Here is a 57671-nt window from a genome sequence, read left to right as displayed (position 1 = left end):
CTGGAGCTGATCAAGCTGCCGCAACTGGGCGATCGTTACCCCTATCAGCTTTCCGGTGGCCAGCAGCAGCGTGTCGCTCTGGCCCGCGCTTTGGCACCGAAGCCAAAGCTGCTTCTGCTCGACGAGCCGTTGTCGGCGCTGGACGCCAAGGTGCGCGTGTCGCTGCGCGACGAAATCCGCGCCATCCAGAAGGAACTCGGCATCACCACCATATTCGTCACGCACGATCAGGAAGAGGCGCTGTCGATCTCCGATCGCATCGCGGTGATGTATGGCGGCAAGGCCGAGCAAGTTGGTACGCCGTTCGAGATCTACAACCGCCCGGCCACCAAATTCGTGGCCAATTTCGTCGGCACGCTCAACGTGTTGGAAGCGGTGGTGAGCGATGCCGGCTCGGGGCGGGTGCGTATCAACGCCGAGGAAATCGGCCTCAAGGGCAAGCTTAACGGCTCGAGGACCGGCGACACGCTCTCGCTGGCGCTGCGACCCGAAGCGATTACGCTCGGGCCTCGCCCCGGTCACGATGCGACACTGTCCGGCGAGATCGCCGACGTGCATTTCCTGGGTTCGGTGATCCGTGTCAGGGTCGGCATCGGCGGTTCGAAGATCTCGCTCGACACCTTCAACAATTCCTCCACACCGCCGCCGAATGTTGGCGACAAGGCCGAAATTTCCTTCTCATCCGGTGACGTGCTGGTTCTGCACTGAGACTGTTTCGGGTTCTTTCAAATCCCTTCTGGTCCAAGATCTGATGCGCCGGCTGTACATTGCAGCTGGCTGCACAAAGGCGTATTCCGAGCGCGAGAGCTGAGCCGGGTAATGAATTTTCGTCCTGGTCCGGCGACACGCCTGGGCGTCCGAATGAAGGCGGACGTGCTGCCTGAAAGGGACCGGATACGAAATGAGCCTTGCCGTCTTCCTCCCCGTGCTGGCCGCTGCAGCCATGCACGCAAGCTGGAATGCGATGGTAAAGGTGCATCTCGACCGTTTCCTCTCAGTGACGGTTCTGACGCTGGGTATGGCGACGATGGCGCTGCTGGCCGTGCCCTTCGTTGAGTTCCCCAAGGCGGAAGTCTGGCCGTGGATTCTGGCCTCGACCATTTTCCACATGGGCTACAAGCTTTGCCTGATCGGCGCCTACAAGGCCGGCGATCTTGCCCAGACCTATCCGCTGGCCCGCGGCACGGCACCTTTGCTTGCCGCCATCGGCGGCATCTTCGTTGTGTCGGAAGTACCCGGGCCGCTGGCGATCGTCGGCATCGTGCTTCTGTGCGCCGGTACGCTGGTGATGTCGTTTCGCGGCGGTGGCCATCTGGAGAAGCTCAATCTCCATGCGGTCGGCTACGCATTGGCGACCTCCGTTTTCATCGCAAGCTATACGCTATCCGATGGCAGCGGCGCGCGCCTGGCCGCCAGCGCCTCGAGCTATGCCGTCTATCTGTTCCTCGCGGATGGCATCTGGTCGTTGATCCTGTGCCTGCTGGTGCGTGGGCCGCAATCGCTGCCAGCCATGGCGCGCGATTGGAAAGTCGGCATCATCACTGGAGGCCTGAGCGGCACGGCCTACTGGATCGTGATGTGGGCGATGACCAAGGCGCCGATCGCTTCGGTGGCTTCCCTGCGCGAAAGCTCGATCCTGTTCGCGATGCTGATCTCCGTCTTCGCCCTTGGCGAAAAAATGACGGTGTGGCGCAGTGCTGCCGCGCTTGGCATTGTCGCCGGCGTCGTGGCTTTGAGGCTGGGCTGAAGCAAGACCTACCGTGTTCAGCTTTCGCTGATCTCGAGATCGAAGACCATCAGTCCATCCGTGCCGCCTTCGAGCGCAGCGACCAGACGCGCCCCGGCTCTTTGGTGCGCCTCGTGCACCAGATAGGCATCGCGGGTGGCGGCATCGCTGAAATCAATGGTGAAGCCATGTGTGAACCCGCGCGCGAAGTGTTCGGGACTGACGTTGCCGTTGAAATGCACGGCACCCATGCCGTCTATCATGCCGCGCAACGCCGAAAGATCGGCGTGGATGGCCGATCGTTCCACGGTCGGGACATCGTCGCGGAATTTCACGAAAACACAGTGCCGGATCATGGTGTCTTCACGCGATCCTTTCCTGGGTCGCCGGATCGAAAAACACCGCCTTGGTCAGATTGAAGGTGAGCGGGGCGGTGGCGCCAGGCTTAATGCGAGCATCGGCACGCAGGCGAGCGACCACGCCCTTGCCGCCCAGATTGGTGACGGCGAATGTGTCGGACCCGGCAGGTTCGACCACCTCTATGTGACAGTCCGTGGTCACCAGATGTTTGGCGTTGCGGTCAGCGCCATCGGGGTCGGTCAAAGCTTCGGGGCGAATGCCGAACACCACCTCTTTGCCGCGATAGGCCGACAGAGCGCTCGATGCGCCGTTCAACGCCAGCGAGACGGGTGCCGCGCCGGCGCGGGCGAGCTCGACGGTGGATTCACTGCCACTCTGGCCGATGGTTGCCGGCACGAGATTCATGGCTGGCGAGCCCATGAAGTCGGCGACGAACATGTTGACCGGATTGTTGTATATCTCGGCCGGCGTGCCGAACTGCTGCAGGATGCCGTCCTTCAAAACTGCTATCTTCGTGGCCAGCGTCATCGCTTCGATCTGGTCGTGCGTGACGTAGACGATGGTCGTCTTCATACGCTGGTGCAGGCGCTTGATTTCGGTGCGCATGTCGATGCGCAGCTTGGCGTCGAGATTGGACAGCGGCTCGTCGAACAGGAAGACTTGCGGCTTGCGAACCAAAGCGCGGCCCATCGCGACGCGCTGGCGCTGGCCGCCCGACAGCTGGCTGGGCTTGCGGTCGAGCAGATGGCCGATCTGCAGGAGCTGCGCCACGTCGGCGATCGCCTTGTCGCGTTCGGCCTTGGGAATGCCGCGGATTTCCATGCCGAAGCCGATGTTCTCGCCAACCGTCATGTTGGGGTAGAGCGCGTAGGACTGGAACACCATGGCGATATCGCGCTTCGAGGGATGCAATTCGTTGACGCGTTTGCCGGCGATGCGGATCTCGCCACTGGTTATCTGTTCCAGGCCCGCGATTGTGTTGAGCAGCGTTGACTTGCCGCAGCCCGAAGGGCCGACCAGCACGAGGAAGCCACCCTCCTCGATACCGAGCGTCACGCCTTTCAGAATCCGGGTGGTGCCGAAGGATTTGTCGAGGTTGTCGATCTCAAGAAAGGACATTCTTGCTTTAGCCTTTCACGGCGCCGGCCATCAGGCCGCGCACGAAATAGCGTCCGGAGACGATGTAGACGATAAGGGTGGGAAGGGCTGCCAGGATCGCACCGGCGAAGTGGACGTTGTATTCCTTCACACCCGTCGAGGAGTTGACCAGATTGTTCAGCGCCACGGTGATGGGGATGGAATCGACGCTGGAGAAGGAAGAGCCGAACAGGAAGTCGTTCCAGATGTTGGTGAACTGCCAGATCACGGTCACCACGATGATCGGCCCCGAGGAGGGCAGAAGGATGCGCCGGAAGATCTGGAAGAACGATGCGCCATCGATCTGCGCGGCGCGCACCAGTTCCGTCGGGAAGGCTTCGTAATAGTTGCGGAAGAACAGCGTGGTGAAGCCGAGGCCGTAGATGGCGTGGATCAGGATCAGGCCGGGCACCGAGCCGGCGAGCCCCAGAAGGCCGAGGATGCGGGCAGAGGGTATCAGCACGATCTGGAAGGGAATGAAGCAGGCGAGCAGCATCATGCCGAAGACGATGTTGTCGCCTTTGAAGCGCCATTTGGTCAGCACATAGCCGTTCAGCGCGCCGAGCACGGTCGAGATCGCCACCGCCGGCACCACCATCAGCACCGAATTCAGGAAATAGGGTTTCAGGCCAGTCGGCGAGACGCCGATCTGCGCTGTCGACCAGGCCGACAGCCAGGGCGCGATGGTCCATTGCTGCGGCAGCGCCAGCATGTTGCCCTGGCGGATCTCGTCGAGGGGTTTGAGCGAATTCACCACCATCACATAGAGCGGCAGCAGGTAGTAGACCGCGAACAGGATGAGCAGCGCATAGATCAGCGCGCGGACGACGACGCCGTTGCGGGTGGCCACATCTTGAGAGGGGGCACTCATTTCTTCTTTCCCCCGAGTTCGGAGTAGAGATAGGGCACGATGATGGCGAAAATCATCATCATCATGATGATCGCCGAGGCCGCGCCCATGCCCATTTCGTTGCGGCCGAAGGTGAATTTCTGCATGAACAGCGCCGGCGTCCAGGTGGCGGTTCCCGGGCCGCCGTCGGTCATGGCCACCACGAGGTCGTAGGACTTGATGGCAAGGTGTGCGAGCACGACGAAGGCCGACAGGAAGACCGGGCGCATCAGCGGGATGATGATGCGGCGATAGATGACAAAAGTGGAAGCGCCATCGATCTGGGCGGCCTTGATGATCTCGTTGTCGACGCCGCGCAGCCCGGCGAGGAACATCGCCATGACAAAGCCGGACGATTGCCAGACCGCGGCGATGACGATGGTGTAGATCGCCATCTTGCCGTCCTTGATCCAGCGGAACGAGAAACTTTCCCAGCCGATCGACTGCATGACGTGCTCAAGGCCGATGCCGGGGTCGAGGAACCATTTCCAGGCAACGCCAGTGACGATGAAGGACAGCGCCATCGGATAAAGGTAGATGGGCCTGAGTAGGCCCTCACCGCGGATCTTCTGGTCAAGGAAGATGGCGAGCGCGAGCCCGATCACCGAACAGATGACGATGTAGAGGATGGAAAAGATCGCGAGGTTCTTCAGCGCCACGATCCAGTTCGGATGGTTGAACAGGCGCACATAGTTACTGAGACCGACCCAGGTCGAGAAATCCGGCAGCAGCTTCGAGCCCGAGAAGGACAGCACGGCCGTGAACGCGATGAAGCCGTAGACGAAGATCAGGATCACGGCGAAACTCGGCGCCAGCACGATCTTCGGCAACAGATCCTGCAAGGTGGCGCGGGGATTCGCTATGGCATTGCGCGCGGTCGCTGTGGCGTCGGCCATGGTTCAGCCTCGGTTCGGAAAGAATGGGTGCCCCGGCCGTAGCCGGGGCACGATGGACAGGCGATCAGCCCTTGGCTGCAGCAACCGCTTCGACCAGCGCGGCAGCAGCGGCCTTGGAGTCCAGCTCACCGTTGAAGTGGCGGGTGATCACGTCATACATGGCGTTCTTCACGGCAGCCGGCACGGCATAGCCGTGAGCCATCGAGCCGAACAGCTTGCCGGACGAGTTGGCTTCGGCCAGGTCCTTGATGCCCTTCTTGCCGCAATCGTCGAAGGCGGTGTCAGGCACATCGGTGCGCGCCGGCACCGAACCCTTCACCACGTTGAACGACGACTGGAAGTCAGGGCTCTCGATGTCGGACGCCATGGTGAGCTGCGCCGCCTTCTTGTCGTCGCCGACCTTGAACATCATGAACATGTCGGAGTTGAAGGTGACGGCCCCCTGGGTGCCCGGGAAGCGGATGCAGACGAAGTCGGAACCGGGCTTCTGGCCGGCCTTGAGGAATTCCCCTTTGGCCCAGTCGCCCATCATCTGCATGCCGGCCTTGCCTTCGATGACCATGGCCGAAGCCAGATTCCAGTCGCGGCCCGAGAAGTCCTTGTCGACATAGCTCTTGAGCTTGGCCATGCGATCGAAGGCTTCGACCATCTTCTCGCCGCCAAGGGCTGCGGGATCGTTGTCGATCATCGAGGCCTTGTAGAAGTCGGTGCCAAGCGAGAGTACCACGGCGTCGAAGATGGTGGCGTCCTGCCAGGCCTGGCCGCCATGGGCGAGCGGCGTGATGCCGTTTGCCTTCATCTTGTCGAGCACGGCGATCAGCTCGTCCCAGTTCTCGGGTGTCTTGCCGCCGGCGGCGTCGAGCGCCTTCTTGGAGATCCAGACCCAGTTCGTCGAGTGTACGTTGACCGGTGCCGCGATCCACTTGCCGTCATGCTTGGCGAAGTTCTGCAGCGCGGTCGGAACGACCTTGTCCCAGCCTTCCTTGTCGGCCACTTCGCCGAGATCGCCGACGACGCCCTGCTTGGCCCAGTCGGTGATGTCGAAGCCGAGAGCCTGCACGGCGGTCGGTGGATCACCGGCGGTGACACGGGCGCGCAGTGCGGTCATGGCTGCTTCGCCACCTCCGCCTGCCACCGGCATGTCCTTCCAGGTGACGCCCTGGCTTTCGAGCTTCTTCTTCAGAACGTCGAGCGCGGCGGCCTCGCCACCAGAGGTCCACCAGTGCAGCACTTCGACCGAGCCGCCGGCGGCATAGGTCGACGCCGCATAGCCGGCGGTGAGCGCCGAGCCGAGCATCGTTCCGATAAGCAGTTTGCGCAACATGAACTTCCTCCCTTGTTGCAGTCACATGACCGGCTGTCGCCGGCTACCTCCCAACTCAGTTCGCGCACCGGAGATGCGCGGACCGTGATGAAACCTGAATGTCTTCCCGGTGTAATTCCTCAGCCCGCGCTTGAGCCGGCTGGCCATCCCGATGCGCCCTCCCTGATCGCGTTAGGATGTCTGGAACGTTGTGAATCCGGTCGATCGCGAGCATCGATCGGAATTATTCATGGAGTATGATCAATTCCGAAATGCCTGGCAAGAGCGGCGTTTGATCATTCTCGCCTGATGCAGCACATCGCCTCCTTTGCTTCGCCAACAAACATTGATTTCACCGGTTCGCGAGGGCAGGCTGCTCCGACAAGGTATTGACTTGGGCAGTCCCTATAATTCTCATCACGCGCGAAGCGTCGCAGGGTCGACGCCGGACAAGAACCGCAGCCCGCCAAGATTGCATCGATGGCAAGCAACGCTCCGATCACCTTCGCCGTCCTGGTGTTTCCGCAGTTTCCGATGATGGCGTTCAGTTCGATCATCGAGCCGCTGCGCGCCGCCAACACGCTGGCCAGGAAGGAATGCTATCGCTGGATCATCGTCGGCGCCGACCGCAGGCCCGTCGAGGCCTCCAATGGCGTCGTCATCCAGCCGGGCTTTGGAGCAAGCGCCAATCCCAAGGCGGACCGGATCGTGGTCTGTTCCGGTGGCAATGCCGACCATCTCGTCGCGGCTGACGCCGTCGGCTGGATCCGCAAGAGCCTGCGTGGCGGCGCGCACCTTGGCGCCGTGGCCGATGCTGCCTTCTTTCTTGCACGTGCCGGCCTGCTCGACGGCCATGCCTGCACCTTGCACTGGACCAGCCAGGCTGCTTTCATGGAAGCCTTTCCCGAGATCGACCTGCGGCGCGATCTCTATGTCATCGACCGCCGGCGTTTCACCTCCGCGGGTGGCGTGGGCAGTCTGGATATGATGCTGGAGATCATTGACGGCGATTATGGCGCGGAGCTCGCCGCCGGCGTTGCCGAATGGTTCGTGCATAGTCCGCTGCGCTCGAGCGTCGACCGCAAGCTGATGCCGCTCAGGCTGCGCACCGGCGTGCGCAACGAACTGGTGCTGTCGGCCATCGCCATCATGGAAGATGCGGTCGAGGAGCGGCTCGCCATGGCCGATCTGGCGGAGCGGCTGAGTGTCTCGCCGGACCGGCTGGAGCGCAGCTTTCGTGCCGAACTGTCCACCTCGCCCAACAGCTATTATCGCCGGCTGCGCCTGAAGCGCGCGGCCGATCTGTTGGCGCATTCGACCCTTGCCGTGCGCGATGTCTCGCTGGCCTGTGGTTTTGCCTCGATGTCGAGCTTTGCCCGCGCCTTCCGCGAACAATATGGCCATACGCCGAAGGCAGCGAGACGGAATTAGCATAGCGGAATGTTGCACGATCCATGCGGGTTCCTGCGCAATTCCTGCAACCGGTTTGGCTCATTGTTCGAAGCCTTGGCATCAGCCCGAAAATCGGAATCGGTTTTCGGAAAGCACGATGCGTAGATGCAAAGGTTTAGAGCGTCCTTTGCGCGTTCCGATGAACGCGCGGCGCTCTCGGAGGCAGACATGAGCATTGTGGTTTTCGACCCCGACAGCACCGACGACGTCGATTTCAAGGATCGCATGCGCCATCCGGCGACCGCAGATCCCTCCGGCGGTATGTGGCTTTCCGACACCGAGCCGTCCTTCATCGACGCGGTGGCGCTGAGAAAAGAACGGCTCGAACGATTGCGCGGCTGGATGCGCGAGGCGGGCTATGGCGCCGTGGTGCTGTTCGATCCCTACAATCAGCGCTATGCCACCGGCTCGCGCAACATGTTCGGCTACTTCCTGCGCAATTCGACACGCTACTTCTTCATCCCGACCGAAGGGCCGATCGTGCTGTTCGAATATCCGCAGAGCTACCATGTCTCCATGGTGCTCGACACGGTCGATGAAGCCAGGCCCTCGAAGCTGGTCTGGTCTTCGGTCTCCGGCCGCGACGACGAGACGGCCGGGCCTTTCGCCGACGAGATCGCGGAACTTCTGAAGACGCATGGTGGCGGCTCGATGAAGCTCGGACTGGACCGTTGCAGCCACCTGCAGGCGCTGGCGCTGCAGAAGCGCGGCTGCGACGTGAAGGATTGCCAGGGTGAGATCCTGGCCGTGCGCGCGATCAAGACGCCGCAGGAGGTGAAATGCCTCGTCGCCTCGATGGCCGGCGCAGAGGCCGCCGTGTCGGCGGTGCGGGAGGCCATCAAACCCGGCGTTGCCGAAAACGAGCTCTTCGCCATCATGTATCATGAGGTGATCCGGCAGGGCGGCGAGTTCATCGAGACGCGGCTTTTGACCTCCGGCCAGCGCACCAATCCCTGGTTCAACGAAGCGAGCGGCCGCAAGGTACGGCCGGGCGAACTGGTGGCTCTCGATACCGATACGATCGGGTGCTATGGCTATTATTCGGATTTCTCCCGCACCTTCCGCTGCGGGCCGGGCAAGCCGAGTGACTATCAGAAGATGCTTTACCGCATGGCCTACGATCAGGTGCAGCACAACATTTCGATCGTGAAGCCGGGCATGCCGTTTCGCGAGATCGCCGAGAAGGCCTGGAAGATTCCCGACCGCTTCGTCGACCAGCGCTACACATCGGTCATGCACGGGGTGGGCATGCATGGCGAAACGCCTTTTATCGCGCATTCCATGGACTACGAAACCTATGGCCGTGACGGCATCATGCAGCCCGGGATGGTGGTTTCCGTCGAAAGCTATATCGGCGAGAAGGGCGGACGCGAGGGCGTCAAGCTGGAGGACGAGGTGCTGATCACCGAAACGGGGACGGAACTTTTGTCGCGCTTTCCTTATGAAGACGAATTCCTCGAGGGCCATGCTTGATGAAGTCGCCTGTTTCGATCCGGCGCGGTACGGCCGCAGCCGTCTTCATCGACCTGCAGGAAGAGCACCGCAAGGACAGCCGCTATCTGGTCGAGGGCTTTTCCGATCTGCTCGCCAATGTGCAGCGGCTGCAGGCCGCGGCACGGGCGAACAGCGTGCCGCTCTATCATTGGGCCTATATCGTCGATCTCGACACGCAGGATCGCCCGTTCCATCCGCTCGACGGAAACGGCAAGTCGGCTTTCTCCGGCAAGGACGATCCTTTGACGGCAATCTGCGTTGAAGTGGCGCCGGGCGATGACGAGACGCTGTTGATCAAGGCGCATGCCAGCGCCTTCCGCTCGACCGAAGCCGTCGAACTTCTCAGGGCGCGCGGTATCGAGTGGCTGATCGTTGCCGGGGTCTGGACCGAGGCCTGCATCGACGCCACGGTGCGGGACGCGGTGACCGCCGGCTTCCGCGTACTTCTGGTCAAGGACGCCTGCGGCAGCGGCAGTGCCGCCATGCACCAGACGGCGATCCTCAACCTTGCCAACCGCCTCTACGGCGGCGCGGTGACCGATACCGACACCGCTTGCCGGTTGATGGCGGGTGAAATGATGCCAGCCTGGCAGGTGGAGGGTTCCGTGCCGTTGCGTTTCACCTATGAGAATGCAGCCGAACTCTACCAATCGCTTTGAAAGATCGACGCGGCAGGAGCCGCCGGAACGCCTGACTGGACCTTGAGGACGATGGATCGCGGGAAATACGCGGCGCTGCTCGATCCGGAGTACTGGGCCTATATCGACACGGTGAATGCACGGCATTTCCCCGCGGTCGCCGACATGCCTGTCGAACAGGAACGTGCACTTTATGATGAGATGGCGGCCGCCTTTCATGTCGGCCGGCCTGCCGGCGTCGGAACCGAGGATGGCGTGATCCCGTTGGCGGATCGCGCCATCCCTTTTCGTTGGTACCGGCTGGATGGCCGCCTGCCGCAGGCGGCCATCCTCTATTTTCATGGCGGTGGCTTCGTGTTCGGCGGGCTGGACAGCCATGACGACATCTGCGCCGAACTGTGCGCGGAAACCGGCTTTGCCCTGGTCTCCATCGATTACCGCCTGGCGCCGGAACATGTTCATCCCGCCGCCTTCGACGACGCAGTGGCAGCTTTCGATTGGCTGGCGGCCACGACCAAGCTCCCGATCGTGTTGTGCGGCGAGAGCGCCGGCGGCAATCTGGCGGCCGCAGTGGCGCATGCGACCCGCAATCGGCCAAGGCCGGCGGTGGGTCAGGTGTTGATCTATCCGAGCCTTGGCGGCGATTCCTCGATGGGATCCTATGTCGAACATGCCGAGGCGCCGTTGCTGTCGACCGCCGATCTCGCTTTCTACGGCCAAGTACGCACCGATCATACGCCACGGCCGGACGACGCCACGCTGGAACCACTATGGGACAGCGACTTTGCAGGACTGCCGCCGACCGCGATCATAACCGCGGAATGCGATCCGCTGTCGTCAGATGGCGAAACCTATCGCGACCGCATTCTTGCCGTCGGTGGCAAGGCGGCATGGCTCAATGAAAAACGCCTCACGCACAGCTTTCTGCGAGCTCGCAAGAGTTCTCCACGTGCGGGCGAGGCGATGGCCGATATCGTCGCGGCGGTTACGGCATTAGGGAAGGGCCGCTGGCCGTATTGATCTCGCTGCAGTCGTTTCACGATCATGCCATCCGCCAGCGGGGGCGTCTCATCCAGCAACTGCGGAACAGCGCACAAGATTCACGGAAACCGGAACATTCCTGTTCCTGTCCCGGTCTTATCCTCTGCTCCTACCAAGAACGCCCGGCAACCATCAAAGCCACCAACAAGCCGGCGTCAGGCAGGGGAAAGCCATGATCAAGCTGATGTTGACCGACCGGCCGCTCCACCCACGCGCCGAACCGACCGCGCGCGACTTCAAGAAAGGCATGATGAACCGGCGCGAATATCTCGCTGCCATGGCTGCGTTTGGCGTGAGCACGGCCGGCGCTTTTGCGCTTGGCGGTATCGTGCCGACACCTGCCCGCGCCGAAGAGCCGAAGAAAGGCGGCGTGCTGAGGGTCGCCATGAACGTCAAGGGCTTCAAGGATCCGCGCACTTTCGACGGCGTCGAGATGTCGAACGTCGCGCGCCATTGCAATGAATATCTGGTGCGCTGGAACCGCGATTTCAGTTTCGAACCCTGGCTGCTGGAAGCCTGGGAGATGAGCGACGATGCCAAGACGCTGACGCTGAAGGTGCGCAAGGGCATCACCTGGTCGAACGGTGATGCCTTCAATGCCGACGACGTCATCCACAATCTGAACCGCTGGTGCGAGGCCGATGTCGCCGGCAATTCGCTGGCCGCGCGCATGGGCGCGCTGGTCGACGCCAATTCCAAGAAGGCGGTAGAAGGCGGCATTGAACGCGTGGATGATCACACAGTCCGCCTCAACCTGCCGAAGCCGGACATTTCGCTGATAGCCGGCATGGCCGATTATCCGGCGCTGATCATGCATCGCTCCTATCAGGGTGATGGTGATCCCAAGAAGGCTTTGGCCATTACCACCGGCCCGTTCGAACTGGTGAACTGGGATGCCGAAACCAGTGCCGAGGTCAAGCGCAAGGAGAAATGGTGGAAGGGCGAGGTCTATCTCGACGGCATCAAGTGGGTCGACTACGGCTCCGATCCGAGCCCGATGCTGTCGGCGTTCGAATCCGGTGAGATCGATACCAATCACGAGACCTCCGCCGATATCCTGTCGCAGACCGAGTCGATCGGGCTTGGCCAGTCCGAGATCGCTACCGGCTCGACCATCGTGGCGCGCTTCAACGTCAACAATGCACCCTATGACGACGTCAAGGTGAGGCGCGCGGCGCAGCTTGCCGTCGACAACAGCGCGGTGCTGAAGATCGCGCTGGACGATCGCGGCAAGCCTGCCGACAACCACCATGTCGGCCCGATGCATCCCGAATATGCCGATATTGGCCCTGCCGTGCGCAAGGTCGATGAATCCAAGACGCTGCTCAAGGAAGCGGGCAAGGGCGATCACGAATTCGACCTGATCTCCGTCGACGTCGAGTGGCAGAAATCGTCCGGCGACGCGATCGCGGCCCAGATGCGGGACGCCGGCCTCAAGGTGAAGCGAACGGTGCTGCCCGCCGCCACCTTCTGGAACGATTGGAGCAAGTATCCTTTCTCCTGCACGGAATGGCTCGGCCGGCCGCTCGGCGTCCAGGTGCTGGCGCTTGCCTACCGGTCGGGCGCAGCCTGGAATGAAAGCGCCTATTCCAACAAGGAATTCGACGAACTGCTCGACAAGGCGCTGGCGATGCCGGAGGCCAAGCAGCGGCAGGAGGTGATGGGCAAGATCGAGCAGAATCTGCGCGATGCCGGTATTATCATCCAGCCCTACTGGCGTTCCGTCTACCGCAGTTTCCGCAATGGCGTGCACGATTGCGAGCAGCACCAGGCACTCGAACAGCACTTCGAAAAGGTGTGGCTGGAGGGGTAGGGCGTTTTGCCCCCGCGCCCGTACGAGAGATGGGAGCGCTTCACTTGAAGCGCTCCTTTCAAGCCATGGCGATGTGCAACATCATCGTTGCCAGAAGGGCAGCTTGGCGATCTCTTCCTCGACCTGCTCTTTCGTCAGACCGATGTCATCGATCAGATAAGGAGTATCTTTCGCCAGTCGCTTGAGTTCCCAGCGGAAGCGCGTGCGCCGTTGCCAGGCTGCGATGCTGCCGGACAGGCCCGCCAAGCTGTAGCGCTGGCGCGACATGGATTTGGCGGACGGTCTTGACCGCTCTGTCGACGCGGGGCTGATGCAAAGGGTGTCATGCATGGCAACCTCCATACGGTTGGAGGGCAGTGCCCTCGTTCAGATGAGGTTGAATTCTGCCGGATGCGGCCAGCGTCGTAATTAAGCTCTCCCAAATAGTTCCCAAAACTTCCAAATGGGCTAAGTTTGCGATCTCGAAGCCTGGGACGGGATCTCACCGTCCGGCAGACCATCGCCCAAGTTTCCTGGAATTCAGCGAAACCATCATCACGACGATCAGGACATGACCGCTTCGCTACCTTTTCTCGGCTTCCCCGATCGCCTCGGCGATGGCCACACACCCTGCGCAGTGATCTTCGGGGCCGGTCACGGCAGCACTTATCCCGTCAAGGACAGCAGCGGCTATGTCTCGGCCGCCGACAAGATCCGCACTGCCAGTCAATATGACGCCGAGCTTGTCGAGCATTGGGATTTCGACCTCGGCGGCCCGCTGTTCGATGGCGGGTCGGTCAACTGCATCGACATCGGCGACATTGCCACCACCATGCACGACAATGCCGGTAACCGGGCACGGATAGAGGCGAAGACGCGCGAGGTCCTGTCGATGCCTGCCGTGCCGGTCCTGCTCGGAGGCGACGATTCCGTGGTCATTCCCTTCCTTGCGGGTTTTGCGGATCACGGGCCGATCTGGGTCCTGCAGATCGATGCCCATATCGATTGGCGCGACGAGATACACGGCGAGCGCCACGGCTATTCGAGCCCGATGCGTCGGGCGAGCGAGATGCCGCATGTCGCCGGCATCGTGCAGGTCGGCCTGCGCAGCGTCGGCAGCGCAAGGCTGACCGAAATCGAAGCAGCGCAGCGCTACGGCAGCCGCTTCGTGACCGCCCGCGAGGTGCATGCTGCGGGTGTCGATGCCGCTCTGCGGCATATCCCCGAGGGTGCGCGGGTCGTCGTCACCCTCGACTGCGATGCCTTCGATCCTGGTATCATGCCGGGCGTGGCGGCGCGCACACCCGGCGGTCTCACCTACACGCAGGGGATCGACCTGATCGCGGGCCTCGGCAGGCGGGCAAGGATTGCAGGATTCGATCTTGTCGAATTCTACCCTCCTGCCGACATTGATGGCCTGTCGGCCCAGACGGCTGCCCGCCTTCTCGTCAATGCGATCGGCACCATCGTCCGGCAGGATTGAGGTGGGTTTCCTTCCGTGGCTGGATGACCCCACAGGTTCCCACTGGGCCTGAAAGGCTCTAAGGATGCGCCATGCAGGGGTCGCGCTTTGCCTTTGGTCCGTTTGTGCTTGATCCGGATGCGGGAACGCTCACTCGGAACGATGCCCCTGTTGCCATAGGCTACCGCGGGCTGAAACTGCTTGCGGCACTTGTCGAACGGTCTGGCGAAATCCTGAGCAAGGCCGAACTGATGGACGCGGCCTGGCCGAGTATAGCCGTTGAGGAGGGCAACCTTACAGTCCAGATTGCACAACTCAGGAAGCTGCTTGGTCCAGCCGCAGAGGATGGTGAATGGATCGCTACGGTTCCACGTGTCGGCTACCGCTTCTCAGGCGCCGTCGAACAGATCAGCGGCGTGTCGCGAAAACCCTTGCCGCTCCCCGGCAAGCCTTCGATAGCGGTGCTGCCCTTTGTCAATGTCAGCAACGATCCCGAGCAGGAATCCTTCGCGGATGGACTGACCGAAGATCTGATCACGGATCTGTCCAGGATCTCGGGACTGTTCGTCATCGCGCGCAATTCGGCCTTTGCCTATAAAGGAAAGGCAACCGATGTGCGCGCGATCGCCCAGGACCTTGGCGTGCGCTATCTGCTGGAAGGCAGCGCACGGCGCGCGGCTGGGCGTGTGCGCATCAACGCCCAACTGGTCGATGCGGTGAGCGGCGAGCATCTTTGGGCGGAGCGCTTCGACCGAGGTCTCGAAGATATCTTTGCCGTTCAGGACGAGGTAACGGCCAAGATCGTCGAAGCATTGCTCGGTCGGCTGCGTGCGCCGCCGCCGCGCAACCAGCCAAAGAACCTCGAAGCTTATGACCTCTGCATGCGAGCACGCAAGCTGATGGACGATTCCCCACAGATGGCGCGGGAAGTGCATCTGATGCTCACACGCGCGGTTTCACTCGATCCGGAATACGCCGAGGCCTATCGCTGGCTTGCCATGAACCACTGGATGGGGTGGGTGCATTGGGGCGGGCCGACGGAAGAGAACCGCAACGTTGCCCTGGAACTGGCGCGCAAGGCGGTGGCCATCGATCCCAAGGATGCTGGTTGCCACTGGGTTCTGGCTTACCTGCTTGCCTATGAGCGCAGTTTCACCGAGGCGGACGCGGAGTTCGCCAGGGCGATCGAACTCGACCCGAATGAGGGGGATATCTTTGCGGCACTATCCGATATCGCGGTGCTGGCCGGGCGGGCCGAGGAAGGCCTCGAGCACATCCGCAAGGCGTTCCGGCTGAACCCGTTCCCGACCAGCTGGTATTACCTGACGCTCGGCCAGGCGCAATATGCGTCCCGAGACTATGAGGCCGCCATCGAGACACTGCGCAGGGACGAAACCTATCGCACAAGTTCACGCCGTTTCCTGGCGGCAAGCCTCGCGCAACTCGGCCAGCTCGACGAGGCGCGCGCGGAGGTCGAGCTCTTCCTCGTCGGCAATCCGCATTTCACAACCAGCCACTGGGCCGCGACGGAGCCATTTCGAGACGCCGCGACGCTCGAGCATTTCGTCGAAGGTTATCGCAAGGCCGGTCTTCCGGAATGAACGTCGATGGCGGACTGTCAAGGATCGGTTAGCGATTGCCCTGGAACTGATCGGCTCCAGGAAGCACGTGCAGCCAAGGCTCGCGTCGTGGCGTCCAAAGTTCATACTGCGGGACAAGATCGGAGGGCGCCTCATCAAGCGTGCCAGCCATGATCTCGGCCTCGGTGTCGCTGAGCGCAAAGACGTGGCTTCCACAAGTCGGGCAGAAGCTGCGGTCTTTGTAACGCGACGTCTGCCCGTCGCATGTGAATGCCGCCAGTGGCCAGATTCCATAAAAGGTGAAAGCCGAGCCGCTGGCGCGCCGGCAGTCGGTGCAATGGCAGAGGCCTACGCGCGACGGATCGCCTGACACGGAATAGCGGACCCTGCCGCACGCGCATCCGCCACGACGCTCCGTTGTCATCGTTACAGTCTCCTATCGAATTGCCGTGACCTACGTATCTAGCTGTCCGCGTCGTTGGCAAGTGGGACCGCTGGCATGGCGCCTTGCGGGATGCAGGCTTCACTCGCAGAGCGACGCGTGAATATGATGGCTGCGGCGAACCTTGACGGAGGCTCGCCGTCCGTTCTAGCTGGCTGTATCTTTATAAATTGAGCGTAGAAGAAGTCAGTGAGCGAAGTTTCGTCAAAGTCATCTCAGCAGACGGACCACACGATCCCGCAAGGCGATTATTTCGTTCAAGAATTCGTGCCGTTTATTCTGAACAACGTCACCAACACCATCAATCAGCGTTTCAAGAAATCACTGCGGAAATTCGATCTCAATGTCACGCAATGGCGCGTGCTGGCAGCTCTGGGACAAAAAGGAAATGTCTCGCTGACTGATCTCTGTGCGATGACGGCAATCGACCAGCCCAGCCTTAGCCGCGTGATTGACCTGCTGGTTGAGCGAAATCTGGTTACACGAGCTCCTCGCGCGACAGACGGCCGTTTCAACGAAATTGCCTTGTCCAGAGAAGGTCAAAGCCTTCGCGATCGAGCGTGGCCAATGGCAATCGAGCACGCCGAGCTTGCGGTAAACGGACTCACCGGCGACGAGCAAGAGACCTTGCGTCAATTGCTCAAGAAGATGATGGCCAGCCTACGCGGCGACTAGAGCGTTTCCGTTTTTCACGGAAGCGCGGAAACGCTCTAACTCTTTGTTTTCACGCAATTACGGACGGAAAACCGTTACACACTTTTCCTGGAATTGCTCTGGGCCGCTTTCACTTTTCTAAGGAACGATACCAGTGCCGCGTTGAAGCCTGACGGATCTTCGAGATTGGAAAGATGGCCGACGTTGGGAATGATCGATAGCTGTGCCCCACCTATGCCGGCAGCCATTCCTTTCGCAAGCTCCGGAGGGGTCAGCTTGTCGAGTTCACCGACGATCAGAAGCGTGGGAACATCGATCAAAGTAATGTCCCCGGCATAGTCATCATCGAGGTTTGCTCTGATCGTCTTGAGGTACGATTCCGCATGAAGCGCGGAAATACTGTCTCGCAGCTTTTGCAAAACCGCCTCGCCGGTATCCGGCGCGACAAGAGAGAGTGCTACCTTGTCAGCAATGTCAGCCGGCTTTTTTCCTTCGAGCAGGGGCTTTGCACGCAACGTGTAGAAGGTTTCCCGGTCTTCTGCACTTCTGGTGTCCATAGTATCCGGACGCGAGTCCGCCAGGATGAGGGACGCCACGCGATGGGGATAATGCGCATAGAATCTTTGCGCTATGCGCCCTCCGAGAGACAGGCCACATATATGCGCCTGTTCGGCGCCGAAATAATCCATAACACGCAGTACATCCTGCGCGAAAATGTCCAGCGTGACGCCCCCCTCGTAATCTTCGCTGTCGCCGTATCCGCGGCAGTCCAGAGCTGCAGCCTTGTATTCGGCCGCAAGCACATCGAGCTGATCTTTCCAATTCGTTCGATTGCCGCCGATGCCATGGAGGAAGAGCACAAGCTCTCCCTCGCCGGTATAGTCCACGGCAAGAGCTGGAATCCCTGGAACGGTAGCGGTTTCAATCGAGGCCATGTCACTCGGCTGCCATCTGCGGAGAAGCTTTGTACCGATCAGAGAATGCCGGAGCGATCTCGCGTGCAAAGCGAGTGAGCCAATCCGTCCGAACAGACTGAGGGATATCCGGCGTGGCGGCCTGCAGGATGAAACTGTTGAAGCCGATATCGATGTAGGTCTGAAGTTTTTGTTTGATCGTTTCAGGTGATCCGATCAGGGATACCTCGAACAGCGGTCCCAGATTGTCCGGATTGGTCATCCGGATGCGCCGTTCGTGAGTCTCGGCAAACGGTCGATAATCTGGAAGATCATTATGTCGGCTTGCGTCGAATGCGTAGTGCTCGACCTGGACTTCGAACCAACGAGGCATGTATTTGCGGCCAAGCTCGATTGCCTCTTCATCGGTGTCCGCCAGGATCAAGGTAACGCCGATGGGCTTGTCGACGTTGGTATCAAGACCTTTGGATTCAGCAATCTCCGTCCAGGTCTTCATGACCATGCGCTGCACCTCGAACGGCAGAGAGCCGTTCGAGATAGGGGCAAGCCCCAGGTCTGCAATTTTCGTCGCGCTGGCGGGGTTGCCGATCGCGCCATAGAAGTTGATCTTCGAGGTCACGGGATGAGGTCGGAGCGTGATCTCGCGGTCGACGCTCAGGTTCTTGCCCTGGAACGTGAAGCTTTCGCCTTTCATGGCCAATTCGATGATGCGCCAGGTCTCCTCAAATCTCTGCTTGGCCTCATCCATCGGAACACCGAAGGCTTCGTATTCCATAGGAGCGTTGCCGCGTCCCATTCCAAGATGGAGGTCGCCTTTCGAAAGATGGCTGAGGATTGAAATTTCGCCCGCGAGGCGGACCGGCTGATACCAGGGAGTCACCAGTACCATGGCCCCCAGTCCAATGCCGGGACATTTGGCGGCAACGTGCGATAGAATGGCTATCGGACTGGGTTGCGGGAAATAGTCTGAGAAATGGTGTTCAACCACCCAGGCTATTTCGTAGCCAAGGTCGTAGCCCAACTGGGCATCTTCGAGCATGGTCTGATAAAGCTTCGCGTCGGTTGAGCCTGTGGCATCGACGGCGGCCAGTTGGAAGCCGAATTTCACGCTCTTGGATTGCTCACTCATGGTCGTTCCCAGTTGGTTTGAAAAGCTGTGTCTCGGAATACGATTGCGTTAGATGGCCCTGCGATATTGGGCGTCATAATGAGCAAGCGGATCCATGCTGCCGCTGTTGATCACATCCACAACGCGCCCGATGATGAGATCGTGAGTCCCAACCGAACGGACTGACATCAGTTCGCAAAAGACATTGGCTTGCGCATGTGTCTGGAAAGGTGCGCCGTTGGCCCCGATCTCCCATCCACCTTCCTGAAACCGATCTCCTCTGAACTCCGGCTTGGTGTAGGCCGGCATCGAAGGAAGGTTCTGCTGGTGCATGATGTTCACGCAGAAGTTCTTCTCTTCCAGAAGCGTCGGGTGGATAGATGCCGTGCGGTTTACGCTGATCAGGCAGGTTGCAGGATCCATCGAGACCGAGATGAAAGTGGTCGCCGCCATCCCATGGAATTTTCCTGTGCGATCCCTGGCGGTGATCAGCATGACCGTGGACGCGACCCCGCGCATGGCGATGCGAAAGTGTTCCTCGACCGCCGCGCTACGCTCGCTGAAAGCGGGCCAGAAACTTTCGTTTTCAACCGCCAGATTTTTCATATCGGTGTTCCCACTATTATGATATGAAAATACATATGATATCGCAATAATCAATCGGCTTTTTGCCGCCGACGTTATTTTCTTGCTCGAGCCCCCCGTTGACTTGAAGCAAAATTAGCCCATAGTTGAAAAAACATATGAGAATGCATGTGAGATGAAATGGCACGGATTGCGCTGATTACCGGTGCAGAAGGCAGTCTTGGGAAGGCGTGCGCAATGCGATTGAACGCCGAAGGTTACACCGTCGTTTCCTCTGATGTCCGCGCGCCCACTCGAAAGGGGCTGGACGATAATGGGACGAAATTTTTTCAGATGGACATAACCGACGAGGCCTCCGTTGCGGCCTGTTTCGGTCGCGCCGAAGAGGAGATCGGCCCGATCGCGGTGCTCGTATGCTGTGCAGGGGGAACGACGGCAACCAGCGCAAATCAACCATCTCTGGCTGAAACCACATTGGCCGATTGGCAAAGATCCGAAGCTGTGAATGCCCGAGGGACCTTCCTTTGCATTCGGGAGATGTTTCGCGCTCGCAAGGAAAGACCTGTCGCCGATGGGCGGATCATCCTGACATCTTCGACCGCAGCGCAGCGACCAGCGATCGCCGCTGGCGTCGCCTATTCTGCTGCAAAGGCTGCCGTTATCGGCCTTGCGCGCACCGCTGCGCTGGAAGCTGCCGAAATGGGAATGACCGTGAACACCATCGCTCCTGGCGGGTTTGATACCGAGGCGTATCACGTTGCGACGAACGTCGCACAGATGGCCAGGCAGATCTCGACAATCCCCGTCAGAAGGCTCGGCAAACCGCAGGAGTTTGCATCGCTGGTTTCATACCTGGCGAGCGTCGAGGCTGCATACCTCACGGGGGCGACGATCGACCTGAACGGAGGCGCGCGCATGGTCTGATGCGAGCTTCAAACTCTTAAACTGAACAATAAAAATCAAAGGGGAATGGAAATGTCTGAACGGGTTTCGGGCAGTGAGCCGAGGAAGTTGACGGACAAGGAACTCCGCCAGCTCATTTTTGCGTCGGTCGCTGGCAATGCATTGGAATGGTATGATTTCTTTCTCTATGGTTTCGTGGCGGCGCTTGTCTTTGGACAGCTGTTCTTTCCAGCCGGAACCGATCCACTCATCGGTACTCTTGGAGCCTTTGCAGGATTTGCGATGGGCTTTCTCGCTCGACCACTGGGCGGCATCGTATTTGCCCACATCGGGGACAGGTACGGACGTAAGGGTGCCCTCGTCGCCACGCTGACCATCATGGGCGGCGCGACGTTTTTGATGGGCCTGTTGCCGACATACGCGCAAATCGGGATCTGGGCTCCTATCCTCGTTGTTGTCCTGCGCGTCATGCAGGGTATTGCGGCAGGCGGGGAATGGGGTGGCGCAGTTCTGCTGGTCACCGAAAATGCACCGGAGAAGCATAAAGGCTTTTACTCGTCTTTCGGACAGGTCGGCCTGAGCGCAGGATTCCTGCTGGCCGCCGCCGCATTCTATCTGGTCCAAAGGCTTCCGCAGGAAGACTTCATGAGCTGGGGCTGGCGCCTGCCGTTTCTGATCAGCATTCTGATATTCGGTGTGGGCGTGTACATCCGCTCGAAGGTTCCTGAAAGTCGGGAATTTCAGAAATCGGCTGCGGCGGACAACCATCACAAGATGCCGCTCATGGAAGTCATCAAGCGTCATCCAAAGGAAATTCTTGTCGCGATGGGCCTGCGCGTCGCCGAGAACGGCGGCAGCTACATTTTCGTTGCCTTCTCTCTCGCATATGGAAAGTACGTGGGCGCATCCGGCGACACGATCATGCTTGCGCTGATATTCTCGTTCTTGATCCAACTGCCGATTCTGGTCGGGATTGGAGCGCTTTCAGATCGTATTGGAGTATGGCCCCTCTACATGGCTGGGGCCGTGGCTCTGATCCTGTTTGCCTTTCCGTTCTTCTGGCTCATCGACGCGAACAGCACGACAAGCATCTTCATTGCTTTTATCGGTGCCAACACCGTGTGTTTCTCCCTGATGAATGCAGTTCAGCCCAAGCTCTTCAGCAGTCTGTTTGACACCGAGGTACGGTATTCAGGCCTGGCGCTCGGTCATGAGGTCGCATCGGTGTTCAGTGGCGGACTATCGCCACTCATCGCCACAGCACTATTGGGGGCATATGCCGCATCCTGGCCGATCTCGCTTTATCTGATTTTCCTGGGTTCGGTGACCGTACTCACATTGATTTTGGTCAAGGTGTCGCAAGCCAAGCGGGCATTTGGGACAACTGCGCCAGCTGAATAGTCCGCTGCCTTGGGAGTTGAACGAGCAATCCCAAGGGACATCGCGAAGACCCAGAAAAGGGCGTTGCTGACGCCCTTTTCTGACCTTGGAATACAAGCGGACTAACAAGCTTGAAGCAGATACGCCGCGATCGGACCCAGTTCACCGGTCGGCGAGAAAGCCGGTGCGGCTGGCGTGGCGTCCTGCGTCAAAATCACCCAATCCACCGCACAATCATCTTGACATTATTTGCGATCTGCGATCGCATAATAGTGTCGTCATGAACGCCGCCTTTGGTGGCTGGTTGATGGCGAAAACAAGAAGGCGCGAAGCGCCCCAGAGGGAGTTTTCAGATGAAAACGATGACAAAGGCGTTTTTGGCGGCTGCGCTGGGTTTAGCAGTCCTCGCGCCGAGCGGCATTGCGCAGGCTGAGTCGGTCATTCGCATCGCATCGCCTTATCCAGCGACGACACTCGATCCATCGCGTTCCGGTGCGGCCGGAAACATCGAAGTCTATGGGCAGCTATATTCGCGGCTTCTGCGCCGAAATTTCGAAACCGGTGAACTGGAGCCTGGCCTTGCGGAAAAATGGGAGGCTACAACTGATGGCATGACCTACACGCTTCATTTGCGCGATGCCAAGTTTTCGGACGGCTCGCCGGTGACGGCTGAAGATGTGGCGTTCAGCCTGGAACGTGTCCGCTCGGACAAGGAGTCGGCCCTGCCATCGCCTCTTGCGGCGGTGGAATCGATCTCGGCCCAGGATGCCAAGACAGTCGTCATCAAGATGAAGCATGCGCTTGCGCCGATGCTGGCCAATCTGGAATTGTGGAATGTCGGCATCGTCTCGAAGGCGGATGTCGACAAGCGTGGCGTTGACGGTGCCTTCGCCACCGTTCCGCTCTCGTCCGGCCCATACATGGTCAAGGAATGGAAGCCCGGCGAAAAGCTCGTCCTTTCTCCCAATCCAAACTATTGGCGGCAAGGCTATCCGAAATCGGATGCGACGGTGGAATTGCTTGAAATCGCGGAGCCGGAGACAGCCGCGGCGATGCTCAAGACAGGAGAAGTCGATGTCATGCGCGGCGTCAACTGGGCCCAGGTCGATGACCTCAAGGCCAGCGACGGCATCGACATGCGCATGGAGCCGTCGAATGTCGTTTTTGTCTCGCTTCTCAATCACGGTCGCGAGCCGTTCTCGAACCTGAAAGCGCGGCAAGCGGCTGCTTATGCCCTCGACAACAAGGCGCTGACCCAGGCCGTCACCAACGGCTATGCGAAAGCGGCGAATACGCCGCTTCCGGGTTCACTCGAGTTTCACGACGACAATTATCCTGGCCTCGTCGCCGATATGGAGAAAGCCAAGCAGCTGTTGGCCGAATCCGGCATGGCAGGCAAGGAAGTGAAGATCATCCTGGGAAGCGGGTCGACCAATCAGCAGATCGGGCTTCTCATGCAGGCGCAGTGGGAAGCGATCGGGCTGAAGCCGGTTCTGGTCAACGTCGACACTCCCGGTTGGTGGGACGCGACAGGCAAGGGCGAATATGACGCCACGCCGACCTGGTGGATGAACGAAGTGACCGACCCGGATCTTGCTGTGCGCTGGGCGCTATGCGGCGAATGCGACTCGCACGCCTTCAACACCTTCTACAACAACAAACGGGTGAACGAGCTGACCGAACAGGGCTCGCGCGAGCAGGATCCAGCCAAGCGTGCTGCGATCTATCAAGAGATCTCCAAGATCGCCACGGAAGAGGTCTCGCAGATCCCGCTTTATTACTCACCCTATGCCATCGCCTATTCGAAGCATCTGAAAAACCTGAAGATGACGCCAGCGATGCAGTGGACGCTCGAAGAGACAACGATCGAGCAATAGATCCTCCCGGGGGTGGCGCGGTGCCGAAGGCACCGTGCCGCTTTCTTTACGCCGGCTTTTGCCGGTCTGGTTCAAGCGGTCGAAACGGTGGCGAGTTGCATACTGTCCTGAGGCGTCTCATTCAGCTGATCTTCGTGCTCGCCGGTATCTGCATCATCACGTTCCTGCTCGTGCATATGGTGCCCGGTGATCCTGCCCGGGTCATTGCGGGGGATCGCGCGAGCCCGGAAACGATCGAAGCGATCAGACAGCGTTTCGGGCTGGACCAGCCGCTGTGGCAGCAATTCGTGACCTATGCCGGCAATCTCTTCACCGGCGATATCGGCCAGTCGATGCGCTATAAGCGTCCGGTGGTCGCCTTGATAGGGCAATATGTCTGGCCGACGCTTTTCCTGACTGGATATGTCATCTGTCTGGCCGTGCCGCCGTCGATTGCATTGGCGATCGCCAGCGCGCGCAGGCCGGGTAGCCTTGCCGACCAGCTCATCCGTTTCATCGGTATTGCCGGCATGGCGATCCCGGTATTCTGGCTGGGCATCATGATGTCGCGCTTCTTCGGCGTCGGGCTTGGCTGGTTCCCGGTCTCAGGCTACGGCAAGACCTTTGCCGATCACCTGCATCACCTCTTCCTACCGGCACTGTCGACCGCGATCTGGATGGTGCCTGTACTGGTCCAGAGCCTGAGGGCTGCTCTCATCGAAAAGGCTTCCGCCGATTTCGTCGTTGCTGCGCGCGCGCAAGGGGCGGGGGAACGAGAAATCTTCTGGTGCACCGTACTACCCAATGCCATCCTGCCGACGCTCAATCTGTTCGGCGTGCTCGTCGCCTTCCTGATTGGCGGTACCATCATCGTCGAAACGGTCTACGCAGTGCCGGGCCTCGGCACTTTGATGGTCAATTCGCTTCTGGCGCGCGACTACCAGGTCGTACAGGGACTCACCTTGATGTTCGCGGTAACGACGGTGGCGGTGACTTTTCTCGTCGACCTCCTTTCTGCCGCCATCGACCCTCGGGCACGGGTATAGGAGGCCGCCATGTCGATGGAAGCCGCTCCCATCCAGAGCTCGATGAAACAACCAGCCGTCATTTTATCCTGGAGCCTCATCGTTGCCGGTTCGATCGTTGGCATCTGGATTGTCCTGGCCATCTTTGCTCCATTCGTGGCGCCTTATGATCCGACCGCCATCGATATCGTGAACGCGCTGAAGGGGCCGAGCGCAACTCATTGGTTCGGAACGGATCAGGTAGGACGGGACGTGCTTTCACGCGTCATCCATGGCGCGCGTATCGATCTTCTAATGTGCCTTGCCGGGGTGTTGCCGCCGCTTTTCATCGGTACGACCGTTGGCCTGCTGAGTGGCTATTATGGCGGCGCGGTCGATACGCTGCTGATGCGGCTCTATGATCTGACTGCTGCCTTCCCGTTCTTTGTCCTGGTGCTGGCGATTGTCGGTGTGCTCGGGCCGGGGCTGCTCAATTTCTTCGTCGCACTGGCCGTGGTCGGCTGGGTGACCTATGCGCGGCTGGTGCGCGCCGAAGTCATGGCGATCCGCGACAGCGAATACATACAAGCTGCGCAATGCCTGGGCTATTCCGATCGCGTTGTCCTCCTGCGCCATGTATTGCCGAACGCATTCGGGCCTGTGGTTGCCTATGCGGTGAGCGATGCGGTTCTGGTCATGCTTGCCGGCGCGAGCTTCGGATTTCTTGGCATGGGTGCGCAGCCGCCGCTGGCGGAATGGGGCGTCATGATCTCGGATGGAAGTCGCTACATTCGCCAGGCGTGGTGGATTTGCACTTTCCCGGGCCTTGCAGCCATTTCACTGGGGCTTGGCTTGGCTTTCCTCGGTGATGGCCTTGGTCAACTGCGTCGCGGGCAGGTGTCGACATGAACGGGCCTGTAACTCCACTCGTGACGGGTCCGCTGCTCGATGTCATCGATGTCTCGGTGAGGTTTGGCAATACCCGAGTGCTGAAAAACGTCTCGTTTCAAATCATGCCCGGCGAGATCGTCGGCATTGCCGGTGAAAGCGGATCCGGCAAGTCGACCATCTGTCGCGGTGCAATGGGACTGCTGCCTTCGACGGCTGAAGTAACGGGCGAGGTCCGCTTCAAAGATCAAGCATTGCTGGGGCTTGGCGAGGCCGACTGGGCAGGACTGCGTGGTCGCGACATGGCGATGATCTTCCAGAACCCGGCGTCGCACCTCAATCCTCTGCAAAAGGTCGGCAAGCAGATCGCGCAACCGATGATCCGGCACCTTGGTCTTTCCGCGAGCGAGGCATGGGACAAGGCGGTTCGGCTTCTTGAGGACGTCGGCATCCGCGAGCCCGCCATGCGGGCAAAGTCATATCCGCACGAATTGTCGGGTGGCATGAAACAGCGTGTTATGATCGCAGCCGCGATCAGCTGTGCACCGAGACTGCTGATTGCCGACGAACCGACCACCGCCCTCGACGTGACGGTCCAGGCGAAGATCCTCGAACTGCTGAAGGACCTCAACCGGCAGCGCGGCCTTGCGATCGCATTGATCTCGCATGATCTCGGCGTTCTGGCCGATATCTGCTCGCGCATCATGGTGATGCGTCATGGCGAGATCGTTGAACAGGGCGAAGCCGGGCAGATCATCGATGCGCCACAGCATCCCTACACGAGGCTGTTGGTGGACTCGCAACCGGGCAGAAAACAGTTCAAGGCCGGATGGAAACAAACTGAAGGGCAGGCACCATTGCTGCAGGTCGAAAACCTGCGGGTCGTCTTTCCGGGAAAACGGGATATCGTCGATATCCTCCGCAAGCGAAAACCTACGCCTTTTGCGGCATTGGATGGTGTAAACCTTGCCATCGATGCGGGCGAAACGGTTGGCATCGTCGGCGAAAGCGGGTCCGGCAAAAGCACGCTGGCGCGTGCCATCATCAGGCAGAACCGCCCGGCATCCGGCACGGTCAAACTGGACGGCAGCCCTATCGAGCGGCTTGCTGGTCGCGATCTCTTGGAATTGCGGCGGCGCGTCCAGATGGTGTTCCAGAACCCGTACGATTCCCTCAACCCGCGCATGACCGCGCTGGAGACGATCGCCGAACCGATCTGGCGGCATGGCATGGCCGATCGACGATCGGCACTCAGCCAGGCGTCGAAGCTCCTTGATATGGTCGAATTGCCGGCCGCACTCGGTGAGCGCAAGCCGCGCCAATTATCCGGTGGCCAGTGCCAGCGCGTAGGCATAGCCAGAGCGTTGGCGCTGCAGCCGCAGGTGCTGATCGCCGACGAGATCACTTCGGCGCTCGACGTGACCACGCAGGCACAGATCCTGGAATTGCTTGCTCGTCTGCGCCGCGAGCGCGCACTGACGCTGGTCTATATCTCGCACGACCTATTCGTCGTCAGTTCCTTCTGCCAGCGCGTCTATGTGTTTCGCTCGGGCAGGATCGTGGAACAAGGTGCCGCCGCAGACGTCCTGACGAGCCCCAAAGAGGCCTACACGCGGGAGCTTGTCGCCTCGCTGCATCGGTTGCCCAGGCAGGTGCGGGAAAGCATCGAAGGATGACGTGCGTTCGCGCAGATCGCCGGCAGATTGTGGAGGTGAATTAGAAATGAACGCCAATAGCAATACGCCCTGGCGCGATCCGAAGGTGCCCGGATCGCCCGTCATTCCGCGCGCGGATTGGGACTATCCTCCTTATCACCGTTGGACCTTCCAGCATGTGCGGGAAATGACAGCCACCGCGCAGGTCTGGCGCGGGCAGGGCCCCGTTTTGCCGTTGCCGAGGCGTACTGTCGAAATCGATCACATCGAATTCGAGGTCGCGGGACGCCGCCGCACGATCCGCGATTTCCTGGACAACAGTTTTACCGATGGTTTCCTCGTGCTGTCTCGCGGCGAGATTGTCGCCGAGCGCTACATGAACGGAATGAAACCGCATGGCCATCATCTGGCGATGTCGGTGACCAAGTCGATCGTTGCCACCGTGCTCGGCATCCTTGTTCACAAGGGGCTTGTCGAGACCGCGGCGGCGGTGACCAGGTATCTTCCGGAGCTCGAGGCGACGGCCTATCGAGGCGCAACGATCCAGCAGGTCCTGGATATGACGAGCGGCGTTCTGTTCGACGAATCCTACACCACGGAGGGCTCGCATATGCAGCAGCTCGACCAGGCCTGCGGCTGGAAGCCGATGACGCGGCCTGATTGGCCGCAAACGGTGTGGCAACTGGTCATGACACTGACCGAGCTGCAACGACCGCATGGCCAGCTTTTCAACTACCGCTCGATCGAAACCGATATCCTCGCCTTTGTGATGGAACGGGTCAGCGGGGTGCCGCTGGCCGCGTTGATCAGCAATGAATTGTGGGCGCCGATGGGGGCGGAAGAGGACGCTTATATAACCGTCGATCACGGCGGTTACGCTCTGGCCGACGGCGGTTTCAACGCGACTTTGCGCGACTACGCGCGCTTTGCCTTGCTGCATTTGCGTGGAGGCAGGGTGAACGGTCGGCAGATCGTTCCCTCGGAATGGATCGAGGAAACCCGGCGCGGCAATCACGAGCTTTTCCAGGGTGTATATCGGACCGTTCTGCCGCGCGGCGCGTATCACAACCAGTTCTGGATCGAGGATCCCGAGCGGCGCTCCTATATGTGCAGGGGTATCTTCGGCCAGTATATCTATATGGATCCGCAGACTGATTTTGCCGCGGTGAAACTGTCCACCTGGCCGGAGTTCGTCAACCCGGACCGCTCGATTGAGGCTTTGTCGGCAATCCACGCCATTCGGGATGTCTACGCCACGGCGTGATCTTCCGCTGGCGACGATAGTGTTTCCGCTCGTGTGATCTGCCTCCCTCAAAGCCTGTCGTGATCGTGCGGGAGGCTTCGCGGGGTTTCGACTGCGTCATGACACTCCCGACAAGTAAATAATTTTTGCGATCGCAGATCGCACTCTTGTATGCCACGCGGTCGCGTGACAGTCTGTTGGTGAGCGCACATGACGAGGCGCAAAACCGGGAGGGAGTAAACACAATGGCCTGGACGAAGACCTTAGCCGCAGCTGCCGTCGCAACGCTTGCCGGCCTGGGCTCGGCGCGCGCCGAAGGTGTGCTGAACATCTACAACTGGGGCAACTACACCAGCCCGGAGATGGTCAAGAAGTTCGAGCAGAAATACGACGTCAAGGTCACGGTGACCGAATACGATTCCAACGACACCGCGCTTGCCAAAGTCCGGCAGGGTGGTCACGGCTATGACGTCGTGGTGCCTTCGGCTCCGGTGGTCAAGGTTTGGATCGACGAAGGCCTCGTCCTGGAGAGCCGTCCCGACCAGATGGAGAATTTCAAGAATGTCGATCCGCGCTGGGTCGATGTGCCGTTCGATCCCGGTAGGCGTTATTCGGTGCCGTGGATGTGGGGCACGACGGGCGTGACGGTCAACAAGTCGGTCTATTCCGGCGACATCAACACCTCGGCCATTTTCATGGACCCTCCGGCCGAACTGGTCGGCAAGGTCAACGTCGTGCCGGAAATGTCGGACGTCATGTTCCTTGCCGTTACCTATGTCGGCGGTGAGCCGTGCACCAGCGACAAGGCGGTGCTGAAGAAGGTGCGCGACACGTTGGTGGCTGCCAAGCGGAAATGGCTGGCCATGGATTTCGGCAATATCGATAAATATTCGCGCGGCGACATCGCCGCCGGCGTCAACTGGAACGGCGCTTCCTTCCGATCGCGGCTGCAGAATCCGGATATCCTCTATGGCTACCCCAAGGAAGGGTATCCGATCTGGATGGACAATCTGATGATCCTGAAGGACGCCAAGAATGTCGAGAACGCCAAGCTGTTCATGAATTTCGTGATGGACCCGGAGAATGCCGCAATGCTGTCGGCGTTTTCCCGCTATGCGAACGGGATCAAGGGTTCCGACAAATTTATGCCCGCGGACATGAAGGATGCGCTGGAGCTCAACATTCCGGCTGATCTGGTCCAATACGGAAAGGTCAATGTCGGCTGCCCGGCCGATGTCCAGGCGATGTATACCAAGATCTGGACAGACCTGTTGAAGTGAGCCCGGCATCCAGATCTGAATTCATGCCGGCGACGGGGATGACGCCGGAATTCGCGATCTGACTGGAAGTGGAGTGAAAATGGCACTCGATCCGGATATCAGAAGCATGCTCGACCATCTTGCGCGCGAACAGGCCGCCCAGCAGGTTGACGTCACACTCGACGGCTCGCGCCGGAGTTACCGCAATCAGTATCGGGAAATGAGCCGATCACCCGAAAAGCCGGTGACGGAAGACATCGTCAGGCTTGGGGGCGGGGATGATGTATCGCTCCACCTTTACAAGCCGGCGGATGTCGCTGGTCCCTTGCCGGTTATCCTCTACCTGCATGGCGGTGGCTTCGTCCTTGGCGATGCCGAAACCTACGCGCTGCAATCGGCGCGCATCGCAACGGAGTGCGGCGCGCTGGTTGTTTTCGTTGAATACAGACTCTCGCCGGAGCATCCATTTCCAGCCGCCGTCGAGGATGCGCTTGCTGCGGTGGAGTGGGTTTTGGCTAAAGCGGCTGATCATGGCGGCGATCCGGCGTGTTTTGTGCTGATGGGTGACAGCGCGGGTGCAAACCTGTCCATCGCGCTGATGCGCCACTACAGGTGGCAAAAGCTCTTCCGAGCCGTCTGTCTGCTCTATCCGCTGGTCGACACCAGGCCCTATCTTGGCTTGGCGCCCCCATCGGACTCCGACCGCGAATTCGCCGTCGGTTATTATCTGGAGTTTGCCGAGACCGAATATTTCGCAAAGGCCTATCTGCCGGATCTCGCAATGGCCACTGACGCGCGGGTGTCGCCGGTGCTGGCAACCGACCTTGGCGGCCTTTCGCCTGTGCTTTTCTTCGCAGCCGAAAATGACGTGCTGCGCGACCAGGGACGGGCTTTCGCCGAGCAGCTCGAGACTGCCGGCAACGCTGTCCGCTATCGCTGCTTCGAAGGACTGATCCATAACTTCATGCAGCATGCCGGCATCTCGAAGGCTTCGGATGCGGCTTTCCTGGAAGTTTGTGCTGCCGTCCGCGCAGCGCTTGAAAGCCGGGGAATGTAGTAGGTGTTATGTTGGATACTTCGTGCCGCCTGGAACGCATCACCTTCTATCCGCTGAAGTCAGGCGCGGGGATCCCGGCGGAGACGGCTCGTCTGGAGGCCGAGGGACTGACAGGCGATCGGCGCATGATGGTCGTCGACGAGACCGGCGACTGCCTTACAGCCCGCAAGGCGCCGCGTCTGATGCAGATCCGTACGCATGTGGACGGCGACGAGATCGTTCTTGCCGCGCCTGGCATGTCGCCGATGGTGTTCTCGCGTGGTCAACTCGATGTCGCTCGCAACGTCTCGATCTGGGGCGACGATGTCGTGGCGCTCGATGCCGGCGAAGAGGTTAGCCAGTGGCTGACGCGTTTCCTCGACCGTGCCTGCCGGATGGCCATCAAGGGTACGTTCACCCATCGTCCCTTGGCCATCGGTCCCGGTGGAACGGTGAGCTTTGCCGACACAGCGCCGTTGTTGCTGACCAACTTCGCCTCGCTTGCCGATATCAACCGCTACCTCGACCTCGAAGTGGAAATGGAGCGCTTTCGGCCCAATCTCGTGGTCAGCGGGGCATCTGCATTCGATGAGGATGGCTGGCGTCATGTGCGGATCGGCGATGTTGAATTCGAGGCTATCGGCGCTTGCGACCGTTGCGTGATGACCACGCTCGATCCCGCGACTGGCGAGGCGCGGTCCGATCACGAGCCGCTGGCGATGCTCGGCCGTCAGCGGCGCGGTGAGGATGGCAAGGCCTATTTCGGCCAGTTTCTCATCCCCCGGACGCTTGGCCGACTGCATGTCGGCGACAAGGTGGAAGTGTTGTCGCGCAAGCCCGCGATCACCATCCTGCCGGGAAACGCGCAGCCGGTGATGCGTCTTCCATCCACTACAGCCGGTCAAGGCACGGCCGCACGTCAAGGCAGCCATGAGCGCCGGCTAAACTGCGTGGCGATCATTGACGAGGCGGCCGATTTCCGCACGTTCCGTTTCGCCGCAGACCATGCCGTCGACTACAAGCCCGGCCAGTTCATCACGCTGCTCTTGGATATCGACGGCGAAACCGTGCGCCGCAACTACACGATCTCTTCCTCGCCGTCGCGGCCCCATTATATGTCCGTGACAGTGAAGCGGGTCGGTGACGGCCGCGTCTCCAATTGGTTGCACGATACGCTGAAAGTCGGCGACAGCATTCGCTCGCTTGGACCAAATGGTCGCTTTCATCTTGCCGCCGCCAGTGGTGCCGACAAGCTCCTGCTTTTGTCCGCCGGCAGCGGCATCACACCGATGATGGCGATGCTGCGCTTCATTGCCGATACCAACCTGCCGCTTGATGTGTGCTTCCATCACAGCGCACGCGGTCTCGATGACGTCGCGTTTCTGAATGAGCTGCTGTCGATCAAGACGCAGATGGGTGATCGGCTGAAGCTTTCGTGGAACCTGACGGGGAGAGACGCCGTCGCACAAGCCGATGTCCTTGCTGGTCGGTTTGAAGGTGGCAAGTACGGTGTGCGGGTTCTGGCCGGTCGGCTCGACGACGCCATGATGCACGCGATTTGTCCCGATTTGGCGGGGAGGGCGGTGCTGTGTTGCGGCCCGGATGGTTTTCGAACCAAGGCCCGGGAAATCTATGAGGGCTGGAGTTCCACGCCGGAGTTCCCATTCCTGGAAGAAACCTTCGGTCCCGATCGCTCGGCGATGCCGTTGCCGGAAATCGGCAACTATCAGGTCTCCTTTCTCAAGGCAGGCAAATCGGTCAGTGGCTCCGGCACGGTGACGCTGCTGGAACTGGCGCGCAAGATCGGTGTCGATCTGACGTCCGACTGTGAAGCCGGCATCTGTGGAAGTTGTCGCTGCAAGGTGGTTTCCGGAGAATGGCGAGTGGCTGCCAATGCGGCCGACCCTGAGCGGTCCGTGCTTTCGCAGTCCGAGAAGGACGAAGGTTATGTCCTGGCCTGCTCCACCAGTCCGATCGGGGATGTCTGCGTAGAAGCCTAGCCCAGATTGCGATCTTTATCTTTGGCAGTTTTTTGCTCCTATTAAGGCGAATGTCTCTTGGCCTTTCGGTTGGAAAATTCAGAAAATAGATTGAAAAACAAAAGAAAATTACCTTTCGAGGGTGATGCGTGGCTGGATCATCGACTTTCTGTTGTGTGATCGTCGATCGCAAATTATACAAAAGACAAGCACTGAAATTGCCTGAGATTGCGCGGTGCGTTGGAGGAGAACATGGTGGCAAACGCTGGATTTGAAGGCGAGGCCTTGGTGGCGCTCGATCGGGAAACCCAGTTTCATCCCTTCACCGCGATTGCCGATCAGCAGAAGAATGGCGCGCTGGTGATGGCGCATGCGGCGGGTTGCTCGATCACCGATGTTTCCGGCAAGACCTATCTCGATGGCGCTGCCGGGCTCTGGTGCGTCAACGCCGGTTACGGTCGCAAGGAAATCTCCGACGCCATCCACCGACAGTCGCTGGAACTGCCTTATTTCCATTCCTTCAACACGGTTGCCAACGAGCCGAGCATCAGGCTGTCGGAAAGGCTTTTGAAGCTTGCGCCTCAAGGAATGCGGCGCGTGTTTTATGGCCTGTCCGGTTCGGATGCCAACGACACAGCGGTAAAGATGCTGTGGTCGTACAACATGCTTCGTGGCAAGCCGATGAAGCGCAAGATCATCTCGCGGGCCTACGCCTATCATGGCGTAACGGCGGCGGCGGGCAGCCTGTCAGGCATACCGATGGTTCATCAGAATTTTGGGCTGCCGCTTGATTTCGCGAGGCACGTCTCGCGTCCGGACCTTTACCGGGATGCACAGGCGCGAGGGTGTGTCACCGAGGAGGCCTATTCCGCCTTTCTCGCCGAGGAACTCGAGCAAGCGATCCTTGCCGAGGGTGCCGATACGGTTGCCGGTTTCATTGCCGAACCCGTGATGGGGACCGGTGGCGTGCTGCCGCCCCCGAGCGGCTATTTTGCCGCGATCACCAAGGTGCTCGAAAAGCATGACGTTCGCTTCATCGCCGATGAGGTCATCACCGGTTTCGGGCGTGTCGGGACATGGTTCGCATCCGATCTCTATGGCATCGAGCCGGATCTGATCGTTGCCGCCAAAGGCCTGACCAGCGGCTATCTGCCGTTGTCGGCCGTGCTGGTCGGCGAGCAGATCTGGTCGGTGTTTGAGGAAGCCTCGCATGACGGACGCCCGTTCGCGCACGGTTTTACCTATTCAGGACACCCGACCTGTGCCGCGGCGGCCCTGGCCAACCTCGACATTCTCGAACGCGAAAAGCTTGTCGAGCGTGTCGCCGCGATGGCGCCCGCATTTGGATCCCGCTTTGCCGAGACGCTGCTCAACCTTCGGCTGGTCGGTGACGTGCGCAGCGCGGGCTTCATGATGGGCGTCGAGCTCGTCGCGGACCACGCAACGAAAGCTGCATTCCCGGCTTCGCTGAAGGTTGCTGCTCGTGTTGCCCTGTCGGCGCGCCGTCGCGGTGTGCTGGTCCGCGCTTTGCCGAATTCGGATGTTATCGCCCTTTCGCCACCCTTCGTGGTGACGGAAGCGGAGCTGTCGCAGCTTGCCGAGACACTGCGCGACGCTATCGACGAGGTGACTGCAGACCTGCTCCGCGAGGGACATCTCTGAAATGACGGGGCCGGGGACTTGCCGATCCGGGACGATCGAGACGGTCGCGGTTGTCGGCTCAGGGTTGATCGGCGGGGCCTGGGCTGCCTACTTCCTCAGCCATGGCCTCAGGGTACATGCCCATGACCCGCAGCCGGGCGCGGAAGGCCGGTTGCGCAAGACGGTCGGCGATGGGCTTCAGGACCTGTCGCAACTGAGGCCTATGGCGACAACCTGCGCTGGCAATCTGCTGTTTTTCGAGCGGCTTGAGGATGCGGTGCACGGCTGTGACTATGTCCAGGAAAACGCGCCTGAAAACCTGACGCTCAAGCAGGACCTGCTAGCACGGATCGATGCCGTCGCGGCACCCGATGTGGTGATCGGCTCCAGCACCTCCTCATTCATGGCCAGCGATCTCCAGCTGCAATGCAACAGACATCCCGAACGGGTGCTCGTCGCGCATCCGTTCAACCCGCCGCATCTGGTTCCTCTTGTCGAACTGGTGAAGGGAGCGGCAACTGCACAGGCAGCCCAGGATGCCGCCTATGATTTCCTGGAGCGCATCGGCAAGGTGCCAATCAAGGTGGCACGTGAAGCGCCGGGCCACGTTGCAAACCGGATGACGGCGGCGCTGTGGCGCGAGGCCGTGCACATCGTTGCCGAAGGGATTGCCAGCGTGGCCGATGTCGATCGAGCAATTCGGTCCGGGCCGGGCTTGCGCTGGGCGATCGAAGGCCCGCACATGCTCTATCATTTGGGGGGCGGCGAGGGAGGCATCGCTGCCTATCTGAAGCACCTTGGCCCGGCGCAGGAAGCCCGGTGGGCATCGCTTGGCTCTCCCCAGCTCGATGCAAACACTCGTGCGGCGTTGATTTCCGGCATTGAGGACGAAGCCGCGGGTCAAAGCATCGAAAAGCTGGGTGCACGCCGTGACAGATTGCTGATTGCGTTGTTGCGCACGCTGGAGGGGGACGCATGAGAAGCATGCCGACCCTGCCACGCATCATGGTCGCACCGAACGGCGCCAGGCGCACCAAAGCCGATCATTCGCACCTGCCGGTGTTCCCGGACGAAATCGCCGCGACCGCTGCGGCCTGTTTTTCGGCGGGCGCGGGCGCCATTCATCTTCATGTACGCAATGCGGACGGCCAGCATGTGCTGGATGAGATGCTTTACACGCAGGTGACAAGGCTGATCAACGCGGCTGCGCCCGACATGATGGTGCAGGTCACGACCGAAGCCGTCGGCCTCTACAAGCCGTCGGAGCAGATGGCGTTGGTCCGCGCGTTGAGGCCGAATGCGATCTCGGCAGCGATCCGCGAATTTGTCCCGGATGCAGGCGGCGAGGCGGCAGCCGCCGATTTCTACGACTGGTGTCTGGGACACAACATCGCCGTGCAGCACATTCTGTATGACGCCGGCGATGTTGGCCGGCTCGCGGAGCTGATCACGCGCGGCGTCGTACCGGCGGCGGGCCTTTCGGTGCTTTTTGTTCTCGGTCGCTATTCCACGGGCCAGGAAAGCAGTGCCGATGACCTGCGGTATTTTCTTGAGGTCGCTTCGGCCTTGCCGGTTCAGCCGGATTGGATGGTGTGCGCCTTCGGCCGCGGCGAGACCGAGGCACTTTCCGCTGCGCTTGCTGCGGGTGGAAAAGCGCGTGTGGGCTTTGAAAACAGCCTGTGGAATGCCGACGGTTCCGTAGCCGCTTCCAACGAAGAACGGGTGGCCGCCATTGCCGCGATCCTGGAGCGGCTGGGAGGGTTTGGCGCGGAAGGAGAGGTCGATCGTGGCTGAACAGAGTGCCTATCGCATCTTCGACGTTCGTCACGCAGGCAAGCAGATCCTGTCACCGCATATGGCGCGCATCACCTTGGCCGGCGAGGACGTCGCCGGCATGGCGACGTTCGCTCCCGACCAGCGTATCAAGCTGTTTTTCCCAAGAGCGGACGGGACGTTGCCGGCAATCCCGAACCGAGCCGACTGGTACGATATCTATCGCACCGCGCCGCCGCGCGAGCGCGCGCCGATGCGCACCTACACCATCCGATATCTGCGGGCCGACCGCTGTGAAGTGGATGTCGATTTCGTGCTGCATGGCGACAACGGGCCGGCGTCACGCTGGGCGCTCAACGCTGTGCCGAGCGATCCCATCCAGATGTCGGCGCCCAACGCCAACTACGACGGCCAGGTCGGTGGTTATGAATGGCAACCGCCGACGGGTGTTCGACACGTTCTGCTGATTGCCGACGAAACCGCGTTGCCGGCGGCTGCCGGAATCCTGGAGGAATTGGCTGCCCTTGAGGTGCAGCCACGTGTGGATGCCTTCCTGGAGGTGCCGGGCGAGGCGGACAAACTCGACGTGCCGTCGTGGCATGGTCTCGATCTGCGCTGGCTGGTTCGTGAAGGCCCGGCCGGGGAGGCGCATGCTTATGGCGACAAGATGATAATGGCTGCCAACCAGGTCGAGTTGCCATGCGATGTTTTAGCCGGCTCGACTGCCGAGGCGCTCATGGAACCCGATAGCGACGATCTGCTTTGGGATCGCGCTTCTTGCGCGACCAACACGTTCTACGCCTGGGTCGCCGGTGAAACCGGGGCGGTCAGCCGGATCCGCGCGGCGCTGGTCAAGGAGCGAGGGATCGACCGGCGGCTCGCAAACCTGATGGGGTACTGGAAGATCGGTAGAGAGCGCGAATAACCGCGATCGGCTTGCCGGGGCCGATAGAGCGGCTCGGTTCATCCCTTGTTCAAGACGGAAACGAAAATGCAAAATGCCATAACAGACCGCGCACAGATCGATCTGGCGAACTGGCGGACGCAGCCGCACTCATCCTGGGCGTTTCATAATGCTGCCGAGCTTGTGCCGACTGCGACCATCCGCGGCGCTCGGTTGCAGGAAAGTCCGGGGTGCGAGCTGGGTGATTTCGCCGACATCATGGTCGAGGATCTCGATGGGCAGTCGCGCAGGCTGCGTGAATTTCTGGTGAGGCACCACACCGATGCCTTCGTCGTCATGCGAGGTGGCAAGTTCATCGCCGAATGGTGTGCCGATCACAATGATGCGGCCAAGCCGCATCTGGTGTTCTCCGTCTCCAAGTCGATAACTGGTCTTCTCGCCGGAGCTCTGGTCGGAAACGGCAAGCTTTCACTGGATGCTGTCGCCGGCGACTATGTTCCGGAAGCGCTTGGTTCTGCCTATGGCGACGTTCCGGTCCGCGATCTGCTCAATATGCAGGTGAGCATCGACTTCGATGAGATCTATCTCGACCGCAGCGGCGCCTTCGATCGTTACAGGCGAGCCATGCTCTGGAACCCTGAGCACAAGGATGAGGCGACGCCGGATCTCAAGAGTTTCCTGTGCACCTTGCCGAAAGCGTCACATCCGCACGGCACGAGGCACGTCTATCGCTCGCCTAACACCGACATGGCGGCGCTGGTGATCGAGCGCGCAGCCGGCGAGCGGTTTGCTGAACTGCTCAGCCGCTTGCTGTGGCAGCCGATGGGTGCACACACCGACGCGCATATCACGGTGGACCGGGCTGGAAATCCACGCGCGTCCGGCGGCATTTCGATAACGGCGCGTGATCTCGCCCGCGTCGGCGAACTGGTACGTGAGGGTGGTCGCGGTGTCATCCCCGCGGAATGGATTGCCGGTCTGTGGGAAGGCGGCGATCGTGCGATCTGGGCCGCGGGCGACCAGGTCGATTGTTTGCCGACCGGCAGCTATCGCAATTACTGGTATGAGACCGGTACGGGTGAGCTGGCGGCGATGGGAATCCATGGCCAATGGCTGTGGATCGATCCCAAAACGGAAACGGTGATCGTCAGGCAATCAGCGGAAAGCAAGCCGATTGATGAGGCAATGGATCAGGTCATGATCAGGCTGCTGAAGAAGGTCTCGGCTTTCGGCAGCTAGTCGGCTTCAGGCTTCGGGAAATTTGACGTGCTTCAGCAGGTGTTGGTAGCCGTCATTGATGTCCCGCACGATGGCGGCGCGGGCACGGGCGCCGTCATGTTCCGCGATCGCCGCCACCGCCTCGTCATGGTAGTCGATGTCGAGGATCGAGGCGAGATTGTCCTCGTAACCGGTGGTCAGGTTGCGCAGGAACGGCCCAACCTGCATCCACACCGTCTCGATCAGAAAGATCATCTGGTCGTTTCCGCAGTGGCGGTAAATCGAGAATTTGAAATTGTAGTTCTTGCGCAGGTAGTCGTTGATGACGCCTGCTTGGGCGGCTTCGGTCAACTCGGCGCAGTTGCGGCGTATCGTGCGCAGCGTGTTGCCGTTGATGCGTTGCGCGGCAAGCTCGGTCGCCGACCCCTCCAGAAGGGTGCGCACCGCCGTCAGTTGCGAAAACCGCTCGGCCGAGATGACGGGCACTTCCATGCTGCCGTTGGGCAAAGGGCTCAACGCCCTCAGGGCCTGCAAGCGCATGAAGGCGCTACGCACAGGCATATCGCTGGTTCCCAGTTCCTTGGCTACCTTTCGGGACGTCAGTTTCTGGCCGGGGGCAAACTGGCCCGACATCAGTGCGCGGACGATCTCCAGATAGACTTTCTCGTGCAGGGGGGCGGTATCGACGGCGGTCAGTCCAAGTTGCATCTTTTCGGCCATTGGCGGTGCGCTACTTCAGCTTCTGAAATCCACGCATCTAGCTACAGTTTCAAATTGCGAAGCCACAATGCATGTCGATTGCGCTCAAGCGGTCGGCGGCCGAAGCTCGCATTATTTCAAGGACATAATGGCTGTTGGCGCGAGGTATCGCAAGCGCTGCGGCTGCGCCAAGCGGCTTTTGCCGGCGACATGCACATGATCTTGCCGGCGTACAGCAATTCGCGGACGCCTAGTGTTTGGTCTTGATGGATGCAAAGTGCGATCCGAGGCTGAAATTGCGTTAGAAATATGCTTTTCAGTTGAACAAAATCATGAAATAGTCGACGCCAACAAAAAGGATTGCGAGAGAGGGTGATATGCGAAACGTCCAGGGGCATGGCAAAAAACTCTCCTATTACGACTTCGGGCACACGACCGTTTACGCATCACGTTATGACCAGCGCTTTGCCTACTGCGCCTATGTTCCGCAGGACTATGAAGAGGACGGTGACAAGACTTATCCGCTGGCAGTGATCGTGCACGGCACCGAACGCGGCATGGAGGCCTATCGCAACGGGTTTGCCGATTTCGCCGAAGCCAATGGCGTCATCGTGCTGGCGCCGCTGTTTCCGACCAGCATCTGTTTCCCGGGCGATCTGTCCTCCTACAAGATGCTGCGCCATGGCGATCTCCACTATGACGCGGTCATGCTCGACATGATCGAGGAGATGCGCGAGCGCTATCGCATCCGTGGCGAGCGCGTGATGATGTATGGCTTCTCGGGCGGCGGTCATTTCACCCACCGCTTCCTGTTTCTGCATCCCGAGCGGCTGCTTGCCGCCTCGATTGGTGCGCCCGGCGTGGTGACGCTGCTCGACTTCGACACTGATTTCTGGGTCGGCGTGCGCGATTTCGAGAAGGTCTTCGGCAAGAAGATCGACCTGGAAGCGATGCGCAAGGTCGCTGTGCAGATGATCATCGGCGGAGACGACCTGCAGACCTGGGAGATCACCATCACCAAGGATGATGCCTGGTGGATGCCGGGAGCCGACCTCGCCGGTGCAACCCGCAACGACCGCATGCGCGCGCTGAAGGCGAGCTTCGAGAAGCATGGCATCTCGGTCCAGCACGACATCGTGCCGGGCATCACGCATGACGACCTGCATCTCGTACCCAAGGTCAAGGAATTCTTCGCAAGGGCGCTGAAGCAGAATTCGGCGTCCAGCTAAGAACGAACACAATTCGTCAGCTGGAGAACAAAAGAATGGGAACAGCCTTGTTAGTGGGAAGACGACAGATCCTTAAAGGGATGGCGGCTGCATTGATGGTTACCGTCGCCTTGCCAGTGATGGCCGAGGAGGCACCGAAGAAGGGCGGCACACTTAATGTCCGCCTGAATGCCGATATTCGCGCCACCAACGGCATTCAGCGCGATGCCAACACAGATACGGTTCTGCATCAGATATTCGAGACCCTTGTCGGCTACCGCACCGACCTGTCGATCGGGCCAGTGCTGGCGGAAACATGGAAAATGTCAGAGGACGGGAAGACCTATACCTTCACGTTGCGCGACGGTGCCGTCTACCACAATGGCGACAAGGTCACTGCCGCCGATGTTAAATGGAGCTGGGAACGTCGGATGGATCCGGCCAATGAATGGCTGTTCATTACCAGTTTCGACGGCACCCAGGGCCTCAAGGTCGAATCTGTCGAGGCAGTCGATGAGCGTACCGTCACCTTCAAGCTGAATGCGCCCAACGCGCTCTTTCTGCCGCTGCTGGCTGGCATTCAGGCCAATGTCTGGGTCGCCAGCCCGAAGAATGTCGATGCTGACGGCAAATGGATCGACGGTTCCGCGATCGGCAGCGGCCCGTTCAAGCTGCAAGAATGGGTGAAGGGGCAGTATATCGCTCTCGATCGTTTTGACGGCTACAAGCCGATTGCCGAAAAGCCGAGCGGCTTCGCCGGCAGTCGCGAAGCCTATGTCGACCATGTCCGCTTCACCGTGATTCCGGATACGTCGGCTGCCGAAACCGCGTTGTTTGCCGGCGGGATCGATATCCTGCCTGGCGTCGAATCGACCCGTGTCGAGGAGGCGAAAGCACGCGGCATGAATGTCGTTTCGTCCCGAGGATTGTCGTGGACGGCTATCCTGATGCAAACCACGGACCCGCTCCTGTCCAACCCGAAGATGCGGCAGGCATTGGCACATGCCGTCGACATCGCGCAGATTGCCGCTGCCCGCACCGAAGGCCTGGCCAAAGCCGATCCTTCAGCGGTGGCGCCGGCGAGTGCCTTCTATGATGACAGCTTTTCCTCTCAATGGCCGCAATACGATCCGCAGAAGGCTCAAGCGCTGGCTGCGGAAGCTGGATACAAGGGTGAGAAGCTAAAGATCCAGACCAACACGCGCTACCAGGGCATGTATGAGAATTCGGTTCTGCTGCAGGCCATGCTGACAGCGGCTGGCTTCAACGCAGAACTGGAAGTGCTCGACTGGGCGGCCCAGCTCGACAATTATCTGGCCGGTAAATTCCAGCTGCAATCGTTCGGTTTTTCCGCCCGTTTCGACCCATCGCTGATGTACAGCACGATCATGGGCGACAAGAAGACCGATCCGACCGCACAGTGGGACAGTCCGAAGGCCTGGGATCTTTATCTCAAATCGGTTGCCACCGACAAATTTGAAGAGCGAAAGGCCGTCTTCAAACAGATGCATGCGCTGATGGCCGAAGAGGTGCCGATGCTAGGCCTCTATTTCACGCCGTCGGTGGATGCGATTTCACCAAAAGTGCAAGGCTATGCCGCCTGGCCGGCCGAAAACCCCCGCACCTGGGGTGTGTGGAAATCTGAATAGGCGTCCCGACAGATATAGATTGGATCGGGGGCTATGGGCCCCCGATCCTGTTTTATGGACCACATCCGGAAAATCCGGACGCGAGCGAATGGAGGAAGACTATGCGCACGGAGAATTTGCCAGTTGTCGACTGTGCAGGCGATGCGCGGCGGCGAGGGCAGGCGCATGGTGAGGCGCTGCGTGGCGTGATCTCCGCCAAGGTCGAGCGCTGGCGAGAAGCGATCGGCGAAGCTTACGGCACGCCGGCATCGTTGTTTCTCCCCCGTTTCCTGGATGCGACGGATTTCCGCGTGGCGATCGCGGAACATACGCCTGATCTTGCCGATGAAGTTGTCGGCATCGCCGAAGGCGCCGGATTGTCCGAGGAAACCGCCTATGCACTGCAATTGATGGATGAGGAATGGTGGTGGGGTCGCTCGAACGCTGCCCACTGCAGCAGCCTGGCGGTAGTGCCTGCCGACGGCAGGCCGGTTCTGATCGCCCAGACGATGGACTTGCCGCGCTGGCATGACGGCGCCCAGGCTTTGCTGAAGATTCACGACGAAGACCATGAATGCCTCGTTTTCACCTCCGCGGGCATGATCGGCCTGATGGGCGTGTCCGGGCGCGGGCTCGGTGTCTGCGTCAACACGCTGAGCCAACTCGCCGTCAATCCACGCGGGCTGCCGGTGGCCTTCGTCATGCGCGGCGTGTTGGCTCGAGCGTCGGCCGCGGCTGCGGCCGAGTTCCTGGGTCGGGTGCCGCACGCCTCCGGCCAGAATTATCAATTGGGTGACAGGAGCGAGGCGCGAACCTTCGAATGTTCGGCCGGTGGTGTTGTTCAGGTGCCGTTCTCGAACGGTTGTTCGCCGCACACCAACCATCCTTTGGTCAGCACGGACCGACGCGATGCGGCGGCACGCATGGAAGGCAGCGAGGATTCCCGTGGCCGGTTGGAAAGCCTGCGAACGGACATCGATGTTGTGCCTGATGCAGCAGCGGTAAAGGCCGTTCTTGCCGCACGCCGCACGGGCGGTATCGTCTCGATCACGCCGCAAAGCGCGGCATTGACCGCCTCAATGACGATCGGCTCGGTGATCTATTCGCTCGGCGAAACCATCGAGCTTTCCGTCTGCGCCGGACCTCCCAGCCACGAAAGCTGGCGAGCAATCGCCATGTGACCGATTTGGTTGGCGCGATCAGTCACGCCCGATGACTGGTCGCCGTGACAGCAGCAACTGGAATCCGATGCGCGCCTTCAGCGCGCCATGGCCTGCGGCAGCTGACCGGTTTCGGCAAAGCGGCGATCGATCAGCATCGCCGCCTCCAGCAATTGGCGCGTGTAGGGGTGTTGCGGCCGGTCGATGACATCGTCACGATCACCGATCTCGACGATACGGCCGTCCTGCATGACGGCAATGCGGTCCGCGACCTGCTCGACTGCGCCAAGATCGTGCGAAACGAACAGGCAGGCGAAATTGTGCCGGGCCTGCAACTCGCGGATCAGCAGCAGGATCTGCTTCTGCACGGTCATGTCGAGTGCCGAAACAGGCTCATCCGCCACCACGAAAGCGGGACGCCCGACAATGGCGCGGGCGATTGCCACACGCTGGCGCTGACCTCCGGACAACTGGTGCGGAAAACGGCGGCGGAAATCCGGCGACAATCCGACCTCGGCAAAAACCTGCTCGACGCGGCGCTCGCGCTCGGCAGCGTTCATCGATTTGTCGAGTTTCAGCGGCTCCGCGATGATGTCGGCAATTCGCTGACGCGGGTCGAGCGAGGAATAGGGATCCTGGAAGACGATCTGCATTTCGTGATGGCGCCCACGGTGATCCGCCGGCGCATGGCCCTCCGCGCCGAGAAAAGCGATCTGACCGGACGTCGGCTTGACCAGGCCGACAATGGCGCGGCCCAGCGTGGTCTTGCCTGATCCCGACGCTCCGACAAGCGCCAGCGTTTCGCCGCTTCGAACAGTGAGATCGACACCATGCACGGCGCGCTTGGCTTCGGTCCTGGAGAAGAACCGATTGCGGCCTGGATAGTCGATGACGACGTTCCTGACCTCGACAACCGGCTTGCCGCAATCGCCGCCACGCATGCCGCCGGCACTCCGCCGAGGCAATGCGTCGAGCAGGCGGCGCGTATAGTCGTGCTTCGGTTCGCGCAGGACTTCCGAACTTGCCCCGCTCTCCACCGCCTTGCCATCGCTCATCACGACGACGTTGGGAATGTAGTGGGAAACCATGCCGAGGTCGTGGCTGATCAGGAGGACCGCGGTGCCGTTGGCCTGTGTAAGCTCGACCATCAGGTCGAGCACGTCGCGCTGCACCAGTGTGTCCAGCGCCGTGGTCGGTTCGTCGGCGATGAGCAGTCGCGGTTTCAATAGCATGACCGAAGCCAGCATGATGCGCTGGCGCATGCCGCCGGAGAATTCGTGCGGATAGGCTGCCAGGCATTTTGCCGGTTCCTTGATGCGGATGCGCTCCAGCATCGCCAGCGAACGATCGCGGATCTCGGCCTTGTCGAGCTTGTGGTGGAGGCGCAGGCCCTCGGCCATCTGTTCGCCGATCGTGACGGCTGGGTTGAGCGAAACCATCGGCTCCTGGAACACCATGCCGATTTCTGCGCCGCGTATCTTGCGCATGGCCCTGGGTTCGATACGGGTGAGGTCATTGTCCTTGAACAGGATCCGGCTTTCCGGCGTTGCCATCAGAGGCTGTGGCAACAGGCCCAGGATGGCACGGGCAGCCATCGTCTTGCCGGAACCGGATTCGCCCACCAGTGCCATCATGTCGCCGGAAGCCAGGTCGAAACTCAGCGTATCGACGATCCGCTTGCCACTCGCGCCGATGGTGATGGTCAGGTCGCGTACCGAAAGCATGGGATTTCTCACGAAGGTCGTGCCGTCCATCATCCTTGGCCTCAGAGTTTCGGATCGAGCCAGTCGCGAACCGCATCGCCCAGCATGTTGATGCCAAGCAATGTGATCGAGATGCAGAGCCCCGGCAGCACGATGAGATGCGGCGCCTGGCTGATGTAAGGGCGGGCGGTCGACAGCATGCTGCCCCAGCTCGCCGCGGGTGGCGGAACGCCAAGGCCCAGGAAGGACAGCGCGCTTTCCGAAAGGATCACCCAGCCGAACATCGTCGTCGCCAGCACGATGATCGGTGCCACGCAATTGGGAAGCACATGGCGTGCCATGGTGATGAATTCGCTGTTGCCCATGACGCGCGAGGCTTCGACATATTCACGCTCGCGGATCGAGAGCACTGCGGAGCGCACCACACGCACGACGATCGGCATATAGGCAAGTCCCAGCGCCAGCACGATGCCATCGCGGCTCGCTCCGATCACGGCCATGATGCCGAGCGCGAGAAGCAGGCCGGGGAAGGCGAGAAAGGCGTCGTTGATCATCATCAGGATACGGTCGGTCCAGCCGCGCAGGAAGCCGGCCGCGACGCCGAGCACCGTGCCGGTAACGAGTGCGAACAGCACCGTTGCAAAGGCGATCCAGGCACTGGTGCGGGCACCATTCACCAGCCGACTGAGGACGTCGCGTCCGAATTCGTCGGCACCAAGCAGGTGTCGCGCGGAAGGGCCAGTCAACCGCGAAGGCAGGTCGAGTTTCAGCGGATCGTAGCCGACCAGCCACGGTCCGGCTATCGCCGTAACGAGGAGGAGGGTGGTGACCGTGATGCCGAAGACGGCGTTGAACTTCAAACGCGACTGTCCGAGGGCGAGCGCGATCATGCAGCAACCCTCGGATCGAGGAAGGGATAGAGCAGGTCCACGACCAGATTGACGACGACGTAGATCGCCGCCACGAACAGCATCGTGCCCTGAACCACGGGATAGTCGCGGGCATAGATGGCATCGACCAGCAGCCGGCCTAGACCTGGCAAGGTGAACACCGTTTCGATGACGGCTATGCCGCCAAGCAGGCTGCCGAGCACGAAGCCGATCAGTGTCAATGTTGGTGCGAAGGCATTCTTGAAGGCATGACGCCACATGACCGCCGCCTCCGAAAGTCCCTTGGCGCGAGCATGTGTAATGTACTCGAGTCGAGCCACTTCGATGGTGCTGGCGCGCGCCATGCGTGCGATCGGCCCGGCCTCGCTCAGCACCAGCGTGGTCACCGGCAGAACGATGTAGACGAGCGCCGGCCAGAAGCCCTGGCTGAACGGAACGTAGCCGATCACCGGCAACCAGCCGAGATGAAGCCCGAAGGCGAGCAGGAGCATGAGGCCGAGCCAGAAACTCGGGATCGACAGGAGAATGGTCGAAACCGCGATGACACCGACATCGCCCAAGCTGTTTTGGCGCCATGCGGCCAGCATGCCAGCCGGAACGGCAATCAGCGCAGCGATGAAGACGCCGACGAGCACGATGGTGGCCGAAACGGAAAAGGCATTCAGCATGAGCGGCAGGACGTCCTGCCCGGTGCTGATCGACGTGCCGAAATCGCCGGTCAGCACATTGCCGATCCAGATCAGGTATTGAGCGACGACGGGCTTGTCCAGGCCCATCTGGACGCGCATGGCCTCGACCTGACCAGGCTTGGCAAGATCACCGAGCATCAGGGCGGCAGGGTCTCCTGGGATGAAGCGGAGCAGGCCGAACACGGCTATCGACACCAGGATCAGTGTCGGGATCGCGCTGGCGATACGGGTGAGGATAAAGCGGGTCATCTTTCTCCCACGGCACGGGCAATGGTTTCGCTGGGATCGTCCTTGTGCTCCATGCGGGCAAGCACGGCCTCTTCCATGGCAAGGTCGTAGCGGGTGAAGACCCGGCATTCGGCAGGCAAGGGCGCGATTTCCATGAAGCCGGCGGCTGGTTCGAAAATAATCATCGCCACCGTTGCTGAAATGTTGCCGCCTTCCTTGCGGAAGGGTGGTCTGCACACGCTGAGCGGCCAGGCGAACTCATCGAAAAGCGCGTCCTTGAGATCGATGGCTGTGATGCTGCCGTGGCTCTTCATCAGCCGACGTTTTACCCGGTAGTCACGGTAGAAACTGTCCGGCACGTCTTTCAGACCGGTTTCCCTGAGTTTCGAGAGCGCGACCGCGCTCTGCCAATGGTTGGCATGCACGATGAGGTCATTGTCAGGGTAGATGGAGAAGGCTTCGTCCGGGGCACATTCCAGGTCGACGGCGAAGCCTTCCGCAGTGGACAGGATCATGTTGTTGGAACCCGATTTCGGCGTGATCGCCACGATGCGCACGGCATCCGCGAAATGCGCGGCCTCCAGCGCCCGGCGTCTGATGAAGGGCAAGGGAATGCCGATCTCGCGATAATCGCGATCCGATTCCAGATAATTGGCGGTGATGCCGATGCCGGCAGCGTTGAAGCCGCTGCGGGCCAGCCCGCCGGCTTCGGTGAATGTCAGCAGGTCGGGGCCGTCGTCGCGGCGGATACGCAGTACGATGGAGGTTTCGGCGCACTCGGCGCGCCAATCCCAGTTCTGGCCATGGATCAGCCTGCCGTCGCGCGTTGCATCCGGCAGGATCACGGCGCCGGTACAGCCATCCGGCTCGTCATCGACAATGCCTTTCTCACGTCGCGCCAGCTGCAACACTTCGGTGCGGGCATTGACCATGAGGACCGACGTCAGGTCGACATTGGCGCCGGCCGCTATGCCCTCCATCTCCTCGACAAGATCGGGGGCCCATTCCTTGAGGCGGGGGAGGAAGAGCCCGCAGAACCGGCTGATCTCCTCGCGAGCGAAGCCCAGCTTCTCCAATTGCGAGGCATAGAGCGAAATCGACAGGACAATGCGCTCCCGCGCTTGCTCGCCATAGGCCCGACCGCGCTCGGATGGACTTCCGCTGACGTCGACGAGTGGGAAGGGCGGAACGACTGTCATGCGGTTACCTCGAAAGCGATGATGATTGATCATAATGCATTTTGATTGCATGAAAAGCATTATATTTGGAAATTCATCCCCTTCGTTATGTCGTGTGACCTGACTATAATGCTGTGATCCAGGAGGGTGCATGAACCGACATGACGAGGATGGTGATCGTGGCGAGGCGGCAAGCCCGCTGCAGATCGATCTGGCTCGACGCATCCTCGATCGCATCCGCGATTCAGGTTGGGGTGTTGGAACTCGCCTTTCCGTGCCGGATCTCGCACGTACCTTCGGCGTTTCGCGCTCGCCCGTGAGTGGTGCGCTCGAACTCCTGGTCTCCAAGGGCATTCTGGCGCCGTTGGAGACACGGGGGCTGCAGGTCGCGCTCGACGTCACCGGCCTCGACACAGCAGAGGTGCTGCCCAGTTCCCCGCTTGAGGAGCTATACCGGCGCATGATGCGCGAGCGTGCGCTCGGAGAGTTGCCACAGGAGGTTTCTGAGGCCGAACTGATACCGCGTTACGGCGTTTCGCGCGGGATCATCCGCAAGCTCCTTTTGCGTTTCGCCGCTGAGGGTCTTGTGCAGCGGCTGCCCGGCCATGGCTGGCGTTTCGCAGACTCGCTGGTGGGCGAGGATGCCTATCGCGAGAGCTATGAATTCCGTGCGGCTGTTGAATGCGCGGCCCTTCGTTCGGCAGGCTTCCACGCCGACCCGCAGGTGCTGACCTCAGTGAGGCGGGCGCATGAGCGTGTGCTAAGCGACACCGACAGCATCGGCGGCGACGAGTGGTTCCGTATCAATGCGTCATTCCACCAAGGGCTGGCTATTTGCTCGGGTAATCGCTTTCTTGCCGACGCGGTACGCCAGCAGAACAATCTGCGCCGCATGCAGGAATCTGCTGGGTTTGACGAGCTTCCCTCCGAACGGATCGAACAATCCTGTCGCGAGCACCTGGCAATTCTTGACGCCATCGATGCCGGCGAAATGGAATGGGCGGAAGCGCTGCTGCGACAGCACCTCAGGCAGGCGTCCGAATTTGCAACCTTGGCATAGCGGGAAACTATGAAGGGCTTTGATTGACCTCCAATCAAGCGCTCCTTGCTGCCTCATGGAGAGGCTTGGCACGTGAAGCGATTCGTCCATCGGGACGGAAAGCCGATCGCCAGCATCAAAAAGTTTTTGCCATCACAGCAAAGCGGGCCGGCCTGTCCAGGGAGGGACCCCCCTTACAGCCGACCTCACACGACGACCATTGCAAATGCCGGGAGTTAATGAATATTAACTCTGGATAGCCGTCTTGGCCTTAAGTCTTATTCCCTATTGCTAATTAACCATGCTGATTATGTAAGCTAGCGCCAAGATAGCAATGTTTTATCTTGGAGAGGGGCTGGGCGGATATATCCTGAAGTATCCGGATTTGCATTCGATGCAATGAGGTGGCCCGGTATGAACACGCTGATCCCCCCGCCTAGCGAGCAGAATTCTCAGCAACGACGCCCTCACGCCGCATCGCCGGCTCAGCATTTCACGCAAGGCGACGTTACCCCGCTTCGCGAATTCCCACTGGAGGAAACCCATAGCTTCAACCAACTCGATTCCTGTCGCACTCTTCGAACGAGTGCCGGCCGAAATTGGGAAAACGTATACATATCGAAGCAGATCGAAGATCCCAACGAGGGTATTTTCCGGGCGAGCCCGCATCTTTTCATCAGCCTGACAAGATCCGGCTCAACGCGGGTAATGTGCAACGTTCAATCGCAGGAATACCGAGCGTATCTCCATCCGGGACAATTGAGCATCCTGGCGCCGAACCAGCCGGTGAATATGAAATGGGACAGGCGTATCCACACGACCCATCTTTATCTTCGAAACACGTTTTTGACCGAGGTTGCGGGCGATATCACCAGAAATCAATCGACCTCGATCGATGTGGTTGGCAGGCTGGCTTTTATGGATCCCCTGCTCGAAGGATTGGTCACCGCCATCGATGACGCAATGGAACTGGAGATAGAAGGAACCCGTCCTTACGTGGAGCATCTCGCACGCGCTGCGGCGTGCCATGTGCTTCGCAAATACTCGACTTTACGCTCGCCGCAGGTTTTGGAAGACTCCTCCGGGGAGCTCACCCGCAGCCAAATCGCACGCTTTCGGGAAATGGTCGACACCCGGCTAAGCCAGAAGTTGACGCTGACCGATCTGGCCGAAGGGAGTGGGTTGTCGACGGGACATTTTGCCCATCTTTTCAAGCAGGCCACCGGAACGACACCTTACCAATATCTGCTTCACAGCCGGATCGACCGCGCGCGGTACCTGTTGGCAAAGACGTCGATGCCCGTCGTTCGCATTGCCGCAGAATGCGGATTTTCGGATCACGTGCACTTTACGAGAGTGTTCTCGAAAACTGTTGGTCAACCCCCTGCTGCTTTCCGCAAACACGCTTCGGATTGAACCGCTGCAAAAGCCACCTAGGAAATATCTCCACTTAAAAGTTTCTCCGAGCCTGCGGCCAACGTCGTCTGATTGCCAGCACTGCTAAAAAAGCGAAGCCTGCACGTCTGCTCACTCATCTTGCCGTCTCCCTCCGCCGAAAAGCACGATGTGCCAGATCGGCACACTTCAGATTGGCACGCAGCCGACGACCCGGAAGGATGCCTGTCCACAATGATAAGCCTCGTCTGCCAGCTTTCCGCCGCAATCTGGCCTTTAGTACAAGAGCAACCTGAAGTGATACGCAGACGAGCCCCAAGCAAACCCGGTGGCTAAGAGGCCCAGCCGGCGCCAGCGGCGCCCAAAGAGCGGTACAATTATCAGAATTCCATGCCCCTCTGTTTTATCCTCAACCCGGTTAACTGGCTGGAAGATCGAAATTCGCAGGTATTTCTGATCTCGTTTCCTTCTGGCCCGTTTCTTGCTGCCTGATGCGTGGGATCGGATTGCTTGGGAGGAGGAAAGACCAACATGGCTATCCAAATCATCACGGCGGCAGCCGGATATTACGTGGTCTGGCCTGCGCCGGATACCGTGCGAGGCTTCGGCCGCTCGCCCATCACTGCCTGGCAGATCATCCTCGATGATGAAGGTCTGGCCGGTTGGTCTGAGCCCGTGGTCGAAGGTGTCATATGCTCCGAGCACTATGCGATCCTGTGCCCCGACGGCACCGTGCAGGAATCCGACAGCGGCGTCTATCACGATACACTCGACGATTGGGCGCGCGTCTTTGCTCGCAGGGCTACGGCGTAGTCAAAATCGAATCCGGTCGATTCACTTCCGGAATGCGAACTCCTGCAATTGGAAAATTCAAAAACACAGCCGAAACGCATAGCGGGCAGGGCGATCGTATCGACCCGCATTAGAGAACGGAAGTACGGCACACGCTCTTCGGCAATGCCGGAAATATCTGCGCTTCGAATCTGTCCTGGTCTGATCCATTCCCCATTGCGATGACCGCCAAGCCGGTATCATATCGAGCCGCCTCACCCCAATAGACAGGCAGTATAACTACTGGATCGTCGAGCTCCCTCAGATTCTTGCGACGAGGCACCTCCGGCCCCTTTATCGCGATGCGACGGCATTGCGGACACTCAAGCCGTCGCGCTTTTTGACGATTGTCTGGAATCATTTGCGCAAAATCGGAATTGGGCTGTAAATTCTTGACTCCTTTGGGTTCTATGCGACGCTGGTATCGCTCGAAGTAAACTCAAAGGAGATTTTCAAATGCTTAGTTTTTTATTCGGTGGCAGCACTACTGGAACTTCGACTGTCGACCAAATCAATGAATATCATTACGATCGTTCTGGTGAAGTAACCTTTGATGACGCCTATCTTAACTTTATGAATGGTGGCGGCCATCTTGGCATGGGAGCTGCTATGCTTGTCGGCAGCGCCTGGACAGGCATCGCTCTGACACCTTCGCTGGTGCTCGATTCCCTGCAGGCTGACGACGGCGTGCATATCGCCTGATTGGCCCTCCTTGACCGAACAGGTGCTGCCTTTTTGGCCGTCGCCAGTTCGATGTGTCAAAGCGTCTCCCGAGCGGCGCTGGTCGCTGCGAGGAACTGTGTCCTCGCAGCGGCTGATGCTCAGGATCTTGCGAGTGCAATTCAATGGGCAGCCGCTCCTTGAATGAAGAGTTTAAGTCTGTCGTCCTGATCTTGTCGTTGTGAGAAGTAACGAAGGGCCTCCAGTTATGTCCTTGGCTGATGCAACCGCGCTGTTTCGACCGACCAAAAAGCGTGCGGAGACCGAGATCGGCTCGGCGATAAGATCGCTTCGTCCCTACATCATTGCTGTAGGCATCTTCTCGAGCACGATCAATTTACTCTACCTCAGCTCCCCCCTTTATCTAATGCAGGTCTACAATCGCGTGTTGAGAAGCGAAAGCATTCCCACGCTCCTCCTGCTTACGCTTATCCTGATTGTCGCACTGCTCGTGATGGCTGTCCTAGATGCCATGCGTGCCCAGATGTTGACGCGCTGCGGCATCCTGCTTGACGAAAAACTGGCGAGCCGCGTGTTTTCCGCGCTCGTGCAAAAATCATCCAGAAGCGGATATTCGCTTGGAGCTTTGCCGTTGCGGGAACTGGACGAGTTCCGCGCGTTCGTCACCGGTCCGGGGATCCATTTTCTATTCGATGTCCCCTGGATCCCGCTTTACCTCATCCTCCTTTATCTCATCCATCCCATTCTAGGTGTCGTTGCAACGGTCGGGGCCGTGCTGCTGCTGGTCCTCGCTTTCGTAAACGAGGCCGTCACCCGTAAGCCCATGGATGATGCCCAGGCCGCTGCCAGGCGATCTTTCGTCTTTACAGAAAACATCATGCAGCACGCGGATGTCATTCATGCCATGGGGATGCAGTCTGCCGTGGAACGCCACTGGCAGGGAAGTCGCGCCGGAATGCTTGTCAGGCAGGCTTTCGCGAGTGATCGCAACGCACTGATTTCGGCTGCCATCCGGTTTACCAGGCTTCTGCTTCAATCACTGATATTGGGCACCGGTGCGTGGCTTGCGATTGACCACGCCATCAGTCCTGCGACGATTTTTGCGGCCAGCATCATCATGGGGCGCGCAATCATACCCGTCGAACAAGCCGTAACTGCGTGGAAGCAAGCAGCTGGAGCCCGGGCCGGCTATCAGCGGATCAGAGACCTCCTGAACGACGTTCCTGTAAGCGATGCCAAGACGATCGTCCCGACCAATGAAATCGTGCTGGATGTGAAAAATCTCTCCTACCGTGTCGCAGGGCGCCCGAAGCCGGTGCTGGAGGACATTTCCTTCAAGATCGGAGAGGGCGAAGCCCTAGCGGTTGTCGGTCCAAGCGCTTCGGGAAAGAGCACGCTGTCCAAGTTGCTTATCGGAGCCCTTCAGCCGGCCGAAGGCGATATCTCGTTCGGCGGACTGAACTATTCACACTGGGATCAAGCGGAATTTGGCCGCATAACCGGATATCTGCCCCAGGACGTGGGGTTGTTCGCCGGCAGCGTTCGAGAAAATATCTCGCGCTTTAATGACACCTCCATCGAGCAGATCATGGAAGCGGCAACACTCGCAGGCATCCATGAGATGGTGCTGTCCTTGCCTAAGCAATACGACACGATGCTGGGGCCGGGCGGACTGGGGTTATCGGGCGGACAGCGCCAACGCATCGGGCTGGCAAGGGCTCTGCTCGGGCGCCCGCGGCTGCTGGTCCTGGATGAGCCAAACGCGCATCTGGACGTAGAGGGTGTCCGCGCGCTCAGCAAGGCCTTGTTCCTTATCAAGGCGCAGGGAACGGCGGTCGTGGTGGTTACCCATCAGCCCGCCATCCTCAGCGTGGTCGACACCGTTCTGGCGCTGAATTCCGGCAAAGTCGACAGGTTTGGGCCGCCAGAGAGCTTCGCAGCTCCTGCTTTGCCAAGCTGAGGAACAGCTCATGACCACCATTACAGTTCCCGACAGCGCGGCATATCGCAATCCCTGGCGTCCCGCCGTCTGGGGGGCGGCTTCATTGTTGGCCTTTGTGCTGCTGGTTGTCGGCTGGGGCTATGTGGCACCGCTATCGAGCGCGGCAATTGCCGAAGGAAGCCTGCAGGTGCAGGCGCAGAGGCAGTCGGTGGCACACCCGTACGGTGGTATCATCTCCAGGCTCCTGGTCTCGGAGGGCCAGTATGTCGAGCGTGGTCAGCCATTGATCGAGCTCGACGGGACGGAGTCTCGAGCAAAGCTCGATATAGCCAAGGCCGAGGTCATGACCCTGGTGGCTCGTCAGGCACGTCTGTTGTGTGAGCGCGACAATGCCGATTCCAGTTGCCTTGAAAAATTCCGGGCGAAAGCCAACCCCTCCGAGGGGATGGAAGAAACAGTCGCCAACGAATCTGCAGTGAAGGTTGCGCGAGCCCATCAATACGAGGCCGAGAAAGGCATGCTCGTCTCCAAGGTCGCTCAGCTTCGCGAGAAGATTGGCGGATTGCAGGCGCAAAAAGAGGGGCTGTCGAAGCAGAACGCCCTGATGCTTGAAGAGATGGAAGGCACCCGAAAGCTGGCCAAATCGGGGTACGCGCCCAAGACACGCGTGCTGGAACTGGAAAGAGCAACGGCCCGGATCCTTGCCGATATGGGCTCACGCACAGCCGAGATTTCCACGGCGACGCAGGAAACCGGCGAGGCTGAGCTGGCCATCGCCAAGCTGGACCATCAGCGGATCAATGAGATCGTCGATCAGATCCGAACAACGCAATCGTCGTTGGCCGAGGCGTTGCCAAAATTCAAGGCGGCGCAGGACGTAATGGATCGAACGGTCATCAAATCGCCTGCCAGCGGTTCCATCGTCGATCTGTCCGTATTCACGGAAGGTGGGGTGGTTCAAGCCGGCCAACGGCTCATGGACATTGTTCCCGCCGACAATCCGATCATCGTCGAAGCCCGGTTGCCGCTCTCCGACATCAATGGTGTCAAGACAGGAGCAGCCGCCAACATCTGGCTGACCGGCGTGCCCAGAAATGAACGCCCGCAGCTGCGCGGCGAAATAATCAGCATATCGGCGGACAAGATCACGGATTCACGATCCGGACTTAACTACTTCGCGATCCGCACCAAGATCAATTCCGATGACCTGCGCAATTCAACGGTTCCCCTGCAACCAGGGATGCCGGCGGAGGTGGTGGTCACGAACGGATCCCGGACCCTGATAGCCTATCTGCTTGGGCCGCTTCTTGATGAAGTCGGGCATGCGTTTCGAGAAGAATGAGGATCAACCCATGGCAAATGTAGACAAATTGGATGGTCGCAAAGGCCGTCGTTCAGACAACAAAACTGAAACCGGCAAGGCGGACACGCTGAATTTTGCACTTACGGCCGGCGCTGTGGGGCTGGGTCTTGCGTTGATCGACCTGAAGGAAGCGGCTGCCGCCGCAACGGATTCCAAGTCCGCCTTCGAGCGCGACGATGATCGCAGATCAGACTCTTCTGCAGATCAAGCCATGTCCGGCATCGATCACTCGAGGGCCGCCGATCACCATGACAATCGCGCGGATGGTGGACCGGCCGTCGCAAGCGGGGGTGAAACCGGCGCGCAGGCGCCAGGTGTGTTGAGTTCGGAGACCTCGCCCGTGGTCGCACAAGAGGCGCCGGAATCGGCATCTTCCCAGGCCGCAGCGGATGACGCTCTCAGCGGAAATACCGTGCACGATGCGGGAACAGTGATCGCATCGGTGGATACCGGCATTTCAACGGCGGCCGTTCACACGAATTCCGAAGAAGTTGGAGCCTTCGAAGGCGTGCACGGCACGTCGTCTGTCATCAGTTCGGTCGTAGAGACGGCTGCTCCTTCCGGCGGCGCCTTGGGCGGGGTCGGGGCACTGCTGGAAACGGTCGATCATGTCGCAAGCAACCTGCTTGGAAATGGCGGCGTGCTCGATATCGCGCCGGTGATTGGAGACACCGTTCACAGCCTTGTTGGCAAAGATGGTGTTCTGGGAGGCCTTGTTGGGGAGCACGATGGCGATGTCCTTGCGGGCCTGGCAGACACCGGCAGCGTGTTAGTTGAAGGTCTGGCTGGGAAAGGCGGCACCCTCGACGGCCTTGTCGGCAATGGTGATGGTGGGATCCTTTCCGCCCTGGTCGGCGGTCACGGAGGCATCCTGAGTGGCCTTCTCGGTGCCGGCTCTGGAGCGGCGGCAGGTGAAGTCGCGACAACATCCGACAATACGGCTTCGACACAGGGTGCCTCGACGCAGAACATTGCGACGACGGGAGCGCAGGCGCATGTCGATTCCGCGGCGCCATCAAACATGTTCGAGATGGCGCACTCGGCGCTTCAAATTACGGAAGGCGTCGCCGATGCGATCACCCCGATACTGACATTTGTCGGTCAGCCGATCATCGAGGATGACGCACACACCGATACGGACCACGCAAGCAGCGTCTCGGCTCACCATATCGCTTAAAGGGACGCGTCGAGATCTGGTTTTGTAGCAACAAGAACTCTCGATGTTGACATAGCCAGGGATGCGAACAGCGGCGGCAAAATGTGCCGGTTGCCAGCCTGCGGTTCATGTCACGTTTCTCACCAGGCCGTAGAGTTCCGCGGCCTCCAGTTGGCATCCCTATGGGACATCCGCTGCCCGCAAAGAAGGAATTGGCGGTGCGTTTCAGTCAATACTTCTGGGTAATAGACAATGACGACACTCAGGATATGTGAAAGAATTTGATTATTGGATTTGATAGAGCTGTTTAATAGAGGAATTTCGAATGAGAAATTGCGTCTGGTAAAACCGATTATGGCTTGAGTTATTAAAAAGTATTTTGCCAATCATGTATCATGAAGCGTGTCGGCATTAACGCCGACACGAAGATATTCTTTTAGATGGAAATTTTTTCTTGGTTTGCCGTGCGGCAGACCGTGAGCGCGTTCGCGCGCGCCAAACTCTGCTGAGGAGGCAACGGACGTGGCAAGCATCCCAAATTCGCTTCCGGGACGGCAGCAACCGCTGTACCCGTGCCACCAGGCGAGGCGAAGCCTCCCATCTCGGCGGATCCCACTCTGTTCGCCGTGCCGAGCAAAGCGGCCCTCGCAGTGCCCCAGGCATGACAATCCTTCATTCGCAGATCAAATCGGAAAAATTTAGCCGGCTTCTAAAAAGCCCCTCGGGAGGCGCGCGCCGATACCATTGATCGTGCGCAGCACCACAAGGACAACTGACAGGAGAGTGTATCATGGCTAGCATCAGCAGGCGTTCTCATTTCCTCCTTTCCACGGCAACAGCTGCGTTGCTGACGGCGGTCGTCGCTCAAGTGGACAGCGCTGATGCTCGCGACCGAGCGGGCGGAGGCATTGGCGGCTCGGTCGGAGGTGGCTCGGTTGGAGGCCTTGGTGGTTCGCTGGGCGGGCCTTCGGTTGGCGGTCAGTCGTCTAGCGGCGGCCCCTCCATAGGCGGCGCTTCGATCGGTGGCTCGGCCTCGGTTGGTGGTGCCTCGATCGGAGGTTCGGCCTCGATTGGTGGCAAATCGACTGATGGCAGCCCCTCCGTTGGCGGCGCCTCGATCGGTGGCTCGGCCTCGGTCGGTGGTGCCTCGATCGGCGGTTCAGCTTCTGTTGGTGGCAAGTCGTCCAGTGGCAGCCCCTCTGTTGGCGGCAGATCGTCAACTGGGGCCTCGGTTGGAAGTAGGTCGTCAGGAGGCGCTTCGATAGGTGGCAAGGCCTCAGTCGGTGGCAAGTCGTCAGGAGGGGGTGCCTCGATAGGTGGCAAGTCTGGCGGCAAGTCGTCCAAAGGTGGCGCTTCGATCGGAGGCAAGTCTGGCGGCAAGGCCTCAATTGGTGGCAAATCGTCAAAAGGCGGCGCTTCGATCGGAGGCAAGTCTGGCGGCAAGGCCTCAATCGGCGGCAAGTCGTCAGGAGGCGGCGCCTCGATCGGCGGCAAGTCTGGTGGCAAGGCCTCGGTCGGCGGCAAGTCGTCCAGAGGTGGCGCTTCGCTAGGAGGCAAATCTGCCGGCCGAGCGTCGACCAGCGGTAGGTCGATCGGTGGGATCGGTGGTACTGCAAGCGGCGGTATCGGCGGCTCCCTGGGTGGCGCGCTTGGCGGCCTTGGTGGTGTC

Annotated in this window: 49 protein-coding genes and 2 pseudogenes (1 of these 51 running past the window's edge); 36 read left to right on the top strand and 15 right to left on the bottom strand. The window is 60.0% G+C overall.

Translation table 11 applies throughout. From position 1 onward, the window contains the following. Together AO692_RS25265 and AO692_RS25260 are read left to right on the top strand one after the other, a co-directional pair. Nucleotides 1-708, top strand: partial view of an ABC transporter ATP-binding protein gene (locus tag AO692_RS25265; protein WP_054312828.1) — the 3' portion only. It extends 357 nt beyond the left edge of the window; only the last 708 of its 1065 coding nucleotides appear in the window; its start codon lies off the left edge, out of view; the stop codon is at nt 706-708. Nucleotides 709-901: 193 nt separating this feature from the next. After that, a complete protein-coding gene (locus tag AO692_RS25260; RefSeq protein WP_054312827.1) occupies nt 902-1747 on the top strand; it encodes an EamA family transporter in 846 nt (281 codons plus the stop codon). 17 nt (nt 1748-1764) lie between these two features. Here the strand turns inward: AO692_RS25260 and AO692_RS25255 are convergent, their stop codons facing one another. The 5 genes and pseudogenes from AO692_RS25255 to AO692_RS25235 form a co-directional block, all read right to left on the bottom strand. Further along, on the bottom strand, nt 1765-2082 hold the full coding sequence (locus tag AO692_RS25255; protein WP_054312826.1) for a Dabb family protein: 318 nt from the start codon (nt 2080-2082) through the stop codon (nt 1765-1767). A gap of 7 nt (nt 2083-2089) precedes the next feature. Further along, nucleotides 2090-3205, bottom strand: a complete 1116-nt coding sequence (locus tag AO692_RS25250; RefSeq protein WP_054312825.1) for an ABC transporter ATP-binding protein — start codon at nt 3203-3205, stop codon at nt 2090-2092. A gap of 7 nt (nt 3206-3212) precedes the next feature. After that, on the bottom strand, nt 3213-4094 hold the full coding sequence (locus AO692_RS25245) for a carbohydrate ABC transporter permease (RefSeq protein ID WP_054312824.1): 882 nt from the start codon (nt 4092-4094) through the stop codon (nt 3213-3215). Further along, nucleotides 4091-5008 (bottom strand): sugar ABC transporter permease, encoded by a 918-nt coding sequence (locus AO692_RS25240; protein WP_054312823.1) that lies wholly within the window; start codon nt 5006-5008, stop codon nt 4091-4093. The genes AO692_RS25245 and AO692_RS25240 overlap by 4 nt, the downstream gene beginning before the upstream one ends. A gap of 64 nt (nt 5009-5072) precedes the next feature. Further along, nucleotides 5073-6248, bottom strand: a pseudogene (locus tag AO692_RS25235) (ABC transporter substrate-binding protein); the annotation flags it as partial. A 543-nt stretch (nt 6249-6791) separates the two neighbouring features. Here AO692_RS25235 and AO692_RS25230 point away from each other — a divergent pair. The 5 genes from AO692_RS25230 to AO692_RS25210 all read left to right on the top strand — a co-directional run bounded on the left by AO692_RS25230 (nt 6792) and on the right by AO692_RS25210 (nt 12749). Next, entirely contained in the window at nt 6792-7742 is a 951-nt protein-coding gene (locus AO692_RS25230; RefSeq protein ID WP_054312822.1) for a GlxA family transcriptional regulator, read from the top strand. A 189-nt stretch (nt 7743-7931) separates the two neighbouring features. Beyond that, the gene (locus AO692_RS25225; protein WP_054312821.1) at nt 7932-9236 is read left to right on the top strand and encodes a Xaa-Pro peptidase family protein; all 1305 of its coding nucleotides are present in this window, start codon (nt 7932-7934) and stop codon (nt 9234-9236) included. Beyond that, entirely contained in the window at nt 9236-9916 is a 681-nt protein-coding gene (locus AO692_RS25220) for an isochorismatase family protein (protein ID WP_054312820.1), read from the top strand. The genes AO692_RS25225 and AO692_RS25220 overlap by 1 nt, the downstream gene beginning before the upstream one ends. A gap of 51 nt (nt 9917-9967) precedes the next feature. Then, complete coding sequence (locus AO692_RS25215) at nt 9968-10915, top strand: alpha/beta hydrolase (RefSeq protein ID WP_054312819.1); 948 nt, start codon at nt 9968-9970, stop codon at nt 10913-10915. 196 nt (nt 10916-11111) lie between these two features. Beyond that, on the top strand, nt 11112-12749 hold the full coding sequence (locus AO692_RS25210) for an ABC transporter substrate-binding protein (RefSeq protein ID WP_054312913.1): 1638 nt from the start codon (nt 11112-11114) through the stop codon (nt 12747-12749). Between the two features lie 81 nt (nt 12750-12830). Here the strand turns inward: AO692_RS25210 and AO692_RS25205 are convergent, their stop codons facing one another. Next, entirely contained in the window at nt 12831-13016 is a 186-nt protein-coding gene (locus AO692_RS25205) for a DUF1127 domain-containing protein (RefSeq protein ID WP_244483492.1), read from the bottom strand. A 283-nt stretch (nt 13017-13299) separates the two neighbouring features. On the opposite strand from AO692_RS25205, the gene AO692_RS25200 reads away from it, so the two are divergent. Next, entirely contained in the window at nt 13300-14211 is a 912-nt protein-coding gene (locus tag AO692_RS25200) for an agmatinase (RefSeq protein WP_054312818.1), read from the top strand. 71 nt (nt 14212-14282) lie between these two features. After that, on the top strand, nt 14283-15791 hold the full coding sequence (locus AO692_RS25195; protein WP_054312817.1) for a winged helix-turn-helix domain-containing tetratricopeptide repeat protein: 1509 nt from the start codon (nt 14283-14285) through the stop codon (nt 15789-15791). A 28-nt stretch (nt 15792-15819) separates the two neighbouring features. Here AO692_RS25195 and AO692_RS25190 read toward each other — a convergent pair whose 3' ends face one another. Further along, a complete protein-coding gene (locus AO692_RS25190; RefSeq protein ID WP_054312816.1) occupies nt 15820-16194 on the bottom strand; it encodes a GFA family protein in 375 nt (124 codons plus the stop codon). A 207-nt stretch (nt 16195-16401) separates the two neighbouring features. Between AO692_RS25190 and AO692_RS25185 the strand changes: the two genes are divergently transcribed. Then, nucleotides 16402-16887, top strand: a complete 486-nt coding sequence (locus tag AO692_RS25185; protein ID WP_054312815.1) for a MarR family winged helix-turn-helix transcriptional regulator — start codon at nt 16402-16404, stop codon at nt 16885-16887. Nucleotides 16888-16961: 74 nt separating this feature from the next. Here the strand turns inward: AO692_RS25185 and AO692_RS25180 are convergent, their stop codons facing one another. The 3 genes from AO692_RS25180 to AO692_RS25170 are packed head-to-tail and all read right to left on the bottom strand — an operon-like array spanning nt 16962 to nt 19494. Further along, a complete protein-coding gene (locus tag AO692_RS25180) occupies nt 16962-17801 on the bottom strand; it encodes an alpha/beta fold hydrolase (RefSeq protein WP_054312814.1) in 840 nt (279 codons plus the stop codon). Between the two features lies 1 nt (nt 17802). After that, complete coding sequence (locus AO692_RS25175; RefSeq protein WP_054312813.1) at nt 17803-18909, bottom strand: LLM class flavin-dependent oxidoreductase; 1107 nt, start codon at nt 18907-18909, stop codon at nt 17803-17805. Nucleotides 18910-18957: 48 nt separating this feature from the next. Further along, the gene (locus AO692_RS25170; protein WP_054312812.1) at nt 18958-19494 is read right to left on the bottom strand and encodes a flavin reductase family protein; all 537 of its coding nucleotides are present in this window, start codon (nt 19492-19494) and stop codon (nt 18958-18960) included. Nucleotides 19495-19653: 159 nt separating this feature from the next. On the opposite strand from AO692_RS25170, the gene AO692_RS25165 reads away from it, so the two are divergent. The 15 genes from AO692_RS25165 to AO692_RS25095 all read left to right on the top strand — a co-directional run bounded on the left by AO692_RS25165 (nt 19654) and on the right by AO692_RS25095 (nt 38233). Continuing rightward, nucleotides 19654-20397, top strand: coding sequence for an SDR family NAD(P)-dependent oxidoreductase (locus tag AO692_RS25165; protein WP_082407553.1), 744 nt, complete (start codon nt 19654-19656; stop codon nt 20395-20397). Between the two features lie 51 nt (nt 20398-20448). After that, nucleotides 20449-21777, top strand: coding sequence for an MFS transporter (locus AO692_RS25160; RefSeq protein ID WP_244483488.1), 1329 nt, complete (start codon nt 20449-20451; stop codon nt 21775-21777). Between the two features lie 332 nt (nt 21778-22109). Next, nucleotides 22110-23633, top strand: coding sequence for an ABC transporter substrate-binding protein (locus AO692_RS25155; protein WP_082407552.1), 1524 nt, complete (start codon nt 22110-22112; stop codon nt 23631-23633). A gap of 95 nt (nt 23634-23728) precedes the next feature. Next, nucleotides 23729-24658, top strand: a complete 930-nt coding sequence (locus AO692_RS25150) for an ABC transporter permease (RefSeq protein ID WP_054312809.1) — start codon at nt 23729-23731, stop codon at nt 24656-24658. 15 nt (nt 24659-24673) lie between these two features. Beyond that, a complete protein-coding gene (locus AO692_RS25145; RefSeq protein WP_054312910.1) occupies nt 24674-25525 on the top strand; it encodes an ABC transporter permease in 852 nt (283 codons plus the stop codon). Continuing rightward, nucleotides 25522-27180, top strand: a complete 1659-nt coding sequence (locus tag AO692_RS25140) for an ABC transporter ATP-binding protein (protein ID WP_054312808.1) — start codon at nt 25522-25524, stop codon at nt 27178-27180. The genes AO692_RS25145 and AO692_RS25140 overlap by 4 nt, the downstream gene beginning before the upstream one ends. Nucleotides 27181-27226: 46 nt before the next feature. Beyond that, nucleotides 27227-28423 (top strand): serine hydrolase, encoded by a 1197-nt coding sequence (locus AO692_RS25135; RefSeq protein ID WP_054312807.1) that lies wholly within the window; start codon nt 27227-27229, stop codon nt 28421-28423. Nucleotides 28424-28647: 224 nt separating this feature from the next. Continuing rightward, nucleotides 28648-29682, top strand: a complete 1035-nt coding sequence (locus AO692_RS25130; protein WP_054312806.1) for an extracellular solute-binding protein — start codon at nt 28648-28650, stop codon at nt 29680-29682. Between the two features lie 79 nt (nt 29683-29761). Continuing rightward, complete coding sequence (locus AO692_RS25125; protein ID WP_054312805.1) at nt 29762-30718, top strand: alpha/beta hydrolase; 957 nt, start codon at nt 29762-29764, stop codon at nt 30716-30718. An 8-nt stretch (nt 30719-30726) separates the two neighbouring features. Further along, nucleotides 30727-32697, top strand: coding sequence for an MOSC N-terminal beta barrel domain-containing protein (locus AO692_RS25120; RefSeq protein ID WP_054312804.1), 1971 nt, complete (start codon nt 30727-30729; stop codon nt 32695-32697). A gap of 231 nt (nt 32698-32928) precedes the next feature. Beyond that, on the top strand, nt 32929-34338 hold the full coding sequence (locus AO692_RS25115; protein WP_054312803.1) for an aminotransferase class III-fold pyridoxal phosphate-dependent enzyme: 1410 nt from the start codon (nt 32929-32931) through the stop codon (nt 34336-34338). Between the two features lies 1 nt (nt 34339). Continuing rightward, on the top strand, nt 34340-35296 hold the full coding sequence (locus tag AO692_RS25110) for a 3-hydroxyacyl-CoA dehydrogenase NAD-binding domain-containing protein (protein ID WP_054312802.1): 957 nt from the start codon (nt 34340-34342) through the stop codon (nt 35294-35296). Further along, nucleotides 35293-36111, top strand: a complete 819-nt coding sequence (locus tag AO692_RS25105; RefSeq protein ID WP_200911782.1) for a 3-keto-5-aminohexanoate cleavage protein — start codon at nt 35293-35295, stop codon at nt 36109-36111. The genes AO692_RS25110 and AO692_RS25105 overlap by 4 nt, the downstream gene beginning before the upstream one ends. Next, a complete protein-coding gene (locus tag AO692_RS25100; protein ID WP_082407551.1) occupies nt 36104-37015 on the top strand; it encodes a siderophore-interacting protein in 912 nt (303 codons plus the stop codon). Before AO692_RS25105 ends, AO692_RS25100 begins: the two co-directional genes overlap by 8 nt. A 66-nt stretch (nt 37016-37081) precedes the next feature. Then, nucleotides 37082-38233 carry a serine hydrolase gene (locus AO692_RS25095; RefSeq protein ID WP_054312800.1) on the top strand — a complete coding sequence of 384 codons (1152 nt, stop codon included), beginning with the start codon at nt 37082-37084 and terminating at the stop codon, nt 38231-38233. A gap of 6 nt (nt 38234-38239) precedes the next feature. On the opposite strand, the gene AO692_RS25090 is transcribed toward AO692_RS25095, so the two are convergent. Next, nucleotides 38240-38932 (bottom strand): GntR family transcriptional regulator, encoded by a 693-nt coding sequence (locus tag AO692_RS25090; RefSeq protein ID WP_054312799.1) that lies wholly within the window; start codon nt 38930-38932, stop codon nt 38240-38242. A 356-nt stretch (nt 38933-39288) separates the two neighbouring features. Here AO692_RS25090 and AO692_RS25085 point away from each other — a divergent pair, with 356 nt between their 5' ends. The 3 genes from AO692_RS25085 to AO692_RS25075 all read left to right on the top strand — a co-directional run bounded on the left by AO692_RS25085 (nt 39289) and on the right by AO692_RS25075 (nt 42928). Then, nucleotides 39289-40140 (top strand): hypothetical protein, encoded by an 852-nt coding sequence (locus AO692_RS25085; RefSeq protein WP_054312798.1) that lies wholly within the window; start codon nt 39289-39291, stop codon nt 40138-40140. Between the two features lie 95 nt (nt 40141-40235). Continuing rightward, nucleotides 40236-41768, top strand: coding sequence for an ABC transporter substrate-binding protein (locus AO692_RS25080; protein ID WP_244483491.1), 1533 nt, complete (start codon nt 40236-40238; stop codon nt 41766-41768). Between the two features lie 101 nt (nt 41769-41869). Then, nucleotides 41870-42928, top strand: coding sequence for a C45 family peptidase (locus AO692_RS25075; RefSeq protein ID WP_054312796.1), 1059 nt, complete (start codon nt 41870-41872; stop codon nt 42926-42928). A gap of 77 nt (nt 42929-43005) precedes the next feature. Here AO692_RS25075 and AO692_RS25070 read toward each other — a convergent pair whose 3' ends face one another. Genes AO692_RS25070 through AO692_RS25055 form a run of 4 tightly spaced genes read right to left on the bottom strand, consistent with a single transcriptional unit; the run spans nt 43006 to nt 47616 of the window. Beyond that, complete coding sequence (locus AO692_RS25070; RefSeq protein ID WP_054312795.1) at nt 43006-44664, bottom strand: ABC transporter ATP-binding protein; 1659 nt, start codon at nt 44662-44664, stop codon at nt 43006-43008. A gap of 8 nt (nt 44665-44672) precedes the next feature. After that, nucleotides 44673-45500, bottom strand: coding sequence for an ABC transporter permease (locus AO692_RS25065; RefSeq protein WP_054312794.1), 828 nt, complete (start codon nt 45498-45500; stop codon nt 44673-44675). Continuing rightward, on the bottom strand, nt 45497-46438 hold the full coding sequence (locus AO692_RS25060) for an ABC transporter permease (RefSeq protein ID WP_054312793.1): 942 nt from the start codon (nt 46436-46438) through the stop codon (nt 45497-45499). Before AO692_RS25060 ends, AO692_RS25065 begins: the two co-directional genes overlap by 4 nt. After that, nucleotides 46435-47616 (bottom strand): C45 family peptidase, encoded by a 1182-nt coding sequence (locus AO692_RS25055; protein WP_054312792.1) that lies wholly within the window; start codon nt 47614-47616, stop codon nt 46435-46437. The genes AO692_RS25060 and AO692_RS25055 overlap by 4 nt, the downstream gene beginning before the upstream one ends. Nucleotides 47617-47746: 130 nt before the next feature. Between AO692_RS25055 and AO692_RS25050 the strand changes: the two genes are divergently transcribed. The 8 genes and pseudogenes from AO692_RS25050 to AO692_RS25020 form a co-directional block, all read left to right on the top strand. Further along, a complete protein-coding gene (locus tag AO692_RS25050; protein WP_054312791.1) occupies nt 47747-48655 on the top strand; it encodes a GntR family transcriptional regulator in 909 nt (302 codons plus the stop codon). 393 nt (nt 48656-49048) lie between these two features. Next, entirely contained in the window at nt 49049-50050 is a 1002-nt protein-coding gene (locus tag AO692_RS25045; RefSeq protein WP_054312790.1) for an AraC family transcriptional regulator, read from the top strand. Nucleotides 50051-50560: 510 nt separating this feature from the next. After that, nucleotides 50561-50842 (top strand): hypothetical protein, encoded by a 282-nt coding sequence (locus AO692_RS25040; protein ID WP_054312789.1) that lies wholly within the window; start codon nt 50561-50563, stop codon nt 50840-50842. Between the two features lie 474 nt (nt 50843-51316). Beyond that, nucleotides 51317-51562: a hypothetical protein gene (locus tag AO692_RS32445; protein ID WP_082407549.1), complete on the top strand. Its 246-nt coding sequence runs from the start codon at nt 51317-51319 to the stop codon at nt 51560-51562. A gap of 232 nt (nt 51563-51794) precedes the next feature. After that, complete coding sequence (locus AO692_RS25035) at nt 51795-53501, top strand: type I secretion system permease/ATPase (RefSeq protein ID WP_244483486.1); 1707 nt, start codon at nt 51795-51797, stop codon at nt 53499-53501. Nucleotides 53502-53511: 10 nt separating this feature from the next. Then, on the top strand, nt 53512-54825 hold the full coding sequence (locus AO692_RS25030) for an HlyD family type I secretion periplasmic adaptor subunit (RefSeq protein ID WP_054312788.1): 1314 nt from the start codon (nt 53512-53514) through the stop codon (nt 54823-54825). Between the two features lie 10 nt (nt 54826-54835). After that, nucleotides 54836-56023 carry a hypothetical protein gene (locus AO692_RS25025; RefSeq protein ID WP_210168307.1) on the top strand — a complete coding sequence of 396 codons (1188 nt, stop codon included), beginning with the start codon at nt 54836-54838 and terminating at the stop codon, nt 56021-56023. Between the two features lie 769 nt (nt 56024-56792). Continuing rightward, a pseudogene (locus AO692_RS25020) lies at nt 56793-57671 on the top strand (hypothetical protein); the annotation flags it as partial.

The sequence above is a fragment of the Mesorhizobium sp. 1M-11 genome, assembly GCF_001303895.1.
In the GTDB taxonomy this organism is placed as follows: domain Bacteria; phylum Pseudomonadota; class Alphaproteobacteria; order Rhizobiales; family Rhizobiaceae; genus Mesorhizobium.
The sequence above is the reverse complement of the archived record's forward strand: the minus strand, read 5'-3'. Positions and strand labels throughout refer to the sequence as shown.

What these genes read in the sequence shown, in the direction of transcription:
- AO692_RS25080 (WP_244483491.1), top strand. Translation starts at nt 40,236, where the DNA reads ATGGTTACCGTCGCCTTGCCAGTGATGGCCGAGGAGGCACCGAAGAAG.
- AO692_RS25195 (WP_054312817.1), top strand. Translation starts at nt 14,283, where the DNA reads ATGCAGGGGTCGCGCTTTGCCTTTGGTCCGTTTGTGCTTGATCCGGAT.
- AO692_RS25120 (WP_054312804.1), top strand. Translation starts at nt 30,727, where the DNA reads ATGTTGGATACTTCGTGCCGCCTGGAACGCATCACCTTCTATCCGCTG.
- AO692_RS25205 (WP_244483492.1), bottom strand. Translation starts at nt 13,016, where the DNA reads ATGTCGCGCCAGCGCTACAGCTTGGCGGGCCTGTCCGGCAGCATCGCA.
- AO692_RS25160 (WP_244483488.1), top strand. Translation starts at nt 20,449, where the DNA reads ATGTCTGAACGGGTTTCGGGCAGTGAGCCGAGGAAGTTGACGGACAAG.
- AO692_RS25030 (WP_054312788.1), top strand. Translation starts at nt 53,512, where the DNA reads ATGACCACCATTACAGTTCCCGACAGCGCGGCATATCGCAATCCCTGG.
- AO692_RS25140 (WP_054312808.1), top strand. Translation starts at nt 25,522, where the DNA reads ATGAACGGGCCTGTAACTCCACTCGTGACGGGTCCGCTGCTCGATGTC.
- AO692_RS25155 (WP_082407552.1), top strand. Translation starts at nt 22,110, where the DNA reads ATGAAAACGATGACAAAGGCGTTTTTGGCGGCTGCGCTGGGTTTAGCA.
- AO692_RS25180 (WP_054312814.1), bottom strand. Translation starts at nt 17,801, where the DNA reads ATGGCCTCGATTGAAACCGCTACCGTTCCAGGGATTCCAGCTCTTGCC.
- AO692_RS25255 (WP_054312826.1), bottom strand. Translation starts at nt 2,082, where the DNA reads ATGATCCGGCACTGTGTTTTCGTGAAATTCCGCGACGATGTCCCGACC.
- AO692_RS25125 (WP_054312805.1), top strand. Translation starts at nt 29,762, where the DNA reads ATGGCACTCGATCCGGATATCAGAAGCATGCTCGACCATCTTGCGCGC.
- AO692_RS25115 (WP_054312803.1), top strand. Translation starts at nt 32,929, where the DNA reads ATGGTGGCAAACGCTGGATTTGAAGGCGAGGCCTTGGTGGCGCTCGAT.
- AO692_RS25215 (WP_054312819.1), top strand. Translation starts at nt 9,968, where the DNA reads ATGGATCGCGGGAAATACGCGGCGCTGCTCGATCCGGAGTACTGGGCC.
- AO692_RS25025 (WP_210168307.1), top strand. Translation starts at nt 54,836, where the DNA reads ATGGCAAATGTAGACAAATTGGATGGTCGCAAAGGCCGTCGTTCAGAC.
- AO692_RS25135 (WP_054312807.1), top strand. Translation starts at nt 27,227, where the DNA reads ATGAACGCCAATAGCAATACGCCCTGGCGCGATCCGAAGGTGCCCGGA.
- AO692_RS25090 (WP_054312799.1), bottom strand. Translation starts at nt 38,932, where the DNA reads ATGGCCGAAAAGATGCAACTTGGACTGACCGCCGTCGATACCGCCCCC.
- AO692_RS25110 (WP_054312802.1), top strand. Translation starts at nt 34,340, where the DNA reads ATGACGGGGCCGGGGACTTGCCGATCCGGGACGATCGAGACGGTCGCG.
- AO692_RS25145 (WP_054312910.1), top strand. Translation starts at nt 24,674, where the DNA reads ATGGAAGCCGCTCCCATCCAGAGCTCGATGAAACAACCAGCCGTCATT.
- AO692_RS25245 (WP_054312824.1), bottom strand. Translation starts at nt 4,094, where the DNA reads ATGAGTGCCCCCTCTCAAGATGTGGCCACCCGCAACGGCGTCGTCGTC.
- AO692_RS25165 (WP_082407553.1), top strand. Translation starts at nt 19,654, where the DNA reads ATGGCACGGATTGCGCTGATTACCGGTGCAGAAGGCAGTCTTGGGAAG.
- AO692_RS25200 (WP_054312818.1), top strand. Translation starts at nt 13,300, where the DNA reads ATGACCGCTTCGCTACCTTTTCTCGGCTTCCCCGATCGCCTCGGCGAT.
- AO692_RS32445 (WP_082407549.1), top strand. Translation starts at nt 51,317, where the DNA reads ATGCTTAGTTTTTTATTCGGTGGCAGCACTACTGGAACTTCGACTGTC.
- AO692_RS25060 (WP_054312793.1), bottom strand. Translation starts at nt 46,438, where the DNA reads ATGACCCGCTTTATCCTCACCCGTATCGCCAGCGCGATCCCGACACTG.
- AO692_RS25050 (WP_054312791.1), top strand. Translation starts at nt 47,747, where the DNA reads ATGAACCGACATGACGAGGATGGTGATCGTGGCGAGGCGGCAAGCCCG.
- AO692_RS25260 (WP_054312827.1), top strand. Translation starts at nt 902, where the DNA reads ATGAGCCTTGCCGTCTTCCTCCCCGTGCTGGCCGCTGCAGCCATGCAC.
- AO692_RS25250 (WP_054312825.1), bottom strand. Translation starts at nt 3,205, where the DNA reads ATGTCCTTTCTTGAGATCGACAACCTCGACAAATCCTTCGGCACCACC.
- AO692_RS25175 (WP_054312813.1), bottom strand. Translation starts at nt 18,909, where the DNA reads ATGAGTGAGCAATCCAAGAGCGTGAAATTCGGCTTCCAACTGGCCGCC.
- AO692_RS25105 (WP_200911782.1), top strand. Translation starts at nt 35,293, where the DNA reads ATGAGAAGCATGCCGACCCTGCCACGCATCATGGTCGCACCGAACGGC.
- AO692_RS25055 (WP_054312792.1), bottom strand. Translation starts at nt 47,616, where the DNA reads ATGACAGTCGTTCCGCCCTTCCCACTCGTCGACGTCAGCGGAAGTCCA.
- AO692_RS25240 (WP_054312823.1), bottom strand. Translation starts at nt 5,008, where the DNA reads ATGGCCGACGCCACAGCGACCGCGCGCAATGCCATAGCGAATCCCCGC.
- AO692_RS25070 (WP_054312795.1), bottom strand. Translation starts at nt 44,664, where the DNA reads ATGATGGACGGCACGACCTTCGTGAGAAATCCCATGCTTTCGGTACGC.
- AO692_RS25065 (WP_054312794.1), bottom strand. Translation starts at nt 45,500, where the DNA reads ATGATCGCGCTCGCCCTCGGACAGTCGCGTTTGAAGTTCAACGCCGTC.
- AO692_RS25095 (WP_054312800.1), top strand. Translation starts at nt 37,082, where the DNA reads ATGCAAAATGCCATAACAGACCGCGCACAGATCGATCTGGCGAACTGG.
- AO692_RS25190 (WP_054312816.1), bottom strand. Translation starts at nt 16,194, where the DNA reads ATGACAACGGAGCGTCGTGGCGGATGCGCGTGCGGCAGGGTCCGCTAT.
- AO692_RS25045 (WP_054312790.1), top strand. Translation starts at nt 49,049, where the DNA reads ATGAACACGCTGATCCCCCCGCCTAGCGAGCAGAATTCTCAGCAACGA.
- AO692_RS25130 (WP_054312806.1), top strand. Translation starts at nt 28,648, where the DNA reads ATGGCCTGGACGAAGACCTTAGCCGCAGCTGCCGTCGCAACGCTTGCC.
- AO692_RS25220 (WP_054312820.1), top strand. Translation starts at nt 9,236, where the DNA reads ATGAAGTCGCCTGTTTCGATCCGGCGCGGTACGGCCGCAGCCGTCTTC.
- AO692_RS25085 (WP_054312798.1), top strand. Translation starts at nt 39,289, where the DNA reads ATGCGAAACGTCCAGGGGCATGGCAAAAAACTCTCCTATTACGACTTC.
- AO692_RS25225 (WP_054312821.1), top strand. Translation starts at nt 7,932, where the DNA reads ATGAGCATTGTGGTTTTCGACCCCGACAGCACCGACGACGTCGATTTC.
- AO692_RS25170 (WP_054312812.1), bottom strand. Translation starts at nt 19,494, where the DNA reads ATGAAAAATCTGGCGGTTGAAAACGAAAGTTTCTGGCCCGCTTTCAGC.
- AO692_RS25040 (WP_054312789.1), top strand. Translation starts at nt 50,561, where the DNA reads ATGGCTATCCAAATCATCACGGCGGCAGCCGGATATTACGTGGTCTGG.
- AO692_RS25075 (WP_054312796.1), top strand. Translation starts at nt 41,870, where the DNA reads ATGCGCACGGAGAATTTGCCAGTTGTCGACTGTGCAGGCGATGCGCGG.
- AO692_RS25230 (WP_054312822.1), top strand. Translation starts at nt 6,792, where the DNA reads ATGGCAAGCAACGCTCCGATCACCTTCGCCGTCCTGGTGTTTCCGCAG.